This is a genomic window from Pseudomonas sp. 8209 (genome assembly GCF_028682105.1).
Lineage (GTDB): Bacteria > Pseudomonadota > Gammaproteobacteria > Pseudomonadales > Pseudomonadaceae > Aquipseudomonas > Aquipseudomonas palmensis.
Genome location: NZ_JANIAH010000007.1, coordinates 56718 through 114180, shown reverse-complemented (window position 1 = coordinate 114180; position 57463 = coordinate 56718). Strand labels below are relative to the sequence as shown.

The window sequence follows — 57463 nt, the reverse complement described above, 5'->3', positions numbered from 1 at the left end:
GCGCTGCTGTCACCGGGGCCGGATTTCTTCCTGGTGGCACGCACCTCCCTGGCCACCAGCTGGCGCGTGGCCAGCGGAGCCTGCCTGGGCATCGCACTGGCCAACGGGGTGTTCATTGTCGCCGCCTTTACCGGCGTGTCGGTGCTGCAGCCGCACAGCACGCTGTTCATCGTGCTGCAACTGGCCGGTTGCGCCTACCTGCTGTACCTGGGCTGGCTGTTCATCCGCCATGCCGGTGCCAGTACGCTGGAGGTTGCCCCGCAGGGGTCGCCGGCACCGTCGCCCGCGGCCACCACCTGGCTGGGCGCCGCCGGCATGGGGGTGGTGTCCGGCATCCTCAACCCCAAGAACGCGCTGTTCTACGCCAGCCTGGCGGCCATGCTGAGCGGGCCGCAGGCAAGCCCTGGCTGGAAGCTGGCCTACGGCCTGTGGATGTTCGGCGTGGTGCTGGCGTGGGACCTGCTGGTGGCGGTGGTGATCGGCAACCGCCACGTGCGCCGCCGCTTCGCCCGTGCCCTGCCGTGGCTGGAGCGGGCCACGGGGGCGACGCTGGTGCTGCTGGCGCTGGGCGTGATCGCGGTAATGGCGCTGGGCTAGCACCGGGGCGTGGGGTAGGCTATGAGGCTTCATTTACCTGTTTTCAGGGATACCTATTGGCCGCTGCATGGGGCACAGTCGCCCCCACCGCGCGCCCGAGACTGCCCATGCCTATCCAGACGACTGTTCCCGAACCCACGCTGCTCGCGCCGGTACTGCTGGTGGAGGACGAGCCGCTGATCCACCGCCGCCTGGAAGCCCTGCTGCTGCAACTGGGCTACCGGCCCGAGGCCCTGCTGTTCGCCAGCTCGCTGGCCGAGGCCCGCGCCTGCCTGGCGGCGCAGCCGGTGGCGCTGGCGCTGGTAGACCTGGGCCTGCCCGACGGCAACGGCATCGAGCTGATCGAAGAGATGCACGCCACCGACCCCGGCCAGGCGATCCTGGTGATCTCGGCATGGAGCACCGAAGACACCCTGCTTGCGGCGCTGCGGGCAGGCGCCACCGGCTATGTGCTCAAGGAACGCGACGACCTGGAGATCCTGTTGTCGCTGCGCAGCGTGCTGCGCGGCGGCGCCCCCATCGACCCGTTCGTGGCCCGGCGCATCATCGAGGAACTGCGCCCGGGGGCCGCCCAGCCGGTCGACACCGCCGATGGCGAACGCCTGACCCCGCGTGAAGACCAGATCCTGCGCCTGGTGGCCGAGGGCCTGGGCAACCGCGAAATCGCCGAACAGCTGAACCTGTCGCGCTACACCGTCGAATGCCACGTCAAACGCATCTATCGCAAGCTGGCGGTGTCTTCGCGCACCCGCGCCATCCATGCGGCACGCACGCGTGGCCTGCTCGATTGAGAGGCCTGATGGCGTGCTGGCTGCTCGTCCTGTGCCTGTCGGGTGCAGCGCAGGCTGCAACGCCGGGCGGTGCAAGCTGCACCGTGCAGGTGCTGTCGGTAGCCACCGCCCAGGGTGATGACCAGGGCAACCGCCCCGAGGCCGGCCCCTGGCAGGCCGTGACCCTGCCCGACGACTGGAGCCGACGCTGGCCGCAGCACGACGGCACGGTGTGGTACCGCCTCCAGTGGCAGCGCGACTGCGCGGCCGGTCAACGCATGCCGGTGGCACTGACGCTGCGCTCGGTGATCATGGCCGGCGAAGTGTTCGTCAACGACCAGCGCCTGTGGCGTGACAGCCAGCTGAGCGAGCCGCTGTCACGCAGCTGGAACATGCCCCGCTACTGGCACCTGCCCGAAGGCCTGCTGCACGAAGGCGTCAACACGCTGTGGGTACGTGTGGTGGGCCTGGCGGTACAGTCACCCGGGCTGGGGCCGGTGTACCTGGGGGATGAGGCCTCGGCACGCCAGCTGTATGAAGAGTTGCTGTGGACCAACCGCTCGTTGTTCGTGCTCAACCTGACCGTCTCGGCGGTGCTGGGCGGGCTGTTCTTCTGTATCTGGGTGATCCGCCGCGAGCAACGGATCTTTGGCTGGTATGCGGCCATGGCCCTGTGCTGGGTGCTGTTCATCGCCAATATACTGATGACCAGCCCCTGGCCCTTCTCCACCACCCTGATGGCTGCGCGCTTCAACGGCATCGCGCTGGTGATGTACGTCACCTGTTTCTGCGTGTTTGTCTGGCGCTTTGGCGGGCAATCGCTGCCGCGCCTGGAGAAGGCACTCTGGCTGCTGACTGCCGCACTGGTGGCCTTGATGGCACTGGCCCCGGATGCCCGCGTCGGCAACGCGCAACTGGTGGCGGTGCTGAGCACGGCGACGGTGTTTTTCCTCAACTGCCTGCAGTTTCAGTTGCATGCCTTGCGCACCCGGCGGCCCGAGCATGTGTGGCTGGCCGCCAGCCTGCTGATATTCATGCTGGCCGGGGCCCATGACCTGCTGATAATGCTGAAGCTGATCGGCGAAACGCCCGCGTGGACACCGCTCACCAGTGTGGTGACGACCCTGTGCATGTCGGTGGTGCTGGGCTTGCGCCATGCGCGCAGCGTGCGCCGCATCGAGCGCTTCAACCTGGAGCTGGCCGAAGGCATCGAGCGCGCTCGCGGGGAACTGGCCACCACCCTCGAACGCGAACACGCCCTGGCGCTGACCAACTCCCGCCTGCAGGACCGCCTGCAGATCGCCCACGACCTGCATGATGGGCTGGGCGGTTCGCTGGTGCGCATGATGGCCATGGTCGAGCAGGCCAGCACGCCGCTGCAGGGCCCGCAGTTTCTGTCGATGCTCAAATTGCTGCGTGATGACCTGCGCCAGACCATCGACAATGGCTCCAGCGCCGGCATCAAGGTGCCGGCCACGCCGCAGGAATGGATCGCCCCGCTGCGCCATCGCTTCACCCAGCTGTTCGACGAACTGGATGTGGCCTGCACCTGGCACTTCGCCGCGCAGTGGCGCACACCGCCCAGCGCCTTGCAGTGCATGGCGTTGACCCGCCTGGTGGAAGAGTCGCTGACCAATGTGGTCAAGCACAGCCGTGCCCGGCATGTGCAGGTTGAGCTGCAGCAGCCGCAGCCCGACAGCCTGGAGCTGAACATCGAGGATGACGGTATCGGCTTCGACGTGCTGGCGGTACAGCGCGCCGGGGTGAGCGTGGGCATGCGCAGCATGCATGCGCGCATCGCCCGGGTGGGCGGTCAGTTGGAGGTGGTTTCGCTGCCGGGTTGTACGCGGCTTGTTGCACGCCTTGCGCTGCAACGGGAGGTGCCGGCCAGCGTGTGAGCCGGTACATTCGCTTCGCCGGCAAGGCCGGCCCCTGCAGGGGTTGTGCTGCTCTGCAGGGGCCGGCCTTGCCGGCGAACGCGCTACTTCACATCGAAACGGTCCAGGTTCATCACTTTTGCCCAGGCCGCCACGAAGTCGCTGACGAACTGCTGCTGCGCATCTGCACTGGCATACACCTCGGCCACGGCCCGCAATTGCGCGTTCGAGCCGAACACCAGGTCGACCCGGGTGGCGGTCCACTTCACCTGCCCGCTTTTGCGATCACGCCCTTCGAACGCCTGAGCGGCCTCGGACACCGGCTTCCACTCCACGCCCATGTCCAGCAGGTGGGTGAAGAAGTCATTGGTCAGCGCCTGCGGCCGCTGGGTGAACACGCCATGGCTGCTCTGGCCCACATTGGCCCCCAGCACCCGCAGGCCGCCCACCAGCACCGTCATCTCCGGTGCACTGAGCGTCAGCAGTTGCGCCTTGTCGATCAGCAGCGCTTCGGCCGGCACGCGGTAGTGCCCCTTGAGGTAGTTGCGAAAACCATCGGCAATGGGTTCGAGAAAGCCGAACGACTCCACGTCCGTCTGCTCTTGGCTGGCATCGGTGCGCCCCGGCGTGAACGGCACCGTGACCGTATGCCCGGCGTTTTTCGCAGCCTGCTCGACGCCGGCGTTGCCCGCCAGCACGATCAGATCGGCCAGGGAGATCTTCTTGCCACCGGCCTGCGCCCCATTGAATTCGTTCTGGATGCTTTCCAGGGTCGCGAGCACAGCAGCCAGCTGTTCGGGCTGGTTGGCCTGCCAGAACTTCTGCGGGGCCAGGCGCAGCCGCCCGCCATTGGCACCGCCGCGCTTGTCCGACCCCCTGAAGGTGGAAGCCGCCGCCCATGCGGTGGACACCAGCTGCGCCACCGACAGGCCCGAGGCCAGTACCTTGGCCTTGAGCGCGGCGATGTCGCCGTCATCGACCAGCGGGTGGTCGACCTTGGGAATCGGGTCTTGCCACAGCAGCTCCTCAGCGGGCAGTTCCGGGCCCAGGTATCGCGACAGCGGGCCCATGTCACGGTGGATCAGCTTGTACCAGGCGCGAGCAAAGGCATCGCTCAGCTGGTCGGGGTTTTCCAAGTAGCGGCGCGAGATCTTCTCGTAGATCGGGTCGAAGCGCAGCGACAGGTCGGTGGTCAGCATGGTGGGGTTGCGCCGCTTGGACGGGTCGTGGGCGTCGGGGATGATACCGGCGCCGGCGCCGCCCTTGGGCGTCCACTGGTGGGCCCCGGCCGGGCTCTTGGTCAGCTCCCACTCGAAGCCGAACAGGTTCTCCAGGAAGTTGTTGCTCCAGCGGGTCGGGGTGGTGGTCCAGGTCACTTCCAGGCCGCTGGTGATGGTGTCCGGGCCCTTGCCGGTGCCGAAGCTGTTCTTCCAGCCCAGGCCCTGTTCCTCCAGGCCTGCCGCTTCAGGCTCGGGGCCCACGTTGTCGGCCGGGCCGGCGCCGTGGGTCTTGCCGAAGGCGTGGCCGCCGGCGATCAGGGCCACGGTTTCCTCGTCGTTCATGGCCATGCGCCCGAAGGTCTCGCGAATGTCCTTGGCGGCGGCGACCGGGTCGGGGTTGCCTTCCGGGCCTTCCGGGTTCACGTAGATCAGCCCCATCTGCACTGCGGCCAGGGGGTTCTCCAGGTTGCGGCCCTGCTCGGTACGGCTTTCTTCGTTGCCGTGCTGCTCGGGTTCGGCCACCAGGGTGCCCTCGCCCGGCGGCTGCATGGCTTCAGGGTCTTTGCCGTAGCGCGTGTCGCCACCCAGCCACTTGTTCTCCGAGCCCCAGTACACGTCCTCGTCCGGCGCCCACACGTCCGGGCGACCGCCGGAAAACCCGAAGGTCTTGAAGCCCATCGACTCCAGCGCCACGTTGCCGGTGAGCACGATCAGGTCGGCCCAGGAAATCGCCCGCCCGTACTTCTGCTTGATCGGCCACAACAGCCGCCGCGCCTTGTCGAGGCTGACGTTGTCGGGCCAGCTGTTGAGCGGCGCGAAGCGCTGCTGGCCGGAGCCGGCACCGCCGCGCCCGTCGCCGGTACGGTAGGTGCCGGCACTGTGCCAGGCCATGCGCACGAACAGTGGCCCGTAATGGCCGAAGTCGGCCGGCCACCAGTCCTGCGAGTCGGTCATCAGCGCGGTGAGGTCCTGCTTGAGGGCCTGGAAGTCCAGGCTCTTGAACGCCTGGGCATAGTCGAAGCCCTCGCCCAGCGGGTCGGCCTGGGGCGCGTGCTGATGCAGGATCTTCAGGTTGAGCTGGTTGGGCCACCAGTCACGGTTGGTGGTGCCACCGCCGGCGGCATGATTGAACGGGCATTTCGATTCAGTTGCCATGTGAGAGCTACCCTTGGTCGAGTTCATGTCGCCAGGCAGCCCTGCCAGGGCGCCGTGGCAACGTGCGAAATCAGTTACACAGGTTGCATCGTCAACGACTCGAACGGCTGAGCGCCGCGATCTTGTCTCTTCATCAGGATGGGTCGGCCAGCTGGCGCCGGCACCGAACTAAGGCTAGTTCGCCGCCCCCGAGTCGGCAAATAGCCGCAGTATTGGTGGGTGATAGCCATAATCTCTTATACGGAACCCGCCAGGGAGCAGAAGGTAGGACAAACGCTCGCTGAGCCGTGCACCGATAACGCAGGCGTAGTCAGGGCGAGCGACCACCCCACGGGAGGCTCGCCCCATGGACATGCGCCCGCGTTCAACCGCCATCCACGAGGCCGGTCACGCCCTGGCCGTGTGGTGGAACGGCCAGCCCATTGCACGGGTGACCGTGCTGACCCACGCCCAGGCCGCCAGCGGCCCGCTGATCGACCTGAACGGGCGTGCGCACTTTGCCGAGGGGCTGGTGGAGGCGGACTACCTGATCGTGCACCCGGCCTTCGCCGCCCGTGGCATTGCCGAGTACCTGCCCTCCCTCGTCGAACCCATCGAGCGCGACCTGCTGCACTGCTTTGCCGGGCCCGTGGCCGAAGCCATCCACCGGCACGCACGCTATGACCGGGTCTTGCGCGGCAGCGGCCGTGGCGACCGATGCCGCGGGCATGAACTGATCAGCCTGTTGCCCGCGCACAAGCTGCTCGATGCCGAGGCCCTGGCCATCGCCCGGTCCGGCTGCCTGGTACGCCGGTACTGGGCGGGGCTGGTAGCAGTGGCCGACCTCTTGCAGGCACGGGGCGTGGTGGACGGCGAGCGAGTCAGCGCGTTGCTGTGCCAGGTGACTGGTGAGTCACCGGCACAAGGGCCCGCAAGCCTGCGCGAACTTGACCCTGAGGGCAGGCCCGACCAGAGGCAGGCCACCCGGCAAAAGCGTTAGCGCTTTTTGCAATAGCGCAAAAAAGCTGAGCTACAGTCGTAAAAGGCGCATCTGATACGTATTTATCAGGAGAAACTGATCTGTATCCACGGATGTTCACATCATGCAGGGATGAGCAACGATGGATCACTGGACAACGGAGCAACTGCGTCAGCTGGTGTGCTCGAAGGACCTGGACAGCCAGTTGGCGCAATTGGAAAAGCTGCTTCGGTGCCTGGGTTTCGACTGCTACGCCTTCAGTTTCACCACCCCGACCTTTTCGATCACACAAAGCAACTGCCCCAACCCATGGGGCGAGCGCTACCGTCGCCATGAGCCTGCGGTCGTTGAGCCCCTGCTTGCGCACAGCCGGCACTCATCCTTCCCGTTGCTGTGGACACCAGAGGCTTTCACCAGCCCCCCCGAGTTGTGGGCAGGCGCGCAGGATCACGGCGTTTGCCTCGGCTGGACCCAACCCTTTCACGATGAGCACGGCAGGTTCAGCAGCTTGAGCGTGGTACGCCAACACCCGCCCGTGACCGTCAATGAGCTTTACCGCAAGGGGGCCGCGGTGCTGTGGCTGGTGCAGGTGCTGCATGCGACGGCGGCCGCTCTGGTGAATGACCCGCAGGGGCCGTCATCATCCGAGTGACCCGCAATGGGGTTCGCCAGCGCCACATGGGATATCCTCGCTACCCGGCCCGTTCAAAGATCGAGTGGAAGACCCATTGAAACTGCTCAAGGAAAACAGAGAAATCCTCCTGTCTGGAGAGGAAGCCATCCACCTTGTCGCCGATATCGAATACATGCTCATTTCCCTGAGAGACATTGCCCGCCATTACTACAGGGATGTTGATGGCGACATCAGCCCAGGCGACAGAGCGCTGTATTGCGAAGAGACGACACGGTTCATCGATGAAAACCAGATCACCCGTCGACTGGCCGCCATGCGAAGAACAATCACTGAAAAGTTCGACCTCGCGCTGGGCTGCGACGACATGGATGACATTGAAAGAGCGGTGGCCGAGATGGACTACTGGAAGCCCAAACAGGCAACGTAGCCAGCTACGTTGCTTGCACAAAGGCAGGCATGAACCCTACTCGACCATCAACCCTCGACGCACCCGCCCCGCCCTTTTGTAGGCCCTGACCACCGTGTTGGTCTCACACGAGATGATCCCGTCCAGGGATCCCATGCGGGCGGTCGAGACGGTCCATAGATCATGGATATCACGGCACAGCACATGCCAGAACAGCTGCGAGCCGCCACTGGTGCCAAACAGGCAACGCGTGTGTTCATCCTTCGCCAGTTCCTGGGCAATGCCCTCCGCCGCACCCGGTCGAGTCTGCAACGACACAATCGCCTCTACCCCATAGCCCACCAGCAACGGCTCGAGCTCCACACGAAATGTCAGGGCATTGCTGTCGACGAGCCCACTCAGCATCCGCTGAACCTTCGGCTCACTGACTCCACATGTCTCGGCAAGCACGCCCAGGCTGGCCCTTCCATCCAGGGTCAGGGCGCCGAGTAACCGCATTTCGTCAGCACTCAGGCTCACAGGCCCGACCAGCACCGGCTCGGTAGGCACCGAACCATCAATACGCCAGCGGCTGGCTCGTCGGAACGACCTGAGCACCACTTGCGTCTGAACCTGCCTAACCCCCGGCACCAGCGGCAACTCCCGCACCACCATGTCAGAAAGCGCTTCCACGCTGGGCAGGTTGATCTCGGTGAAGATGTCGAACTCGCCCGTTGTCGCCATCACAACCTGCGTCTGTGCCCACTGCGCCAGGTGCTGCGCCACTTCGCTCTGACGACCGTCTGCTACCCGAATCCAGGCATGCAGCACCGGGCCACTCCCCACCACAACCGGGTCGAGCTCGCCGATCACCCGGATATACCCGTTGTCCATCAAGCGTTGCAGGCGACGCGAAAGCGTACGCTCCGCCACATCGCAGCCGGCGCTCAGATCCCGCCAGGTGCCGCGAGGGTTCGCCTGCAGTGCAATCAGGCAGGCCAGATCCGCGTCATCCAACGCAAAATGTCTTTTTTCATCCGAATCAACGGTTGACGAGACCATATCCTTACAATACCTTCGCTCAAGTGGCCAAATTAATACAAAAAAACGCCGCATATGTCTAAAAACAATTACAACTCAAACCCAAAGGCACAAGCCAATGAATTATGCGACTCAAACGTCCGAAGCGGCAAAGCCGCAGGTATCAACCGCGCGCAAAATTGCTGCTGGCAGCATTGGCAATGCGGTGGAGTGGTTCGATTGGACGATCTATGCGTCGTTCGCGGTGTTCTTTTCCACACAATTCTTTCCAAAAAATGACGAAACGGCGTCCCTGCTGGCGACCTTCGCGATTTTCGCCGTGGGGTTCTTCATGCGCCCGATCGGTGGCTGGGCCCTGGGGATCTACTCTGATCGCTATGGCCGCAAATCGGCACTGGGGGTCACCATCCTGCTGATGGCAGGCGGGTCCCTGATGATCGGCATTACCCCCACCTACGAGAAGATCGGCCTGCTCGCGCCGGTCTTGCTGGTGATCGCGCGCCTGATGCAAGGCTTGTCGCTGGGCGGTGAATACGCTTCAGCCTCTACCTACCTTGCCGAGTTGGCGCCGGACCACCGTCGCGGGTTCTTTTCGAGCTTTGTGTTCTTCAGCTCCGCCGCGGGCATTCTGACCGCCTCGGCGATCGGCTGGGCGCTGACCACCCTCCTCACCGAGGAACAGATGAGAGAGTTCGGCTGGCGCATTCCGTTCCTGCTCGGCGCCCTGGGCGGTATCGCAGGCATCTGGCTGCGTATGTCGGTACCTGAAGCAGAAGCCTCCACGCCGCCAACCGCAGACAAGGTAGAGAAGCAACCGCTGCGCACCCTGCTGCGCGATTATCCGCGCGAGACCCTGCGGATCGTGGGCTTTTCGATCCTGAGCACCTTTGCCTTCTACCTGTTCGTCATCTACATCCCGACCTATGCCATCCGTGCGCTGCACGTGGAGTCCTCGACAGCGTTCGCTGCAAACACGGTTGCAATGGTCGCGTTCATGCTCGTGCACCCACTCTTCGGCATGCTCTCTGACAAGTTCGGGCGCAAGCCGCAACTGATCGTGTTCGCCCTGGGCTACCTGGTGTTCTTCTACCCGATCATCACCAGCATGCAGCCGACGTTCTCGTCGATCCTGATGGTGGAGCTGTTCGGCCTTATGCTCTACGCGCTCTATACCTCCATCGCCCCGGCAATCATGTCCGAACAGTTCCCCAGCCGCGTTCGCGCCGTCGGCATTGGTGCTCCCTACAACCTGATGGTGGCGCTGCTGGGCGGTACCACGCCGTATCTGCTGACCTGGCTGCAGAGCAACGGTCAGGAGAGCTGGTTCTTCTACTACGTGCTCGCAGGCGCCGCGCTCACGCTTGTGACCTTCATCAAAATGCCGGAAACAGCCGGAAAGCCACTGAAATAGTCACTGGCTCGAACAACGCCATGCAATCCCCGTCAACGAGTATCGGATACGGGGATTACCGACCCACACCGCTTAGAACCTAGAACCCATGCTCGAACGATCCGAAGCCCTATGTTTCCAGTCTGCCCTGCAGATTGCCCATCTGATCGCTACCCGGCAGATCACCTCGCGTGCCGTCACGCACTACTTTCTGGACCGCATTGCTCGCGGCAGCGAGCTCAATGCCTTTACCGCAGTGTTCGCAGAGCAAGCCCTGGCGGCAGCCGATGCCGCCGACAGTGCGCTCGAGGCAGGCCACCCTTTGAGTGCTTTGCATGGCGTACCGGTCGCCATCAAGGACAACATCGAAATCGCCCATACCCCGGCATCGGCAGGTTCGTTGAGCCGCCTGGGCACTGTCAGTGCCGTGACCAGCACCGTCGCGCAACGATTGCAGGCGGCCGGAATGGTTATCCTGGGCAAGACCCAGATGACCGAATTTGCGTTCGGCCTGTCCGGGCAGAACCCGACCCGAGGCACGCCCTGGAACCCGTGGGACACAACGCTGCATCGTGCCCCGGGCGGTTCCTCTTCAGGTGCGGCGGTTGCTGTTGCCGCAGGGCTTGTACCTGTTGCAGTGGGGGGCGATACCGGCGGATCGATCCGAGCCCCCGCATCGCTCAATCATCTGGTCGGCTTCAAGCCGTCCAGCGGGGTCATCAGCGTGCACGGTGTGGTTCCGCTTGCGCCCAGCCTCGACGTGCTGGGCCCGATCGCCCGTGATGTTGGCGACGCCCATGCACTCACGGCCATCCTTGCCAGCCCGTCTACCGGCAGTGGGTCGAGCGTTCAGGCCGACCTTGCAGGTGAGCTGGTACCAGCCAAGCCGGGCACGGTGTTCGTACTGGACCAGAGCGCGTTCCCAAGTGCGCTGTCCGTGGGCGCTCGCCGGGTATGGGATCAGGCCCTGGGCACCCTGGAAAAGGCCGGCTGGACGCTCCAGAGCTGGGTTCCAGAGGATGAGTTGAACATCGGCCGGCTGTCCGAGTGCAACTCGATGATCATTGCCTATGAGGGGTATCGCGAGTTCGGCCACCTTGCACATGACCCTGCGCAGCCGCTCTGGGAGGTGGTGCGCAATCGCATCCTGGCCGGCGCGGCCATCAGCCGTGACGACTACGAACACGCCGTTGCACAGCGTGCCCACGCCGCCGAGGCCTTCAGACGAGCGATCGGCTCATCCGGTGTTCTGCTGATGCCGGTCAGCGGTCACGGGGCCCTGCCTCTTGATGACCAGGACGCTGCTCACGTGAGCATCGGCACGTTCAGCCGCGCCAGTAACTACCTCGGCACCCCGGCAATCGCACTACCCGCCGGATTCGATGAAGCACAGATGCCGATTGGCGTGCAGCTGCTGTCACCGGTATCTACCGACATGCACTTGCTGAACATGGCGAGCGCCATGGCGCCTGCACTGCTGCTTGACGAGCGCAAGCCCGAGCTGGGGCGGTGGGGGCTTTAAGCCCGGAACAACACTCGCGTAGCACCTGGCGCAACGTCTTCAGTGATGTTGCGCAGGTGTCATCCAGGCAGACCATCGCCGTGCGCTGCGATCGTCAGGCCGTTGCAATGCGAAGACTTTTCTACCCATCTCCGGTACTGGCGAGTGCGAAAGGCCATGGCGGCCTGTTGCAGGATCAGCGCGAGCAACGGTGAAACACTCGGGTCGGGATTTTTATTGCGACTGAGTTTACGCAGTTGAAACTTCACTACAGCCATGTTCGCCAAGGCCGCCATGGCTTTGTTTTTCCAGGTGATCGGCGGCAATTGCGGGGCATTGTCGTTGCCCGCCAGCCACTGGCGAGGCAGGTGCGGGTCGATAGCAAGGGCGGTTCCGATGCCCACCATGTCCACACCGCTCTGCACGACGCTTTCGGCCACCGGGCGGCGGCGTATACCGCCAGTGACCATCACCGGCATGTTGGCGACGGTTTGGATATCACGGGCGAACTCGACAAAATAGGCTTCGCGAGCCAGGGTGCGACCATCGCGCGCATCACCCTGCATGGCGGGTACTTCGTAGCTGCCTCCCGATAACTCCACCATGTCCACGCCCAGGTCGTTGAGCAACTCAACCACCTTTTTCGCGTCATCGGCGGTGAATCCTCCGCGCTGGAAATCGGCGGAGTTCAGCTTGACCGCCACTGCAAAATCCGCAGAAACCACAGCCCTGACCGCCTTGACGATTTCGAGCAACAGGCGCGCCCGGTTTTCCAGAGGGCCACCCCACTCGTCCGTCCGCTGGTTGGTCAACGGCGAAAGGAACTGGCTCAACAAATAGCCATGGGCAGCATGAATTTCCACACCAGTGAATCCGGCCTGCTCGCCGAGGCGTGCGGTATTCGCGAAGCGCTGGACAACCTCTTCGATCACGCCTGGGGTCATCGCATGAGGTGTGGCAAATCGCCTGGACATGTTGCCGAGATCCAGCGGCACGGCTGACGGGGCCCAGGTCTTTTGCCCAAGATTGGACTGCATCTGGCGACCGGGATGATTGATCTGCAACCAGAACTGCGCACCGCCGGACCGACCTGTACGCGCCCAGTGCTTGAACTTGTGCAGTTGCTGATCGTCTTGCAACACCACGCCACCCGGTCCGGTCATGGCGCGGCCGTCGACCATAACGTTGCCGGTAATGATCAGGCCGGCACCACCGTCGGCCCATGCTTGATAGAGACGCAGCAAGTCCTTGGAAGGCGCCTGATCGGCGTCCGCCATGTTCTCCTCCATGGCAGCTTTGGCGATTCGGTTCTTGATAGTTGAACCGTTGGGAAGCATCAGGGTGTCGAACACATTCATGGAGCAGCCCTCAACTGAAGAGGAGGCCACCTTAAGATTAAAGTCAACTTTAAGGTCAATACCCTTTTGCGCAGTGCAGCAGTGGAGTTTGACCTTAACGCACCGCACGCTTGCCCGGCGCTTTGCCAATGCCTTCTTCACGCAGGCGATTGATCAGCATTTGCGCATTTTCCGCGCACGCCATGCTTTCGGGCTTACCCTCGATGCCCTGGATGACGAGCAGAAGCTGCGCTTTGTTGTGGGCTAGCCGTTGCTGTAGAACAGCAATTTCCTCAACCTTTTGCTTAAGCCCGCTGAGCAATTCATCGTGCTGCCAACCGCTGGCATTCATCGGCATCAACTGCCGAATTTCTTCCAATGAAAAACCCGCCGCCTGCGCTGCGGTGATGACCTCCAACACCCACTTGGTATCAGGCGCGTAGTCCCTGTAACCATTTGCTTTGCGCTCGACAGATTTGATCAAGCCGCTCGACTCGTAGAACCGGATGCGTGAGGGCGCCAAACCACTGATTTTCGCCAGTTCGCCTATTCGCATAACCCACCCTGAACACTCTGTTGACCTTGAAGTTGACTTTAAACCTAAAGCCATCGGGGCGGCCAACCATCACGCATTGAATTCAGGCTCGACCACTGTCTACGCCACTGGCATCAGCGCTTCGTCACGCCACTGTTGATGCAACAGTTCTGGAACGCCAGCCATACGCCAACACCATCAGCAGCCCCAGAGCACCCATCGACGCTCCGGCCAGGGAAATGGCCGGATAACCCAACCCGGCGTTGATCACCGCTCCGCCCAGCGCTGCGCCAATCGCGTTGCCAAAATTGAAGGCGCCAATGTTCACCGCAGAGGCAAGATTGGGCGCGTCCTTCGCTGCTTCCATCACACGCATCTGCAGTGGCGGCACCAGGGCGAAACTGGCGATACCCCATATCAGGATGGCCAGAGCGGCCGGCACCGCCCAACGCATCAGCAGGGTGAACGCCAGCAAGACGAGAATCAGAACGCTTAGCGAGACGATCAAGGTGCGATCTATCGAGCGGTCGGCGGCCTTGCCGCCCCACAGGTTGCCCAGCGTCAACCCCACCCCGAAAAGAACCAGCATGCCAGTGATGTAGGCGGTGGAACCATTGGTCTCGCTGCTGAGGATCGGCGCGATGTAAGTGAAGACAGTAAACATCGCGCTCGACCCGACTACGGTCAGGGCCAACGCGCCCAGCACCGGACCGCGCCCCAGTACTCGAATTTCGGCCATTACACCGACGCTTTGCGACGTCTTCAGGTTAGGCAGGGCGAACCATAATGCGGCCATGGTCACCACGCCGAGGCCGGTAATTCCCCAGAAAGCGGTGCGCCAACCGAACAGCTCACCAAACCAGGTGGCCAGCGGCACACCGCCGATGGTCGCCAAGGTCAGGCCCATGAACATCGCCGCCACCGCCCCGGCACGTTTTTCCGGGGCGACCACGCTGGCGGCGACGATGGAGCCAACGCCAAAAAATGCACCATGGTTCAGTGAGGTCACCACCCTGGCGACCATGAGGCTGTAGTAATCGGTGGCCAGGGCTGACATCAGATTACCCAAGGTGAAAATCCCCATGAGCCCGATCAGCAGATAGCGTCGGGGAATCCTGCCGGTGGTCAGGGTCATCAGCGGTGCACCGAGCAATACGCCCAGCGCATAGGCACTGACCAGCAACCCGGCAGCGGGAATCGAAACGCCCAGATCCTGAGCTATACCCGGCAACATGCCCATGGGGGCGAATTCTGTTACGCCGATGCCAAAGGCACCGATGGCAAGTGCGACAAGTGGTGGATTGATACGCATGGAAGGCTCCTTATCTATGCCGCCAATGCTACGATGCAGTTTTTTAACGCGGTAGATAGCATTTTTGGCAATCACCTTTGCGCAGGAGGCACAAGTGGACTTCAACGGCAGGTCAGGTGAAATGAGCGTGTTCACCACCGTGGCGCATGAAGGCAGCCTGTCGGCCGCGGCGCGTGCACTGGGCGTGACACCCTCGGCAGTCAGTCGGGTCATCGCGCGTACCGAGCAACGCCTTGGCACCCGCCTGCTGTTGCGCACCACCCGAGCGCTCGCCTTCACTGCCGAGGGCGAAGCGTTCCTGCGTGGCGCCCGGCGTATCCTGGCCGATATGGACGAGGTCGAAGCAGCGATCGCTGACCAGGGCGTGCCCAGGGGGCGATTGCGGGTCAGTGCCGCCCTTGGCCACGGGCGGCTGGCCATCGTCCCGCTGGTGGCAGCATTCAGCGCCCGTTACCCGAACATCGTCGTCGACCTTACCCTCGGCGACGAAGTGGTCGACATTCTCGGCGGGCAGGCCGATGTCGCGATCCGCTTCGGCCATCTGCCCGACAGCCCGCTGACCGCGCGCAGGATCGGCGACACCGGCCAGGTAGTGGTGGCATCGCCCGAGTATCTGCAGCGCGAGGGCATCCCCACGGAGCCGGAAGACTTGTTTCAGCACAATTGCCTGCGCTTCAACTTCCGGCGTGCCGAACCCAACTGGCCGTTCATCCGCGATGGAAAAGAGTTTTCCCTGAAGGTCAGCGGCAACATCGAATGCAGCAGTGGTGAAGCGCTGGCACAACTTGCGCGAGTAGGTGCCGGCATTGCACGTATCGGTGAGTTCAGCGTGCGCGAGGATCTGCAGCGCGGCGCCCTGATTCCGCTGCTGGAAGCCTGGAACCCTGGGGACCAGGAACCTATTCATGCTGTGTTCGTCGGCGGGGCGGCAATGCCGGCGCGGGTGCGATTGTTCGTGGACTTCTTGCTGGAACATCACCGGATGTAAGCGCTTGATCTGAAATTTCCGGGTACTTGTGGTGTTGAAGTCTCGAAAATGTCGTTACCTCACCAGCATCGATGCTGAAACGGTAACCCCTCCAGCTTCCCCACAAGCCAGAACCTTGAATACCCACCCCACCCCGTTAACCTTCGCCCATCGCTTTTTGTGTCTGCTGTTTCGTGTCATGGCAGCTGTGCGTGGGGCGCATTCGTGCGCGCCGGGTTCCTTGATTCCCGGTCTACCAACCTGCGTACAGCGCCACCCTTCGTCTGGTAGCGATAGGTGTCGGCTCCACCAATCAAGGGAGCTGCACAATGACAAGAATCGTCCCCGAACCCCGCGTGTTAATCCCCGCAAACCACCTACACCGCCTTCGGCTGTAGCAACGGAAACCACCCTCCCCTGTTTTCCGTCTGCGAAGGCATCGAACTCGAAGATGCGTTGGTCCATCTGTCGCTACAGATCCAATGCGCCAAGGAGATGGCGACAGGCCGAGGTCGGCCAGAAGCAGTCATTCGTGAGTTGCCATCAGCAGTCAGTATTTCGATACGCAGTCGGGCGCGACTCCTTAATCGGTGATAATCGCCAAATAAAAAAGGAGTGCCTCTGTAAAGGGCACTCACTCCTGTTTACTCGCAATGCTAAATCGCTTGGTTTTGTTCAAGCGCTGTGGTTTACCGGTGCGAACTCTGCTTTCACAAAGTAGGTTTTTTCTTCGGTTTCCAGATTCGATATACCGGCCTGCGCACCAACCTCTACTAGCTTTGCCCTGACTGACAGTTCCAAATTTTTGTCTGTGGAGAATGACGTGTTTTCTTTAATTTCTAGGGACGCGGTCAGACAGCCGCCCACTTCGCGTGCAAATACGACCGCCTTCCACGAAGGCTCATACGGCAGCCAAAAGAAGCTCTCACGATCGACTTTGCTATCTGCTTTCCAAGGCTTGCCGGTTAACGAGAACTCACGTGTATCGAGTGAATCAGTATCGCATTCAGTTTTACCTGCGTAACTGACTGCGCCTCCACCCATAGGGCCAACTTGCACAGATGCTTCTGCGCTGATGGAGCCGCGCGTTTTATCGGATACTTTCTTGGTGATGCTGATTTTGGTCGCTCCGAGTTGAACCAATAGCTTGACCAGTTCCGATTCGCGCTCCTCCAGCAGGATTGCGTCATAGCTATCACTGGGAATGTAGAGGTTCTTGTTATCCGGGTTCGAGTAGTCGGACAGTGGGTGTTTGCGGTAAGCCTTGCCAACGACTGGGTGCCCTGGCTGGAAACGATAATCAGCCTCTTTAGCTTGGGTGCGGGAAAGCGAATGGCGTTGTACGTAAGCAGTGAGCAAACGTGTTTCTTCGGCTATGGCTTTAGCTGGGGCAGATTCATCAGTTGTGGCGCTACGATCTTTGGCGTCTATTGATTCACCCGCGCCTGCAACACCGGCAGCGGTGGCCGCTGCGCCAATAATCATAGAAATAGGCAGGATAGGAATAAGGAATGACGATGCTACAGCCGCTAAGCCGGAGTATGCAGTTTTTCCAATCAGCGGTGTTGTATTTTGGCCAGGAAGTGTGAAGTTTGGAGTGTAGCCGCTATCATTTGGCTGGGAGGTGTCGGAGGAAAAATGATCTTCTACGATGTAAATGAGATCTAGCATTGGGTAACTCTCCTTGTTGGCCAAACACATGGTTGCCCGGCCGGCATTTAGTGATCGTCCCTTGCCAGGGAAGTGTGTATTGATGCTTTGTTTCGGCCTTGCTCGAGGATTCTTGAATCGCCCCTGATTTCCTATACGCTTTTCACTGGCTGCTTCTGGCCGAAAGCAGCCTTCACCAAAAACCAGGTATCGATCGATATACGCATAGACAGCCTCAACCACCCCGCCCTTGAATATCCCCCCAATCCTCGCTACCCTTCGTCTCGCCGCTGCCAATTCAGCGGCCGGGTCTGCAAGCCCGCCAAGCAAAAGGCGCACAGCGCCACCTGAAAGTCATTGGCGCTTTTTTGTGCCCGTGGTTTCGATTTATGGTGGCTACGTGTGGGAGACCTTCGGGTCTGCCGGGTTCCTTTTGCCCCGGTCTTGCAGACCCGCACGTAGCCGCCACCCTATCAACTGCAAGTGATGGCTGGCGGTTCCACTGCAAAAGGGAGCTGCACAATGACAAAAATCGTCCCCGATCCCCCGCTTGTTAATCCCCGCAAAACCGCCTACACCGCCTTCGGCTGTTGCAACGGAAACCACCCTCCCCTGTTTTCCGTCTGCGAAGGCATCGAGCTCGAAGATGCGTTGGTCCATCTGTCGCTACAGATCCAATGCGCCAAGGACACCACCGCACAAGCTTGCGAACGCGCCGACGCGCAGTTCAAGCACCTGCTGGTGGCAGCGCAGCAGTCGCTGGAGATGAGCACCGTGTTGATCGACACGGTGCTGGACGGCATGGAGGCGCAAGCGGTAGACGCGTAACGACGAGACACCCGGGCCGCAGACGCGGCCCACTGATAGGGGTGCCTATGCGCCATGTAGGAGCCGGCTTTGCCGGCGAAGCGACGCGCGGGCAGCGCGCGGCCTAGAGAGCGCCATCAGATTCAAGGCATGCCCCCCAAACCCAGATGCAATTTCAAGACAGGTGACTGGGGATGTCTTCAGAAAGGCCACCAAAGGATCGCGGTGAGGTTATCAGGTGCCAGTCAATGCTGTTGTGCCGGTCACAAGATCGAGCGCCGCGAGCGCGGCGCTTCGCCGGCAAAGCCGGCTCCTACATGGGCTGCCACGTGCCAACGCCTGTGAGATTCGAGTTGCCAGCCACCACAACTACACCACCAGAATCGCCTCATGCACATCAATTGTCGGAATCGGCACCACACAACGCCGCATGTCGAGCCACTGGCGCATCTTGCAGGCGTCGAAAATCTGGCCCTCGTCCATCATCGTCAGGATGAGCTTTTGAGACATGTGGTAACACCCACATTTCAGGCAACGCCGCCCTTCCCACCCGGCTGGGCAGTCGATGGCCTCGGCGTGGCCGGCGCAGATCAGACAGCTCATGCAACCCCCTGATTGTTTTTCTGGGCGGGAAGGAACGTGCTGGTTACACCACAAAAAACAGCGTTCGAAAAAGGCATGAAAATTCCGTGCCAAGGCACGTATCTCGACAGATGGCAGCTGTTTCGGGCACCCGCCTCACTGGCCCCTGCGAAGGTCGTCGATCAGGGTCTTGTACCCGGCCACCTGCTGCTTGACGTAGGTGCGCAATTGATCACCGGTCATGGCGAACGGCAGCAGCCTGAAGCCGCTGCGAAGCTGGGCGAACTGTTCCGAGGCCAGTAGCTGGTCGAAGGTGTGCTTCCACCAGGCATAGTCCTCGTCGCTGACCCCGGGCCCCAGATAGAAGCCCCTGACCACCGGGCAGACGATGTCGTAGCCCTGTTCCCTGGCGGTGGGTACGTCCTTGAGCTCACCACCCAGGCGTTCTTCCGAGAGTACGGCCAGCAGGCGCATCTCGCCGCGCTGCAGGTGCGTGATGACCTCGAACGCATCGGTACTGCTGACTTCGATGTAACCGCCCAGCAACGCCGTGGCGCTTTCGCCGCCGCTTTCCAGGGCGATGTAGCGCAATTCGCCAATATCGATACCCGCGGCCTTGGCGAGCAACGCGGCCTGCACCCAGTCCTGCCCGCCGGCAGTGCCGCCGGAGCCGAACAGCACCTTGCGCGGCTGCTGCTTCAGCGCCTTGACCAGGTCGTCGAGGTTCTTGTACGGGGAGTCGCTTCTTACCGCGATGGCGCCATAGCTTTTGCCCAGGGCGGCGACCCAGCGTACCGCACCCTCGTCGAAGCGCCCGAACTTGCCCTGGGCAAGGTTGAGCAGCGACCCGCTGGACCATGCGATCAGGGTGCCCGGCTCTGCCGGCCGTTGCGCGATGATGGTGTTGTAGGTCACCGCCCCGACCCCACCGGGCATGTAGGTGATCTGCATGGGCTGGTCGAACACCTTGTTCTGGGCCAGGGCTGTCTTTATCAACTGGCACATCAGGTCCCCACCGCCACCCGATGAACCGGGCACGATGCACTCGGGCAAAGACGGCGGCGCCGCAAGCAACGAAGTGGCGAACAGGGAGCAAGCAATCGAGCAGATACTGCGCAGGAAAAACGTCATGGCGGTCGCCTGTTATTGTTTTTGGTATGACTTGGCAGTTGCACACCGGGCGGGTTGTCGCCAGTGCACAACTGCACGTACCAAATCTTAGGCTGTGTAGCTTTCTCCAACCTTGCAGCAAGGCAGCGTACGCTGCCCGCGCCATGACTGCAAAACCGGCACCACGGCAGTTACGCAGCGCCTGCCTGGCGGCCGACACTCAGTTGCAACTGGGCAACGCGCCCGATCTGCTCCCAGTCGATCTGCAGGCCCAGGCCCGGTTGCTGCGACACCGTCACCTGCCCTTGCGCGTTGGTGCGGATCGGGTTGGCGGTGGCGAACTCGAACAGCTCGACCTCGCACGCCTGTTCGAAGTAGCTGCACACCGGCTGCCCCAGCATCAGGTGCAGGTTGGCCGCCTGCGCCAGCGAATGCCCCCAGCTCTGCAGTTCGACCTTGAGCCCGCTGGCCGCAGCGTGGTGGATGATCTTCAGCGCGGGGGTGATGCCGCCGCAGGTCATCACATCCACCCGCACACGGCTCCAGCACTGCTGGCTGGCGGCAAACGCCACCAGCTGGCTGTCGGTGATGGCGTTGCCGGCGGCCAGCACCGGCACCTGCAGCCGCGTGCTCAAGTGTCGGTACCCGACCAGGTCGTAGTCGTCCAGCGGCGCCTCGAACCAGGCGTAGCCCAGCTCGCCCAGCACCCGCCCGACCTTGAGCGCGGCGTCCAGGTCGTAGCGCTGTTCCACGTCCAGCATCAGCGCCAGGCCCTTGTCGCCGTGGGCCCGCTGAACCTGCTCGAGCAGTTGCAGGTCGCGCGCCGGGTCGCACCAGCAATGGAACTTGATGGCCGCAAAGCCCGCCTCGACCAGTTGCTGCACGGCGTCCACATAGGCCTGCGGCGTGGCCAGCACCGGGGTGCTGGCGTAGGCGTCGATGCGCTCGCGGTAGCCGCCCAGCAGCCTGAACAGGGGCAGGCCCGCCGCCTGCGCCGCGATGTCCCACAGCGCCACGTCGATCAGCGCCTGGGCCTGGGCCGAGCGCGCATAGGCCCTGGGCTTGAAGTGCATCCACAGCCCTTCGCGCTGCAGTGCCGAGCGCCCGAGCAGGTCGGGGATCATGTCACGCAGCGTCTCGGCCAGTACCGCGTCGGGGTGGTGCGTGGTGTACGAATCGGTAGCCGCCACGCCGACGATTCCGTCGCAGGTGCTGATGCGGATGAAGGTGTGCGTGGTGCACGGCGCCGGTTGCTCCGGGGTCCAGGTGGAGCCGCGCAGCGGCGGCGCGCACACGAATACCTCGACCCGGTCGATGATCTGGTTGTGCATTGGGGGCCTCCCGCCTCTAGGTGCGAACGCGATAACGCTCGATCATCGCCTCGTCCAGTATCACGCCAAGGCCTGGGCTGTCGGGCACGCGCACATGGCCGTCCTCCAGCGCCAGCAGGTTGCTCACCAGGCCACGGAACAACGGGCTGTCGCTTTGCGAGTATTCGATCAACTCGCCAAACTCGCTGGCCGCCAGAAAGTGCACGGTGGCTGCCAGCAGGATGCCGGTGCTGAAGCCGTGGGGCACCAGTTGCGCGCCGTGCAGTTGCGCCAGTTCATAGATGTGGCGCATCTCGCTGATGCCGCCGCAGCGGGTGATGTCGGGCTGGATGATCGCCGGGCGCGAAGCCTCCAGAAAGTGACGGAACTCGTGCCGCGTGGCCAGCCCCTCGCCGCCGGATACGCGCAGCCCGGAGCGCTCGGCCAGGTACGCCAGGCCGCGGGTGTCGTCCGAAGGCAAGGGTTCCTCGATCCAGTTGAGGTTGAACTGGCGCAGTGCATCGCATTGCACCAGCGCGTGGGAGTAGTTGCGCCAGCGCCCCACCAGGTCGATCTGCAGTTGCACGTCGTCGCCGATCTCCTCGCGCACCAGTTGCAGCAATGCCTTGTCCCTGGGCAGGTCTTCGCCAAAACCTGCGCCGCCGAGCTTGATGCTGCGCAGGCCCTGGGCCAGCAGGCCGCGTACCCGCTCGCGGTTGCCGGCCTCGTCGGGCCGCGGGATGAAGGTGCCGTAGGCGGCGATGCGCTCACGGTACTTGCCGCCGAGCAGGGTGTGCACCGGCACGCCGTAGTGCTGCCCGGCGATGTCCCACAGGGCGATGTCGAGCGCGCTGATGGCATGGATGGCCACGCCGCGCCGGCCCATGTATTCGCAGTGACGGTACATCTTCTTCCACAGCCGGTCGATTTCCAGCGGGTTCTCGCCGACCAGGATGTCGCGCAGCCCCTGGCAGGTTTCATGGGATGCCGGGGTTTCGATCAGGGCCTTGACCACGGCCGGCGAGCTGTCGGTTTCACCGATGCCCAGCAGGCCGCTGTCGGTGTAGATGCGCACGATCAACGCATCCTCACCCCACTCGCAGGGCTGGTCGAGCGCAGGCACGCGCAACCAGATCGCTTCTACATCGACTATTTTCATTGCAGGTTTTCCAGAGTTTTCGGGGCGCCCTGGCGAGCTTGGCGAGGGGCCTGTTCGGCGTCGCATGCAGTGCTCTGGGCCAGGCGGGCGGACTGCGCTTCGATCAGGTGTGCGGGCATTGCCGCGTAGTCTTCGCGCAGCCACTTCAGCAGCCCCCAGATCTTCACCATGAGGATGAAGATGAACGGGATGGCGGTGAGGATCACGGCAGTCTTGAGGGTGTTGAGCGAGGCATTGATGTACAGCATCGCCAGCGGCAGCACGGCCAGCATCAGGCACCAGAACAGGCGCAGGCTCGGCGACGGGTCCTGGCCTTCACGCAGGTTGCGGGTGCTGGTGGCGGCCACGGTGTAGGCCACGGCGTCCAGGTGCGAGGCCAGGAACACCAGCATGAGCAGGAAGTACACCACCGACAGCAGTTTGCCGAACGGCAGGCTGGCGAGCAGCATCGACACCGCCGCTTCGCCGCCGGCACCGCTGAGCATGGCCGGGGCATTGACCACATCGGTGACGAACTGGTGAATGGCAAAGCTCTGCAGGCTGCCGAAGAAGAACCAGCAACCGCCGCAGCCGCCCAGGATCATCGCCAGTACCACCTCGCGAATCGTGCGGCCCTTGGAGACGCGGGTGACGAAAATTGCCACGCCCGGCGTGTAGGTGATCCAGTACAGCCAGTAGAACACGGTCCAGTCACGGGAGAAGCCGCCGTCCCCGGTAGGGTCGGTGAACAGGCTCATGTGGATGAAGTTCTGCAGGGTCAGGCCGATGGCGTTGGCGATGTTGCTGACGCTGAACTGGGTGGGCCCCAGCAGCAGCACGACCAGGGCGAACAGCATGGTCATGCCGCAGGCCAGTTTTGCCAGGCGCTGCATGCCGGAGCTGATGCCGATGTAGGAGCTGAGCGAGAACACCAGTGTCACCAGGATCACCAGCGACGCCTTGAGCATGAAGCCGTCGGCAAGCCCGGTGAGGTCCGACAGCCCCTTGGCCACGGTGGAGGTGGTCAGGGTGGTGGTCAGCACCAGCCCGCCGAAGGTGGCGAACAGGAAGATCAGGTCGATGACCCGCCCGACCGGGCCGTGGGCCTTGTAGCCGGTGATCGACTCGATGATGCCCGCCAGGCTCAAGCCTTTGTTCTTGCGCACATGGAAGTGATACGCCATCGCCAGCGAGGCGATGCCGTAGATGGCCCACGGGGTCACGCCCCAGTGGAAGAACGAGTAGGCGATGCTCATCTCCAGCGCCTGCTTGCTGGCGGCGGTGATGTTCAGGCCCGGGGTGAGGTAGTAGTAGGCCCATTCCATGAACGCCCAGTACATGGTCGCCGAGCCGAGGCCGGCGCAGATGAACATGAAGATCCAGCTCGTGTTCCTGTACTCGGGCTTGCCCTCGCCCAGGCGGATGTTGCCGTACTTGCTCATGCCCAGGCCGATCACCAGCACCACGCAGGCAAAGCCCAGTACCTGGACCAGCACGCCGAAGGTGGTGGTGGCACGGGTGAAGAGCTGATCGGCCAGTACCTTGGCCTGATCGGGGAACATCATCAAACCGATGACCGTCAGCGATATCACCACGATGCTGGTGAAAATCAGCGTCAGGTCTTTCTGGGTGTTCTGCTGCATAGTGAGTCCCAACTGTTGTAATTATTGGACAGACCCCCGTATTGGCGGGCTCGGCGGCTAATGTAAGCTGGTGCCCAGCGCCGAGAGAATCGCGATTTGGTAATGGACTAATAACGAAGTCTTATGAATAAATTCGCCCTGACCCGCCTGCCGCACATGACCCTGCTGCTGGCCTTCAAGACCGTTGCCGAGCACGGCAGCTTCACCCGTGCCGCCACCGCGCTGCACCTGTCGCAGTCGGCCATCAGCCAGCAGGTGGTCAAGCTGGAGGAGGCATTGGGGGTGACGCTGTTCGTGCGTTCGACCCGTACCGTGGCCCTGACCAGGGCCGGCGCCGCGCTGCTGGACGATATTCGCGCCCCCTTCGACCAGCTGGTGGCCGCCTTCGAGAAATGCGCGCGCAAGGCCGCACCGTCGGTGCTGCACATCGAGGCCGAGCCGGTGATGAGCGCGTTCTGGCTGACCCCGCGCCTGAAGCATTTCACCCAGCGCTTCCCCGCGCTGCGCATCCAGCAACTGCTGAGCACCCAGCGCGTCGAGTTTCCCGACGAGGTGGAGCTGGCGATCAAGTGGGGCACGGCCGACTGGCCGGGTTTCGAGACGCAGTTTCTGATGGGCCTGAACTACGTGCCGATCTGCTCGCCCGCATTGCTCGAAGGGCCCGACGCGCTGCGGGTGCCGGCCGACCTGGCGCGTCACCCGCTGCTGCATGACCGGCATCATCACGACTGGGAAGCCTGGCAGGCGCTGTACCCCACGCCAGGGCTGGAGGTGCGCAGCGGGCACGTGGTCACCGACTCCAATGTGCTTGCGCAGCTGGCGATCGAGGGGCATGGTGTCGCCCTGTGTGCGATCGAGCTGACCGAACGGGCGGTGCGCAGCGGCGAACTGGTGATGCCCTTCCCCGAGCTGGTGATGCCGCATCAGCTGGCGTATTACCTGCTGACCAAGCCGCACAAGCAGATCAGCGACATGGCCCGGCAGTTCATTGCGTGGCTGAAGGAAGAGGCAGGCAACGGGGCGTAGTGCGTGACTGGGTGCCCGATCAGCCCATCAGCTCGACATCCGGAATCGCCGCCACCGTGGTTTCGCGCAGCAGCGCCAGGAACTCGACGACATAGGGTTTCTGGCTGTCTGCCGGCAAGGTGGCAGCCCAGATATCCGAGATAAGCCCCTCGCGGGTGATGGGCCTGGCCGTCACGTACTGACGCTGGAGGTAGGTCTGCACGGCCCAGCGTGGCAGCACCGCAATGCCGCGCCGCGCTGCCACCAGCATCAGGATCGCGACAGTCAGCTCGGCGGTGCGGCGCACAGGCTTGATCCCCGCGGGCCGCAACAATGAGCGGACAATGTCCAGCGCGTCTTCCTCGATCGGATAGGTCACCAGGGTTTCGTCGATAAAGTCCTCGGCCGTCAAGAACTCGCGCAGGGCCAAGGGGTGGTCGTTGGCAACCAGTGCCACCAGCGGATAGCGAAACAGCCCGTGAAAATCGACCCCTTCCTCGTCCCTTTCGGAGCAGGACACCAGTGCAAGATCGGCGGTGCGCTGATGCAGCAGGCCAACGGGATCGTCGTGATAACCCGATACCAAGTCCACTTCCACCTCAGGCCAGCGTGCTCTAAAGGCATCGACTGCGGGCATGAGCCAGTCAAAACAGGTGTGGCATTCGACGGCGATACGCAAGGTACCGCCGGTGCCTTCGGCCATCTGCAGCAGGTCACGCGTGGTCTGATTAAGAATGGGCACCACTTTGTCGGCGGCTTCCAGCAGCCGCTTGCCAGCCGGCGTAAAGACCACCGGGGAAGACTTGCGAACGAACAATGGGGTGCCGAAAAACTCCTCCAGCGCCTTGATGTGATGGGACAAGGCGCCTTGGGTCAGTCGCATCCAGGACGCGGCGCGGGAGACGCTGCCACTGTCGCGCAGGGCCACCAGCGTTTGCAGGTGGCGAACATCGATCGGGATTCTGTCCATTAAATTTACTGAGGTTAAGTGACGATATTATTCGTTTGAATAATAGACCTGCGATTTTCATACTTCCAGCCTCGATTTCACCCAGGCAAGACAGAGGCTGCACGCAAGATGAAAAAAACACACATGCACAGGCAGGTCGGCATTCTGGCAAGTGCACAGGCCTTGTTCCAGACGGTTTCGGTTCTGGTGATGACCATCGGCGCACTGGCAGGCGCCCAGTTGACCCACCGCGCCGACATGGCCACATTGCCTATCGCCAGCATGTTCCTGGGCACCGCACTGGCGATGTTTCCGGCCTCGTCATTCATGGCAAACGCCGGGCGCAGGGCCGGCTTTGTACTTGGCGCGGCGCTGGGCGTGACCGGCGGCATGGTCGCTGCCGCCGGTATCTGGTTCGGCTCCCTGGCCCTGCTCGCACTGGGCACCTTCCTGGTCGGCACCTATCAGGCCTTTGCCCAGTTCTACCGTTTTGCCGCAAGCGAGGTCGCGGACGAGAGCTTGCGCCCCAAGGCCATCTCGCTGGTGCTGGCAGGTGGCATAGTCGCTGCACTGCTGGGGCCGGCGTTGGCGCGGTTCGGAGGCCAGTGGATAGGCCCGCAGTACTTCGGGTCATTTGTTCTGCTGACCGTCGTCGCCGTGTTGGGGCTGGGCGTGCTGCTGTTTCTGGATATGCCTGCCACCGAACCACCGGCGGCGGGCCTGGACAAGGGCCGGCCATGGGCACGGATCGTCCTGCAGCCGACCTACCTGGTAGCCCTGTTCGGCGCGGTGACCGGCTATGGCGTGATGATACTGGCGATGACGGCGACTCCGCTGGCGATGCTCCACCATCACCATCCGCTGGCCACGGCCGCCACCGTCATCCAGTTGCACGTGATGGGCATGTTCCTGCCCTCGTTCTTCACCGGCGCCCTGATTTCCCGGCTGGGTGCGGCGTGGGTGATGCTGCTGGGCGTGATGCTGCTGGCCTTGCACGTTCTGACCACCTGGTCCGGCACGGGCTTCAATGCCTTTGCCAGTGCTCTGGTTCTGCTGGGTGTGGGCTGGAATTTCCTGTTCATCGGCGGCACGGCCTTGCTGACCACAACCTACAGCCCGGCGGAAAAGAGCCGGGCCCAGGCGACCAACGACATGGCGATCTTTGCGGTGGGATTGACGTGCTCGTTTGGCGCCGGCGGCCTGCTCGACGTGTTTGGCTGGCAGGTGCTGAATGCGCTGCTGCTGCCTTGGCTGGGGCTTGCCGGCCTGATGATCGTATGGCGGCTCGTGGCTGAAAACCGCACCCGAACGCTACCGCAGGGCTAGGGCCGCACGGGGTGTGGCACCCGGGATGATCCGGCAAGCACTCCAGCTCTTGTATAGACTGGGTCTGGACGCGCCTCATCACTGACGGGATTGCACGATGAATCACCGCTACACCCGCCTGGACAGGCTGGCCAGCAGTTCACTGCGCCTGAACATGGGGCTTGCCGTGCTCCTGGGCCTGGCGCTGCTGTTGACTGGCTTGTGCTACTGGGGCGTGAATCGCATGCTGCAGAAGCAGGAAGACACGGTGAAGTTTCACTTCGCCCGCCTGATGGAAAACATCCGCGAGCAGGAAGCCTTTCTCAGCGCCGTGTCGCGCAAAAGCGCCAAAGGCCAACTGCTGGGCGCCTCCAGTGTGCCGGTGGTGGTGCAACGGTCTTCGTCCAATGCCACCGGTGCGGTCTATGAAGAGCTCGAATATGCCTTCTCCCTGCCGTTCAGCGTGAAGATCAACCCGGCCAGGATCGCAGCCTCGCAACACGCCAGCGTCTCTACCCTGGGGGCGAACCTGGCCAACTACTACAGTGCATTCTGGTCGGCTTCGCACTATCAGTCGCCCCAGGTACTGCTGTTCAACCTGCCGGACAACTTCGATATCAGCGTACCGGCCATGGGGCGCCTGCGCGGCACGGGTCGGCCCCGACAAGAGGACTTCGATCGTGTGGTGCGCCAGGTGGGCAAGAGCCTGCACGACCACGCGCCGCAGGACCACCAGGTGCAGTGGGTGCCCTATGACGCAGGCCCCGATGCCCCTGCCACTGTGCTGGGGTATGTCGACATCGACCTGTCGGCAACCCGGCTGCACATTTCAGGGGCCAGCCCCTCGGTGGTGGTGGCGTCCATGTTCACGCTGGATCAGGTCAACAACATCGAACGCATCATACAGTGGTCGATCTACGATCACTTCAGCCTGATCGCCCCCACCCGCGAGGCATTGGTGGGCGAGTTCAAGCCCGATCGGGTGCTGCATGAAGGCCTGAACCTGAACGCTGACGGGCTGGTGTTCCGTGTGACAAGCCCGGGCGAGCAGCCCTGGACCGGCATCTATGTGATCGGTTTCAAAAGCTTTGTGGACTATGCCTTCTGGCCGCTGCTGGGGCTGGTTGCACTGATGCTGGCCGGATTGGGCGGCGGCTGGGCGTTCAATCACTGGTATCGCAAGCATGTGGTGTTGCCTGCCCACCGTGCACTTGAAGACATCGCCGAGAGCGAGGCTTTCAGTCGAGCCGTCATCGACACGGCGCCAGCCGGTCTGTGCGTGCTGCGTTGCAGCGACTACGCGGTGCTGCTGGAAAACCAGCACGCCCAGCAGTCCCACGGCAGCGCCACGCTGATCGGCGCCCTGCGTCGACAGCACGACCTGCCCGAGCGGGGCTCAACCGATCTGCAGGTTGAAGGCCGCCATTGGCACGTGAGCCTTGTGCCTACCCGCTACCACGGCGAAAACGCCTGGCTGTGTGCCTTTCATGACGTTACCCGGCTTGTCGAAGATGCCGCCAGCCTTGAACAGGCGCGCTTGGCCGCCGATTCCGCCAATGAAGCCAAGACACGTTTCCTGGCCACCATGAGCCATGAGATCCGCACACCGCTGTACGGCGTACTGGGCACCCTGGAGCTGATGGGGCTGACCGCGCTCGACCCGCGCCAGCAGCACTACCTGCAGACCATCCAGCGATCATCGGCCACCCTGTTCCAGCTGATCAGCGACGTGCTGGATGTGTCGAAGATCGAATCCGGACAGATGACCATCGACGATCTGGACTTCTGCCCTCTGGAGATGATCGAGGCCACACTCGGCACCTACAGTGCATACGCCCAGGCCAAAGGCTTGCAACTGTATGCCTGCATCGATGCCGACCTGCCCGACCGGCTGCGCGGCGATCCGTTGCGCATTCGCCAAATCCTCAACAACCTGCTGAGCAATGCCATCAAGTTCACCGACAGCGGCCGGGTGGTGCTGCGGGCTCGGGTCGTGGAACAGGACAGCGAATACAGCCAGTTGCAGTGGCAGGTCAGCGATTCGGGACTGGGCATTTCCCAGGCCCAGCAGGTGCATCTGTTCGACCCGTTCTATCAGGTGCGCGACGCCAGCAGCGAGGCCGGCGCAGGCCTGGGCCTGTCCATCTGCCGCCGGCTCTGCGAACTGATGGACGGCCAGCTCGACGTGGTCAGTGCAATCGGGCTGGGCAGCAGTTTCACCCTGCAGCTGAAGCTGCCCCGCGCGCCCGGCGCACTCACCGACTGTCCTGAATTCGAGGCATCCACCGCCCCTGTGTACGTGCGCGCGCCCGTCCCGGAACTGGCCCGGCACCTTTGCGCCTGGCTCGTTCGGCTGGGGGTCGACGCCCGTCCGCTGGCCAGCGACATGGGTTCGGGCAACGACGCGACACTGTTGGTGGACATGCTCGCGTCCGGTCAAGCGTGGGCTGGCCCCCGGATCAACGCCGTACCGGGCGGGCCCAACCCACCCGACCACGACGCTGATGGCTGGGAGGTCGATGCCTACGACGTTCGCGCGATCGCCAGGGCGGTGGGCCTGGCGCACGGCGGTCACGACACGCAGCACAGCGCCTGGCCAGCGGGCACCCGCCAGCCACTGGACCTGCGGATTCTGGTAGCCGAAGACAACCCCATCAATCAGGCGATCATCAAGGAGCAACTCGAAGCCCTGGGCTGCGTGGTCACGGTGGCGTTCAACGGTGAGCAGGCACTGGCACTCTGGGCGCCCGGGGCGTACGACCTGGTGCTCACCGACGTCAACATGCCGGTTATCAATGGCTATGAGCTGACCCAGGCATTGCGCCAGCAGGATGCCGACCTGCCCGTGATCGGCATCACAGCCAACGCCATGCGCGATGAAGGCGAGCGCTGCGCGGCCGTGGGCATGAACGCCTGGATGGTCAAGCCCCTGAACCTGCACACCTTGCGCACTCAGCTGTTGCAGCACTGCGAGCTGGTTCTGCCGCAGCCCTTCACCGAGGTCGACGACGCCGCCACCACACCATCGAGCGACGTCGACACCGTCCACGTTCCGCCTGCGATGCGAAAACTGTTCATCACCTCGATGCGCGACGACCTGCGCAAGATCCACGTCGCACTGGACAACGCCGATGCCGGCGTCCTGGCGCAGGTACTGCACAGCCTGGGCGGCGCCCTGTGCTCGGTTCAGGCGTTCACCCTGGCCACCTTGTGCGCCGAACTGGAATGCCAGCTTGCGGGGTCGCACATCACGCCGCAGCTGGCCCGGAAAGTACGCCAGGTGCAAACGCGCCTGGAGACCGTGCTGAACACACAGCAGGCCCTGGACGGTTGAAGCCGTCCTTTCTCACGTATTCGAAGAGGATTGTTGCGCAACGAAAAAAGGGCCACTTTTCAGTGGCCCTTCTTTCTGACGAATTACAGACCTTTCGATCTGTAGCTCCAAATACTGGAGCGGGAAACGAGACTCGAACTCGCGACCCCGACCTTGGCAAGGTCGTGCTCTACCAACTGAGCTATTCCCGCGTCGTGTTGATGGGGGCCATTCTAGCGATTTTAAAAACGCCGTCAACCCCTTGATTCAAAAAAGTTTATTTTATTTCAGAGCCTTCACGCAGGTGCGGCCAGGCTGCACGCAGGTAGTGCACCATCGACCACAGGGTCAGCCCCGCCGCCACCAGCAGCAGCGCATAACCCAGGCCTACCCAGAACCCCCACACCGGCGGATTGCCCAGCAGGATCACCAGCGCCAGCATCTGCGCCGCGGTCTTCCACTTGCCCAGGTTGGACACCGCCACATGGGCACGTGCGCCCATCTCGGCCATCCATTCACGCAGCGCCGACACCACGATCTCGCGACCGATGATGACCGCCGCCGGCAGCGTGAGCCACAGGTTGGCATGCACCTGCACCAGCAGCACCAGGGCCACGGCCACCATCAGCTTGTCCGCGACCGGGTCGAGGAAGGCGCCAAACGGAGTGCTCTGCTGCCACCGACGAGCCAGGTAACCGTCCAGCCAGTCGGTGGCGGCGGCAACGGCAAACACGCTGCTGGCGGCTATGTAGCTCCAGTGATACGGCACATAGAACAGCAGTATGAAGATCGGTATGAGCAGAACGCGTAGTACGGTAAGCAGATTCGGGATATTCATCGGCACAACTGGCTGCGAGGTGAGCGGGCATTCTACTCGCTATGCAGGCTGTCATAAATCGACTCGGCAAGCTTTTTACTGATTCCGGGTGCTTTGGCGATTTCTTCGACGCTGGCACGGCTCAGTTCCTGCAGTCCGCCAAAGTGTTTTAGCAGGTCGCGCCGGCGCTTGGGCCCTACCCCGGCGACGCCTTCCAGGGTCGAGGTGCGCCGCGTCTTGCCGCGCCGCGCGCGGTGACCGGTGATGGCGAAACGGTGCGCCTCGTCGCGGATCTGCTGGATCAGGTGCAGCGCCGGCGAGTCGCCCTTGAGGGTGAACTCGTGGGCCACGTCGTTGAGGTACAAGGTTTCGAAACCGGCCTTGCGCGTGGTGCCCTTGGCCACGCCCAGCAGAATCAGGTCGGGCACGGCCAGTTCCTGCAGCACGTCGCGGGCCATGTTCAGCTGGCCCTTGCCGCCATCCACCAGCAGCACGTCCGGCAGCTTGCCCTCACCGTCCTTGATCCGCGAGAAGCGCCGGGTCAGGGCCTGGTGCATGGCCGCGTAGTCATCGCCGGCGGTCACGCCCTCGATGTTGTAGCGCCGGTAGTCGGACTTGATCGGGCCTTCGGGGCCGAACACCACGCAGGAGGCCACGGTGGCCTCGCCGCTGGAGTGACTGATGTCGTAGCACTCCAGGCGCTGCGGGGTTTCATCCAGGTCCAGCACCTGGGCCAGCGCATCGAAGCGCGCGGCCATGTGCTGGCGGTTGGCAAGGCGCGCCATCAGCGCCTGCTCGGCGTTGGTCACGGCCAGTTGCTGCCAGCGCGCGCGGGTGCCGCGCACCCGATGGCTGATGGTCAGCTCGCGACCCCGCAGGGCCTCGACGGCGGCGCACAGGGCTTCGAAGTCTTCGTGCACCACGTTGACGATCAGCTCGGCAGGCAGTTCGCGCTCGGCGTTGCCCACGTAGTACTGGGCCAGGAACGCCGACAGCACCTCGGCCACGTCTTCCTCGATGCCCACCTGCGGAAAGAAGTTCTTGCTGCCCAGCACCCGCCCGCCGCGCACGCTGATAAGGTGCACGCACGCCCCGCCCGGGTTGACGAAGGCGGCCACCACATCCACGTCGCCGCTGCCGCCCTCCATGCTCTGCTGATCCTGCACGCGACGCAGCAAGGCGATCTGGTCGCGCAGCTCGGCGGCACGCTCGAACTCCAGGGCCATCGCGGCGCGCTCCATCTCTTCGTTGAGCTCGTTGGTCAACTGGTGGCTGCGCCCCTCCAGGAACATCACCGAGTGGCGCACGTCGGCGGCGTACTCCTGTGGCTCGACCAGGCCGACGCACGGCGCCTTGCAGCGCTTGATCTGGTACTGCAGGCACGGCCGGGTGCGGTTGGCGTAATAGCTGTCTTCGCACTGGCGCACGAAGAAGGTCTTCTGCAGCAGGCTCAGGCTTTCGCGAATGGCACCGGCACTGGGGTAAGGGCCGAAGTACCTGCCCTTGGCCTTCTTGGCCCCGCGATGGATGCCCAGGCGCGGGTAGTCGCCATCACTGAGGAACACATAGGGGTAGGACTTGTCGTCGCGCAACAGGATGTTGTACGGCGGGCGCCATTCCTTGATCAGGGTCTGCTCGAGCAGCAGCGCCTCGGTCTCGTTGGCGGTAATGGTGGTCTCGACCTGAGCGATGCGCGCCACCAGCGCGGCTGTCTTGGGCGCCAGGCCCGCCTTGCGAAAATAGCTCGCCAGGCGCTTCTTGAGGTTTTTGGCCTTGCCGACATACAGCAGGCGCGCGCCTTCGTCGAACATCCGGTAGACACCCGGACGTCCGCTGCAGGTCGCCAGAAAGGCACTTGAATCAAACGCTGGGGTCATATCAGAGGTTGGCGTCAACCATACCGTGGCGCACGGCCAGCAACGTCAGTTCCACGTCGCTGGTAACGGAAAGTTTCTCGAAGATCCGGTAACGGTACGTATTCACCGTCTTCGGCGACAAGCACAGCTTGTCGGAAATGATCTGCACCTTCTGGCAACCGACGATCATCAGGGCGATCTGGATCTCCCGCTCCGACAGGCTGTCGAACGGCGAGGCATTCTGCGGTTCGAACGACTTGAGTGCCAGCTGCTGGGCTATCTGCGGGCTGATGTAGCGCTGCCCGGCAAACACCAGGCGAATGGCCTGGACCATTTCACCCAGCCCGGCGCCCTTGGTCAGGTAGCCGGCCGCACCGGCCTGCAGCAGGCGGGTGGGAAACGGGTCTTCCTCGCACACGGTCACGGCCACCACCTTGATGTCGGGGTGGCTGCGCAGCAGCTTGCGGGTCGCCTCCAGGCCACCGATGCCGGGCATCTTGACGTCCATCAGGACCACGTCGGGCTTGAGTTCGCGGGTGAGTTTCAGTGCTGCCTCGCCGGAATCGGCTTCCCCTACCACCTGCAGGCCGTCGATGTCGGCCAGCATGCGGGTAATGCCCGTACGCACCAAATCGTGGTCATCGACCACCAGGACCCTGATCAAGCAGACACCTCGCGTTACGGTGTGAATTGTATCCGGCCACCTTAGCAAAAAATCGACCGGGTGAGCTAACTGTAAACGCCATCCGGCTGACGTCAATTTCCCAGCCTTCCTACGTGGCTTCCTACGCGGCTCATCATCACTGCAGCTTGGCTTCTGCCTGGATGAGCAGACCTGCCTGTACAGGCACAGGCCACGCATGAAACTGAAACTATGCCCGGCTCGCCACGCGGAGCACAAGCGGTGGCGAATGCAAAAAAAAGCAACGCCAATAAAACAGGCTGTTCACGCTCGCGATGCACTCATCAACACAACTAACCCGTCGCCCTATTGCAACTTTCAAAACATTAAGCTGAAACGGTTTACCTAATTAAATGAAGGCGATTTGCCACCATTAAAATTTATGTAAAAACCCCGTGGAAGCATTTTTTTGGCGCCATTAAAACACACCCAATACACATATCAATTTTTTGACGTCGAACTTTCTACAAACTATATGTAATTGTTTTTAAACGGTTTTTTAACTTTCACAAAACAAACTATATTTTTTTCTAGTTAATTTGATATGAAGTGTTGCCGTTCCAAAATTAAACGCTATAGGATGAAAAAAAGAGAGATAAGCCGCCGACGAACATCAACGTTCGCCGCGTTTCAGTTTGCGCCTGCCGCCTGAACATTTATCAACTACACAAGGGTTCGCTCAGGCGAACAGTGCTAAAGGGATCTCTATGAACATCAGTATTTTCGGGCTCGGATATGTAGGTGCCGTGTGCGCCGGGTGCCTCTCGGCACGTGGCCACAATGTGGTGGGGGTGGATATCTCCCCGGCCAAGATCGACATGATCAACCAGGGCAAGTCGCCCATCGTCGAGCCGGGGCTCGAGCAGCTGTTGCAACAGGCCGTGCAGCAAGGGCGCCTGTACGGCACCACCGACGTACAACGCGCCGTGCTCGACACCGAACTGTCGCTGCTGTGCGTGGGCACGCCCAGCAAGAAGAACGGCGACCTCGACCTGGTGTACATGGAGGCCGTATGCCGCCAGATCGGCGAAGCCCTGCGTGACAAGGCTGGCCGTCACACCGTGGTGGTGCGCAGCACCGTGCTGCCAGGCACGGTCAACAACGTGGTCATCCCGCTGCTCGAGCAAGCCTCGGGCAAGAAGGCCGGCGTCGATTTCGGCGTGGCGGTCAACCCCGAGTTCCTGCGTGAAAGCACGGCCATCAAGGACTACGACTTCCCGGCCATGACCGTGATCGGCGAACTCGACACCCAGTCGGGCGACATCCTGCAATCGCTGTACGAGGGCCTGGACGCCCCGGTGATCCGCAAGTCGATCGAAGTGGCCGAGATGATCAAGTACACCTGCAACGTGTGGCACGCCACCAAGGTGAGCTTCGCCAACGAGATCGGCAACATCGCCAAGGCCTCCGGGGTGGACGGACGCGAGGTGATGGACGTGGTGTGCCAGGACCACAAGCTCAATCTGTCGCGCTACTACCTGCGCCCCGGCTTCGCCTTCGGCGGCTCCTGCCTGCCCAAGGACGTGCGCGCCCTCACCTACCGCGCCGGCCAGCTGGACGTCGAGCACCCGCTGCTGGCCTCGATCATGTCCAGCAACCGCAGCCAGGTGCAGAACGCCTTCGACCTGGTCAGCGGTTTCAACAAGCGCCGTATCGGCCTGCTGGGGCTGAGCTTCAAGGCCGGCAGCGACGACCTGCGCGAAAGCCCGCTGGTGGAGCTGGCCGAAATGCTGATCGGCAAGGGTTACGAGCTGCGCATCTTCGACGCCAACGTCGAGTATGCCCGGGTGTTCGGCGCCAACCGCGACTACATCGAGTCGAAGATCCCGCACGTGTCGTCGCTGCTGTGCAACGACCTCGACCAGGTGATCGACGGCGCCGAGATCATCGTGCTGGGCAACAACGACCCGCGTTTCGCCCAGGCTCTGGAAGGCAATGGCGACAAGCAGATCGTCGACCTGGTCGGTTTCATGCCCAACGCCAGCAACGCCACCCAGGAAGGGATCTGCTGGTAAGGCCACAGGCTCCGTCAAGAGAGCCCAAGGCGTTCGACTCCACGCGTCACCCGACTGTTTACCTGCCTGAGTGCCGCCTCCTTCGGAGCGCCGGCGAACCTCATGTGCGTGAACGGCCGGGTGCGCGCTGCCCGTACCAAGGAGAAACGGCACCATGAAACCACAGCAACAGCGGCCCGAGGGCCGACCCGGCTACCTGCAGGCAGGCGCCAGCTTCTGTGCCTGGGCCTGCCTGTTCGGCCTGGTCGCGCTGGCGTCGCAGATGATCGCGCCGCAGTACCTGGACCCCAGCCACCACACGTTCATCTTCATCATCGGTACCCTGGGCATGTGGCGCTACGGCAATGCCATCGTCCACTACATCCGCGGCATGTACTTCCTGCACTGGAAGTTCCCGCGCATCCGCAAGGCGGTCGAGCGGATGGGCGACGATGCCCTGCCCTCGCACATGTTCATGGTGGTGACCAGCTTTCGCATCCCCACCCACACCACCTTCAAGGTGTACCAGTCGGTATTCCAGGAAGTGCAGCGGCTGAACGTGCCGTGCACGGTGATCGCCTCGATCGTGGAAAAAGGCGACGAGCAGTTCATCAAGACCATCATGCGCAACGAGGTGGTCGATCGCGACGACATCAAGCTGGTGATCGTGCGCGCCCGTGGCACCGGCAAGCGTGACGGCCTGGCCCATGCCTTCCGTGCCCTGTCGCGGCAGATGCCGCTGCAGGACGCGGTGGTGGGCGTGGTCGACGGCGACACCATGATGCTGCCCGGCTGCGTCGAGCGCGCGGTCAAGCTGTTCGCCTACCTGCCCAATGTCGGCGGCCTGACCACCAACGAGTTCTGCGAGGTCGAAGGCAGCCCGCTGATGCGCCAGTGGCACTCGATGCGCTTCGTGCAGCGGCACATCAACATGTGCTCGATGGCCCTGTCGCACCGGGTGCTGACCCTGACCGGCCGGCTGTCGTTCTTTCGCGCCAGCGTGATGACCGACCCCGAATTCATCCGCGACGTGGAAGCCGACTTTCTCGAACACTGGCGCCTTGGCCGCTTCCAGTTTCTCACCGGCGACGACAAGTCTTCGTGGCTGAGCCTGATGCGCGCCGGCTGGGACACCTTCTACGTGCCCGACAGCAACACCCTGACCGTGGAGCATCCACCAGACAACAGCTTCTGGCGCGCCACCCGCCAGCTGATGTTCCGCTGGTACGGCAACTCGCTGCGCCAGAACTTTCGCGCCACCCACCTGCTGGGCCGCGCCCGCCTGGGCCTGTTCACCCTGTACGTGCTGCTCGACCAGCGCGTGTCGATGTGGACCTGCCTGATGGGCCTGACCGCCTCGGTAGTGGCCGGCGTGGTGTTCGGCATCGAGTACCTGCTGGTGTACCTGTTCTGGGTACTGCTCTCGCGCAGCCTGGTGACGGTGCTGTTTCTGTTCGCCGGTCACCCGGTCAGCCCGGTGTACCCGTTCGTTCTCTATTACAACCAGATCGTGGGCTCGCTGATGAAGGTGTACGCACTGTTCCACATGGACCAGCAGAGCTGGACCCGGCAAAAAACCACGCTAAGCAACGGCACTGTCGATTTCGACACGGCCCTGAACCGCTGGTCATCGAAGGCGATGCTGTTTTCATCCATCGCGATTTTCTTCGGTGCCATCTCGGTACTTCTCGAACTCACGCAACGTTAAGGAAAGGCGCCTGCCATGAGTAGCTCGAACATCCCAGCAGCCCCCGGCACCACTGCAGCCAACGTGGTCCACGAGGCCATCGACGAACGCCAGTACGTGCGCACCAAGCTCAATGCCCGGGTCAGGCTCAGCGCCCCCGGCCAGGCGCCCATCGACAGCACCCTGCAGGACATCTCCCTGGGCGGCCTGGGCCTGGTGCACAGCGCCCCGCTGAAGATCGGCAGCCTGTACACCGCCTCGATCCAGCTGCGCCTGAACCAGGTCGACCTGAACATCGACAGCCAGATCAAGATCGTCTCGCAGCGCGGCGCCGAAGTCGGCGCGCAGTTCGTCGACCTCGACGCCCAGAAGCGCGACATCCTGCGCTACATCATCAGCGCCTACCTGTCGGGCGAAATTGCCGACGTCAACGGCCTGTTCAACGTGATGCAGCGCGAGAACTACATCAAGGAGCGCAAGCACAAGTACGCCAGCGCACGCAATGCAGGCGATCGCCTGCGCGCCATCGGCGGCACCCTGCTGTTCACCGCCGCCGGCATCGCCGCCCTGAGCTTCGTGGCCTACAAGAGCTACCTGCTGTTCTTCCGCATTCCGGCCGTGCAGGCCCAGGTCAGTGCCGATGCGCAGATCATCAGCATGCCCGACAACGGCTACGTGAAGTTCCTGCTGCAGCCTGGGCAGAGCGAGGTCAAGGCCGGCGAGCCGCTGGCCAACATCTCCACCCAGCTGGCTACCAGCTTCACCAGCCCGGCCGACATGAAGGCGCTGGCCGACCTCGCGCCCGGCGACCTGCAGACCCTGCTGGGGCGCGCCACCATCGAGACCGTGATCAACAGCCCGTGCGACTGCCAGGTGTACTTCCCCAGCACGCCCATGAACGGCTACGGCTACAAGCAGGCGCCGCTGCTGCACCTGCTGCCCAAGGACCAGCCGCTGTACGTCAGCGCCAACGTGCCGTTCGACAAGCTGAGCGACATCAGCCGGGTCAGATCCGTGGACCTGCAGGTGTTCGGCCTGGACGAACGCTTCGGCGGCACCGTGGTGGACTCGCGGGTCGACGCACTGAACAAGAACCTCGCCCTGACCATCCGGCCGGACCGTCCGCTGCCACTGGCGGCCTACCAGAAACCGGTGGCGGTGGACCTGTACCTGGGCCTGCCGGCCTTGCCGTCGCTGTCGCGCTGAAGGGCCCCCAGATGAAACCGATGACGCCCGCCTGGCTGCTGTTCACTGCCCTCGCCTGCACCGGCCCTGCCCTTGCCGGGCAAAGCCTGGAGCAGATCCGCTACGCGCTGTACAAGGACCCGCAAGCCGATGTGAGCGCCGATTTGCGCGTGCTCGCCGAGCGCGGTGACCTGGCGTCCAAGCAGTTGCTGGGCGATGTGCTGGCCAGCAGCGACAGCGCCAACCGCCAGGAGGCGATCCGCCTGTACCAGGAAGCGTTTGCCGAGGGTCGCGGCCTGGTGCCGGCGCTGGCCTCGCTGGCCCGCCTGCTTGACCGCAGCCCCGGCCTGCGCCAGCAGCAGCGCGCCTGGGTGGCCCAGGCGCTGACCCGCTACCCGGCCACCCTGGACCCGCGCAACACCAATGCCACGCTGGAAGTGTTCCTGACCTACCCGGACCTGGTGCCCACCGCCGAGGCCGCGCAGCTGCTGGCGCTGTACGAGCAGTCCTGCCTGCTCGACTGCCACCCCGAGCTGTACCGCGCGGTGGTCGCCGAGCGCCAGGGCGACCGCGCCGCTGCCGAGCACTGGTACCAGCAGGCGGTACGCGTCGACCCGCGTGGCGTCGACCGCTACTACGCCTTCCTCGGCGAGCGCCAGGACACCGCGTTCCCCGCCTTCGCCCGCACCCTGGAGCCCCGGATGGCGCAGTTGCCGGTGGAGATCGTGCACCGTATCGGCTCGTTGCTCGACACCATCAGCACCGTGCAGCGTGCCGACCAGCAGGCCGAACAGGATGAGCAGCTGGGCAACGCCATGGGTGCCCCAAGGCCTGCGCCCACCCCCGAACAGCAGGCCCGTGCAAAGGCCCTGGCCGATGAATGGGCGGCCGCCATGGCCGAGGTCCAGCGCTGGTTCGACAACGCCGCGCAGCGCGGTTTCGTGCCGGCGCTGGTGTCCAAGGCCAACTTCATGATCTCCAACCCCACCGAGCACAACGCCGACCAGGTACAGGCGCTGATTGCCCAGGTGCAGGCCAAGGACCCGACCCGGGCCAAGGCGCTCAATGCCTCGCTGTACATGGTCACCAACTGGCTGACCCTGGACCCGCAAAAGGCCCAGGTGCTGATCGACGAACTGATCGCCAGCAACTTTCGCGACGCGCACCTGCTGCTGGCCGACCTGTACAGCAAGGGCGGCCTCGACCAGCCCGACCAGGAGCGTGCCCTGGCGATCTACCAGGAACAGGCCGAGCGCGGCGCCACTGCCGCCTGGTACCGCATGGCCACCATCTACGCGAGCGGCCGCGCCATCTGCCACGACCCGGTCAAGGCCTACACCTACGCGCGCCTTGCCCTGGACCTGGGCGAGCGCCGCGCCCGCGGGCTGCTCAAGCGCCTGGACAAAACCCTGAAAACGGCTGACATCGAGCGCGCCATGGCGGCACGCAATGACCTGCTCAAGGAGACCACCCTGTGAAAGCGCATCCGTCCCTGTTTGGCGCCCTGCTCATGCTCGCGCCGCTGTACACCGCGTTCGCCGCCGAAGAAATCACCGGCCCCGAGGCCGACAGCAGCGAGCCGGTGCGGGTAGACGCCGACGCCAGCACGCCGGTGATCACCTCCGAATTCTTCAACAAGCTCACCGTGCAGACCGGCTACGGCCCCGAAGACTCCCAGGTGGGGCGCAGCCGCGAGAGCTTCTACAGCCTGCGCTACGAACCCTCGTTCGCCTGGTACTCACCGGAAAAACGCTGGGCCAAGTGGATGGTCTACGGTCGCCTGTGGCTCAACTACGACTCCAGCCAGACGGCCAACAGCCAGAACGAAAGCACCAACGCCTTCGACCGCGAGCAGCCCGAAGGCTGGTACGCCGAGCTGCGCGAGCTGTACGTCAAGCGCAACCTGCTGGGCGACGACCCGCGCTTCTCGCTGTCGGCCGGACGCCAGCGCTTTGCCGACGACTACGGCATCTGGTGGGACGACAGCATCGAGTCGCTGCGTTTCGACTACAAGGACACCTTCGCCAAGGGCTTCTTCGCCGTGGCGCAGAAGTTCTACAACTACAACAGCGACGTCAACCGCCTGGCCGACAGCGAAGAACGCACCACCTACCTGATGGGCGAGTACGCCTACCGCTGGAGCGAGAACAACTGGGCCGGCACGCGCGTGATGTACGAAGACGACCACAGCGGGCACGACCCGCGTGACCGCTACGACTTCACCGGCATGCGCTACGGGCTGTTCTTCAAGGCCGACAACCTGCAGGTCAGCCCGCTGTTCAGCGACTACCACCTGGAACTGGCCGCACTCGACGGCAAGGTCGACAACACCGACGGCAACGGCCTGACCACCACCGGCCACCACGCCAGCGGCTGGGCGGCGCTGGGCGAGATCGGCAAACGCTTCGACGACCTGCCCTGGACCCCGCGCCTGGCCTTGCGCGGCGGGCTGACCGACAAGCCGAGCAACGAGAACGACGGCTTTCGTCTCAACACCATCCAGTCCGACCGCATCACCCGCCAGGGCTCCTACAGCACCCGCCTGGCCAGCTCGTTCGTCAGCCTCGACCTGCGCAACCTGAGCTACTACGGCTTTGCCGTGGAAACCCGGCCCACGCCGCGCAGCGCCCTGGATTTTCGCCTCACCGAACTCAAGCTGCGCGATGCCAGTGGCACCCTGCCGATCCGCGTCGACGGCGACCAGCGCAGCGCGCGCAACCAGGCCATCGCCCAGGGCAGCAACGGCAACGGCAAGCACGTGGGGCAGATGCTCGACCTCAACTACTACTGGAAGATGTTTCCGGTCGCCCTCGACGGCAAGCACCTGGACGTCAACACCCTGGTCAGCGCCAGCTACCTCAATGCCGGCAACGCGCTGGATACCGGTGACGACTACCAGCTGACGGTCGGCGTCGTGATCAGTTACTAAGGGCGGGCCCCGCGATGATTTTCGCCTCAAACGTGTTCCTGTTCCTCTACCTGCCGCTGTTCCTGGCGGTGTACTTCCTGGCGCGTGCGCCGTGGCGCTCCACGGTGATCGTCGCCGCCAGCTACATCTTCTATGCCTGGTGGCGCCCGGACTTCCTGCTGCTGTTCGTCGGCATCACCTACTGGAACTACTGGTTCGGCCTGCGCATCAAGGCGCGCCTGGACGCCGGCGACAAGCGCTGGGCGTTCCGCCTGCTGTGGATCGGCATCATCGGCAACCTGTCGACCCTGGGCTATTTCAAGTACGCCAACTTCGGCGCCGAGGTGCTGGGCGCACTGCTGGCGCCGCTGGGCATCAACACCTTCACCCTGGAGACGATCTTCCTGCCGCTGGGCATCTCGTTCTACGTGTTCCATGCCCTGAGCTATATCGTCGACATCTACCGCAAGGACGCCACGCCCACCAACAACTTCATCGACTTCGCCGCATTCGTCGCGCTGTTCCCGCACCTGGTGGCCGGCCCGATCCTGCGCTACAGCCAACTGGCCCCGCAGCTGCGCCAGCGTACCCACTCGCTGGAGATGTTCTCGCTGGGGGTATGCCGGTTCATGCTCGGTTTCATCATGAAGGTGCTGATCGCCGACCAGCTGGCGCCGATCAACGTGCTGTTCATCAGCGAGGGCAGCCTGCAACTGAGCGATGCCTGGTTCGGCCTGGTGGTGTCGACCCTGCAGCTGTACTTCGACTTCGCCGGCTACAGCCACATGGCCCTGGGCCTGGCGCTGATGATGGGTTTTCGCTTCCCGGAGAACTTCAACCAGCCCTATGTCTCGCAGAGCATCACCGAGTTCTGGAGCCGCTGGCACATGACCCTGGCGCACTTTCTGCGCGACTACGTGTACATGCCGCTGGTGCGCAAGCGCATCGCCGGGGCCATGCCGGCGCTGGTGTACACCATGCTGCTGTCGGGGCTGTGGCACGGCGCAAGCTTCGCCTTCATCTGCTGGGGGCTGTTCTTCGGCCTGGGCATGGTGATCGAGCGCAAGTTCAACCTGGCCACCAAGGTCACCACGCCCTACCGCCTGGGGCGCAACCTGCGCACCGGGTTGCTGATCATCCTGAGCATGCCGCTGTTCTTCACCAACGACCTGCGCCACAGCCTGGACATCTACCAGGCGCTGTTCGGCTTCAACGGCCTGGGCTCGCTGGAGCTCTACGTGCTGGGCGCCTCGAAGATGGCCATGTCGTTCGTGGCGGTGGCGCTGTGCTGGCTGATCCTGGCCGGCAGCAACAACGTGCGCTACTACGCCGGCAACAAGCAGCACTTCTTCATGGCCCATGTCGGCGGGCTCAAGGCCGTGCTGCTGTGGGCCGGCTTCGCGCTGGCGCTGAGCAGCCTGGCTGCGCACTCGTTCTCCCCCTTCCTCTACTTCCAGTTCTAGGAGACTGTCATGTACCCGGTGATGAACTCGGCAAGCAAGGTCAACGGCATTCTGTTCTGCCTGGTGCTGGCGGGGATGTTCGTCTACTCCCTGCCGCCGGTTTTCAGTTTCGCGAAAAACCAGAGTGACGCCTGGAACCTGTTCGTCGACGGCAAGCTGCTGCGCAAGTTCGAGCAGGCCTACGACAAGCGCTTCTTCCTGCGTGAGCCCTCGGTGCAGCTGTGGGCCGACGCGCAGTACCTGCTGTTCAGGGAGGGCACCAAGGGCGTGGTACTGGGCAAGGACGGCTGGCTCTATACCTCCCAGGAATATCGTGTGCCCAATGACCTGGAGGCCAACCTGCAAGGCCAGCTGGCACAGATCGACGCCGTGCAGGCGCAACTGGCGCAGCACGGCAAGCGCCTGGTGCTGCTGCCGTTGCCGATGAAGCTGGACATCTATGCCGCGCATGCCGAGCACCCGTTCGATCCGCGCGCCATCAGCCTGTACGACCGCTTCGTGGCGCAGCTGCAGGCACGCAACGTCACGGTGACGCCGCTGCGCTCGGCGTTTCTGGACAACCTCGGCGGCCCACCGCTGTTTCTCAAGTCCGACACCCACTGGAGCCCCGATGGCGCACGCCTGGCCGCCTTCGAACTGGCGCGCCAGCACCCGGAGCTGCTGGGCCAGGAGCGCTATGTGTCGCACCAGGTCGCGCAAAAGACCGTCAAGGGCGACCTGATGAACTACATCCAGTTCGACCAGAGCCGGCTGATGCCGGACTTTGGCGCCAACCAGATCGCCGTGTACGAAACCCTGAAGGCCGAACAGAGCAGCGATGAGCTGTTCGCCGACCAGGCCCAAAGCCTGCTGCTGGTAGGTACCAGCTACAGCAAGATCGACGACTGGAACTTCGTCGGTTTTCTCAAGGAAGCCCTCAACCGTGACCTGCTGAGCATTGCCGTGGAGGCCCGCGGGCCGTTCGAGGCAATGAACCAGTTTCTGGCCAGCGATGAGCTGGGCAACCCTGACATCGACACCGTGGTCTGGGAATTCCCGCTGCGCACCCTGCTGGCCCATCGGGTCAGCGGCCAGCGTCAGATGAACCAGACCCAACACTTCTAAGGAGATACACCATGACCCGTTCGCCACGCCAACTGCTCGCCGCCACCGCCCTGCTGCTGGTCAGCACCGCCAGCCTCGCCAACGACGGCAATGCCGACCTCTACGACGCCGTGGCCCCGGCCGACTCGGCCTTCGTGCGCGTGCTCAACCTGAGCGATCGCAGCATCGACGTGACCCTGAGCGGCAAGGTCAACCCACAGAAGGTCGCCCCCGGCCAGCTCAGCGGCTACCGTTTCACCCCTGCCGGCAGCCACAAGATCGCGGTCGACAAGCAGGCCATCGAGCCGCAGCTCAAGGCCAACGCCGCCAGCACCGTGGTGTATGACGGCAAGGGCCTGACCCTGATCGCCGACAAATACGTCAACGAACCGAAAAAGGCCCAGATCGCCTTCTACAACCTGACCCCCGCGCAGGCCGCCCTCAAGACCTCCGACGGCAAGACCTCGGTCATCGACCCGCTGGGCAAGGACCAGACCGGCAGCCGCCTGGTCAACGAAATCAAGATCGGCTTCGCCGCCTATGTCGATCAGCGCAACGTCGCCCAGTTCGACGACCTGTTCCTCAAGAAAGGCCGCTCGTACAGCTACGTGCTGCTGCCCGCCGCCAATGGCTACAAGAGCATCAGCGTGGCCAACAGCATCGACCCCACGCTGTAACCGCAGGCTGGCCTTGAACACAGGATGATGAACCGCGCATGAAGATCCTTACCTCCCTCGGCCTGATGGCCGTACTCGCTGCCGCCAGCCAGGCCGGCCAGGCCGCCGAGGCGCCCAGCCCCGGCTGCACCAGCCTTGAGTGCATGGTCTGCCCGGCCCTGAGCGATCCGCAGAAATACGCCGAAGGGCGGATGAAACTGATGCGCGAGATCGTCCCGGGCAAGGACCGCTGGCTGTTCCGTTCGGCCGTCGACCTGACCAACGACTTCGGCATCCCCGCGCCCATGCGCCCGGAGTTCGCGCGCCTGATGGCCGCGTTCCGCCAGCAGGGTATCCACGTGGCCATGGCCGTGCAGCCCACCCGCGGGCTGATGCACCGCGACAAGCTCTACCCCGGGCAGTTGCACGGGTTCGACTTCGAGCGCGCCAGCAACAACCTGGCCAGCTACCTGCAGCAGCTGCGCAGCGGCGGCGCGGTGGTGCCCGACCTGATGCAACTGGTGCGCACCCCGCCGGCGGGCGAGTACTTCTTTCGCCGCGACCACCACTGGACCCCCAGCGGTGCCGAGGCCACCGCACGCCTGGTGGCCGATGAGGTGCGCCGCCAGCCGTTCTATGCCGACCTGACCAAGAAGCACTACCGCACCGAGCCCGGCGTGATGGTGCCCAAGGACGGCACCATGAACCTGGCGATGAGCAGCATCTGCGGCAACAACTACGGCTTCCAGTATGTGCGCGGCTACCAGACCATCCCGGTGGCCGACGATGCCGACGCACTGTTCGACGAAGCCCCCGACCCGCAGGTGATCCTGGTGGGCGACAGTAACGCCGCAGCCCGTGAGGACGAGAGCAAGCAGTTCAACTTCGACGGCTACCTCAAGCAGTACCTGGATGTCGACATCCTCAACTACGCCCTGCCCGGCGTTGGCCAGGACGGCTCGCTGCTCGAATACCTGCTGTCCGAGAACTACAAGCCCGACGCACCGCCCAGACTGATCATCTGGGAGCTGCCGGCCAACTACCAGCTGGAGTCCGACCAGATGTACCGCCAGCTGATTCCAGCGGTCAAGGGCGGTTGCAGCACCTCTACACCGGTGCTGGGCAGCCGCCTGCAGCGCCCTGCGCTGCGCGTCAACGACCGCATCGAACTGCTGAGCAACGCCGGCGAAAGCCGCAAGGCACTGGGCAGCGGCCAGGGCTTTCTGGACATCCGCATCAGCGACAAGAACGTCAAGGACTTCTACGTGATCGTGTATTACGACAACGGTGCCCGCGACAAGGTGTGGTTTCGCCGCGAGGCGGCCGTCAGCGGTGGCCAGTACTACCTGGAGCTGAGCAAGGCCAAGGAGTTCGCCGGGGCCAACCTGCTCTCGGTGTTCCTCGAACCGACCAAGCCGAGCCAGGCCGCCACCCAGGTGGAAACCCGTCTATGCCTCTGAAGCCCTGGCTGGTCGCCACCCTGGGCCTGTGCGCCGGGTTGCAGCTGGGCAGCAGCCTGGCCGCGCAATCGATCTGGCCGGCGCGGGCCACCGCCCAGTCGGCGATGATCGCCGACTACCGCACCCTGCAGTGCAGCAAACAGCCGCCGCCACCGTACACCGCCAGCCTGCGCATGCAGAGCAAGTACGACCAGCGCGATGCCAGCAAGTCGACCCTGCGCAGCCGCCCCGATGCCGACACCGAGGCGGCGAGCAAGCAGGTCAAGCAGTTCATCGCCGGGCTGATCTTCGCCAGCAAGCGCTTCCAGCGCGCCAAGACCCCGCAGCAGGCCAACATGGCCCTGGCCTGCCAGGACCAGTGGCTGGAGCACTGGGCGCAGGCCGGTGCCCTGCTCAACCCGGATGCCAGCAGCACCGGCATGGCGGCGCGCAAGTGGGCGGTGGCGGCCATGGCCTCGACGCTGCTGCTGACCCAGGCCGCCAGCAACGGCCAGGTGCAGCTGTCGCCGGCCCAGACGCGCTGGTTCGAACAGCTCGGCGAACTGATCATCCGCGAGTACCAGCCACGCCAGGCCGCCAGCTTCACCTGGTTCAACAACCACGACTACTGGGCCGCCTGGGCCGTGGCCGCCAGCGGCATGCTGGTGCAGCGCGACGACTTCATCCGCTGGGCCGACGGCAATCTGCGTCGCGGCCTGCAGCAGGCGGTGCGCAGCGGGGACGGCAGCTATGCCTACCTGCCGCTGGAAGTGGCGCGTGCCCGGCTTGCCGCCACCTACAGCCAGTACGCGCTGGTGCCGCTGGTGCTGCTGGCCGAGTCGGCGCGGGCCAATGGCCTGCCCTGGAGCGAACACGACCAGCAGACCCTGGAGCTGCTGGGCAACTTCGCCGCACGCACGGTGCTCGACCCCGGCCCGCTGCCCGAACTGATGGGCCAGGCCCAGACCGAGGTAGCCCCCTACAAGCTGGCCTGGCTGATCCCGTTCCTGTACCGCGCGCCCAACAACCGCCTGGCCCGCCAGCTGTACGAAAGCGAGGACGGCAACGTCGACAACTACAGTCAGATCGGCGGCCCGCTCAAGCCCTTCTACCCCCCTTTGCCGTAACCCAAGGACGAATCGCCATGGCCCAGTCTGCCCGCATTTTCCGCTTTACCCGACTGGCCGGCCTGCTGCTGGCCGGCCTCGCCGGCGTGGCCCACGCCGCCCCCCAGGGCCTGCCGATGCAGCAGGCACTGCGCGTGGTCAGTCCCAACGACTACCAGGCGCAGGTGCAACAGGTGCAGGCCAGCACCCGCGAAGCGGTGAGCTTCACCCTGCAGGAACGCCCGCGCCCCGGCGGGCGTGCCACTGTCAGCCTGCAACCGATGTTCTCGGCCCAGGGCGGCAGCTGGCCGTTCGAGCCGTTCGTCAACAACGGCCTGTTCCGCGCCGTGGCCGGCTACCAGGCGCACCACCCGCAGGCGGTGCTGATCCAGGGTGGCAGCATCACCCTGGCGCAGTTGGCCGACACCCTGAACAACCCGCAGGTACTCAAGCGCTACAAGGACGGCTACCTGCTCAGCTACCCGCTGATGATCGCCGCCGATGGCGGGCTGGTGCTGGAGGGCACCAGCCTGTACCTCTACAGCTATTCGGGCACGGCCCTGATCAACCAGGGCTGGCTGGGCCTGAACCAGTCACGCCTGGAAAGCGTGGCCGGCGACAAGGCCGGCAACACCGAGCGCGCCTGGCGCCCGTTCGTGGTGGCCTGGGCCGGCAGCCATACCCAGCTGATCGGCGCCACCCTCAACCGCCTGGGCTACAACGCCAACCTGTCGCGGGGCCTGACCACTGCCCTGAGCAGCCAGCAATCGCCGGCCACCCGGCCGGCCAGCGTGCTGATACGCGACAGCCAGTTCAGCGAGCTGTCGGCGGTGGAGCTGCAGCACAGCCGTGGGGTGATCGAGGGCAGCCGCTTCGAAAGTGCCCAGCAGTATGGCGTGGACGTGCGCGACAGCCAGATGCGCATGGCGCACAACCAGATTCGCGGGGTCGACAACAACAGCGGCATCCGCCTGCGCGGGCAGACCCGCGCCTGGCTCGACGACAACCTGATCCTGGGCACGCACAAGGCCGCCATCGAGGTCAGCGACCAGCAAGGCGCCCTGCTGCTGAGCGGCAACCGCATTGGCGCCAGCCGCGGCAACGGCGTGCTGCTGCGCAACCTCAAGGGCGAGATGCCGGTGCTGATCGAAGGCAACTTCATCGGCAACAGCCAGGGCAGCGCGGTGGACGCCAGCGACGTGGCTGGCGCGGTCATGCTGGAAAACCACATCGGCAACACCCCCGAGTACGCCATCAGCCTGCGCAACACCCAGCCGCTGGCCGGGCCGCTGATTCTGGGCGGCAACACCCTGGGCCGGGTGGGCAAGGCGGTGGTTCGGGTGGAAGGCATGGACCAGGTGCTGCTGGGCAGCAACCGTTTCGAGGGCAAGCCATTGCTGCAGAACCTGCTGATCGGCGACCTGCTGCCGGTGCAGGGCCCCTTGCTCGACGCCACCGTGCGCCAGGGCTGCGTGGTGCAGGTACGCCGGGTGGCCGCCGGTACCCCGCAGCCGGGGCTGACCTGCGTGCAGAGTGCTAGCCGATAACCCGCTGCATGCGCACGAAGCATTCGTCCTCACCCTGCGCGACGAAGCCGTGGCGCAGGTACAGGGCCTGGGCCGGATTGCTCTTGAACACGGTCAGGCGCAGCAGCGGCAGATGGCGCCTGCCGGCCCATTCGGCCAGTTGCTCCAGCACCCAGCCACCGATACCCTTGCCGCGGGCGGCCTCGACCAGGTGCAGTTCGCGGATGTACAGCGCACGGCTGTCCTGGCTGAGGCTGCAGAAGCCCAGGGGCTGTCCGGCGTCGACAATCAGCCATTGCTCGCGCCAGCCCCAGGCCTGGTCGAAGGCTTCCTCCAGCCAGAGCAGATCGAATTCGCGGTAGTACGCCAGCATGGCGCGGCGCGTGAGGTCGCGGGCGAAGGTTCGGTGCAGGTCGGTGGCGGGGGTCAGGGTTGGGGTCATTTGGGTGCCCGTCAGGGGATTTTCGGCGCGGCCATCGCAGGTCAAGCCCGCTGCCACAGGTAAGGCGGGGCCTTGTGGGAGCGGGCTTGACCCGCGATGGCCGTAACGCAGATTCAGAGAGTCACACTTTAGGCCCCAGCTCATCGGCATAGCAAACCGGCGAACTCCCGGGCCCCTGGCGATCCAGCTCATCCTCCAGCCACTGGGCCAGCACCCGCGCATTGTTGTGCTGTTCATCCTTGAACGCGTACACCAGGGTCAGGGTGCCGCCACGGGCCTTGTCCAGCAGCCCCCACCAATGCTGCGGCCGGTCGGCCAGCTCCTGGCGATACCGCTGGCAGAACCCGTCGTAGTCCACCTCACCGCGGTGAAAGGCCTGGCGCAACGCCGACGACGGCGCCACCTCCGGTAGCCAGGCACTCAGGTGCAACTGATCCTTGCGCCGGTTGCGCGGCCACATCCGATCCACCAGCACCCGCTCGCCATCCTGCGGCGCAGGCGCCTCATAGGCCCGTTTGCACTGAATCATCGGCACGTTCCTCCCACTGCCTGGGTACAAGCGTAGCTGGGCAACCCGCGTTTTTGTTGATCGAAGTCACTATGCCATCACTCAGGGTTTTTATCCTTGATGCGCCAGGCACGACTTCCACCCTACCGGACCCGTCTAATGACAACCCCGATCAGCACCACCCTTGACTCCGCGGGTGGCCGCCCCTCCCTTGCACAACTGGCCACCCGCCCCGGCCGCGCCTCCGTCACCCTGTTCGTCTGCCTGTTGCTGGGGGGCCTGGTGTACACCGCCTGGAGCCTGTTCCGCGACATCGATGCCGCCGGTACCGTGGTCACCACCTGGACGCCCTTCCTGCTACTGGGCCTGGCACTGCTGATTGCCCTGGGTTTCGAATTCGTCAACGGTTTCCACGACACCGCCAACGCCGTGGCCACCGTGATCTACACCAACTCGCTGCCGGCGCAGTTCGCCGTGGTGTGGTCGGGGTGCTGGAATTTCATCGGGGTGCTGCTGTCCAGCGGCGCGGTGGCCTTCGGCATCATTGCCCTGCTGCCGGTGGAGCTGATCCTGCAGGTGGGTTCGGCCACCGGCTTTGCCATGGTCTTCGCCCTGCTGCTGGCCGCGATCATCTGGAACCTGGGCACCTGGTGGCTGGGGCTGCCGGCCTCCTCCTCGCACACCCTGATCGGCTCGATCATCGGCGTGGGCGTGGCCAATGCGCTGATGAACGGGCGCGACGGCACCAGCGGCGTGGACTGGACCCAGGCCAGCAAGGTGGGCTACGCGCTGCTGTTCTCGCCCCTGGTGGGCTTTGCCTGTGCGGCGCTGCTGCTGGTGGGCCTGCGCATGCTGGTCAAGCGCCGCGAGCTGTACCAGGCGCCGGTCGGCGACGCCCCGCCGCCCTGGTGGATTCGCGGCCTGCTGATCGCCACCTGCACCGGGGTGTCGTTCGCCCACGGCTCCAACGACGGGCAGAAGGGCATGGGCCTGATCATGCTGATTCTGGTGGGTACCCTGCCGATGGCCTACGCGCTTAACCGCACCATGCCGGCCGACCAGTCGCTGCAGTTTGCCGCCGTGGCCCAGGCCACCCAGCAGCAGTTGCTCGGCCAGTCGGCGCAGCCTCATGTCGGCGACCCGCGCGCCACCCTCACCCTGTACCTGCGCGAGCGGCAACCGAGCGCCGAGCTGGTACCGGCCCTGGCGGCACTGGCCGGCCTGATCGGCGCGGAAGTCGCAGGCTACGGCTCGCTGACCCACGTACCGGCCGAGGCCATGGCCAACGTGCGCAACGACATGTACCTGACCAGCGAAGCCATCCGCCTGATGCAAAAGCACCAGCACGGCGGGCTCGACGCGGCCGCCACCGCGCAGGTGCAGTTGTTCAAGAGCCGCATCGACGACGCCACCCGGTTCATTCCGTTGTGGGTCAAGGTGGCGGTGGCGATTGCCCTGGGGCTGGGCACGATGGTCGGCTGGCGGCGCATCGTGGTCACGGTGGGCGAAAAGATCGGCAAGACCCACCTCACCTACGCCCAGGGGGCTTCGGCGGAGCTGGTGGCGATGTGCACCATCGGTGCGGCGGACATGTACGGGCTGCCGGTGTCGACCACCCACGTGCTGTCGTCCGGGGTGGCCGGCACCATGGTGGCCAACGGTTCGGGCCTGCAATTGCGCACCATCGCCAACCTGGCGATGGCCTGGGTACTGACCCTGCCCGCAGCGATCATGCTGTCGGGCGGGCTGTACTGGCTGCTGACCCGGCTGCTGTAGGCCTCAGCGCTGGCCGACGGCAGCATTGCCGTGGGAGATGATCACTTCGACGCGGCGGTTGAGCTGACGCGACTGCGCGTCGGCGTTGGAGGCCACCGGGTACTCCTTGCCATAGCCGGCACTGATGATGCGCCCGGCATCCACCCCGTTGCGGCGCAGGGCGTTGGTCACAGCCGCTGCGCGACGCTCTGACAGCTGCTGGTTGAGGCTGTCGCTGCCGGTCGAGTCGGTGAAGCCCTCGACCCGCACCTTGCGCTCCGGGTTGGCACGCAGGTACTCGGCCAACTGGTCGATGTTGCGCTGGCTGCCAGCCTTGAGTTCGGCACGCCCGGTGTCGAACAGTACATCGCCGAAGGTCACCACGGTGCCACGCTCGGTCTGCTTGGCCTTGAGCTGCTGCAGGGCCTTGAGCTGCGCGGTACGCACGTCCAGGCGGGCCTGGGTGCGCTGCGCCTCGATGCCCTGCAGGCCGGCTTCGGCCTGGCGCAGGGCAATGGTCTGCTCGGCGACGGCGATCTTCTGGTTGGCCAGGTAGGCCAGTTGCTCGATCTGCGGGGCCTTGCGGTCCTTGATCGAAGCCAGCTCGGCCTTGCCCAGGGCATTGAACGCATCCTTGGTTTCCAGTGCCGCCAGGCGGCTGGACTCCGGCTTGCTCTGCAACACGCTGAAGTGCTCGCGGGCTTGCAGCAGGCCAGGGTTTTCGGCGGTAGTGCTGCAACCGGCGAGCAACAGGCCCATCACGGAAACGGCAGGCAACAGGTATTTGACGGACATGACGGGCATCCTTACGGCGTGATCGTGGGGGTGATGGCGTCGGGCGACTGGAGCATTTCCTGCTTCAGCACTTCAATGCCCTGCTGCGCGCTGCGCAGTTGCTGCTGGGCCTTGGCGGCACGCGCCTTGCGCTCGGCCAGGTTGGCATCGGCCTCGGCCTGCTCGGCCAGGGTGCGGGCCGCGACAAGGTTCCGTTCGCCCAGGGCGCGTTCGACGGCGTACAGCTTGTCCTGGGCGGCCTTCATTTCGGCTGGCGCGTACTGGGTGGCGTCGGCGGTCACGGCGCGGCTGACCGCGTTGCGGGTCAGTTCGACCTGCTCGGTGGGCACGGGCACGCCGGCACAACCGGCCAGCACCATCAGCAGGCTGCTGGCGGCCAGGTAATTCGTGGTGCGTTTAGCAACCATTGAAAGACTCCATAACATGAGAAAGACAGACCGTTGTTCAAGCCGCGTAAGACTATTCCCGGTCATGCCCCGCCCCTATCAGGGGGCATCCTGCTGTCAGGTAGGAAACTTCTCCGGCATTGCCACGATTCGTGCCTGCCCTTCGTCAGTGCGCAGTGAACCTGACGGGCAAAAAATGGTCTGTGGGTTTCATTTTTTCCGTTTTCAAGAAGATCACCATGCCCCCATCTTTTCAGCTTCGCGCACGGCGCTCTCTTATCCCCGGCCTGCTCGGCAGCCTGGTCATTCTGTGTGGCCCGGCCCACGCCGAGGAAGGCAGCGGCAATGAACGCTGGGTCAGCGACAGCCTCAGCACCTACGTGCGCAGCGGCCCTACCGACGGGCACCGGATCGTCGGCAACCTCAAATCCGGCCAGAAGGTCACCCTGCTGACCAGCCAGGGCAACTACAGCCAGGTACGTGGCGAGTCGGGCGATACCGTGTGGATCAACAGCAGCGACCTGCAGACGGTGCCCGGCCAGGCCGAGCGCGTGCCGCAACTGAGCGAACAGGTGACCCAGTTGAGCGAGCAACTCAAGACCATCGACGACAGCTGGAAGACCCGGGTGCAGGGCATGCAGGAGACACTGGATTCACGCAAGGCGCTGATCGACGAACTGGAGGCGCGCAGCACCGCGCTCAATGCCGAGCTGGGCGATGCGCAATCGCAACTGCGCGCTACCCAGGCGCAGCTGGGCGACGAGAACAAGCAGGTGCTGATGCGCTACATGGTGTACGGCGGCGGCATTGCCGGGGCCGGCTTGCTGGCGGGGCTGATCCTGCCGATGCTCAGCCGCGGGCGCAAGCGCAGCGACCGCTGGTTCTGAGGGCCCGGCCTTCGCCCGCAGGGTGCAGGCGCCAGCCTTGCTGGCGAAGGCCGTCCCACTATTGCCCCGCCCTTCCCCCAGCCAGCGCATAGGGCCCCTGCGCCAGTTGCTCACGCAGAAACGCCACGCAACTGCGCACCTTGGCCGAACTTGACGAGCGCACCGCCGTCACCGCCCAGATGTCCGCCGGCTGGTGATACCCCGGCAGCACCTGCACCAGCGCCCCGCTGGTCAGGCTGGCCGCCACGTCCCAGCGCGATGCCATGATGATGCCGTGCCCGTCATGGGCCCACTGGCGCACGATGTCGCTGTGGTTGGAGGCCATCGGCCCGGTCACCTTCACCGTCTCGGCGCCATTGGGCCCCACCAGGCGCCATACCCCGAAACGGTCGTCGCGGCTGCGAAACAGCAGGCAGTCATGCTGCGCCAGGTCGGCCGGCACCCGCGGCTGGCCGCGCCGCGCCAGGTAGTCCGGGGCGGCCGCCAGCACCCGCGAGCTGCTGGCGATGCGGTGCGCGATCAGGTGTTTTTCCTGCACCTCGCCCACCCGCACATCGATATCGAAGTTGTCGGCAATCAGGTCCACGCGCCGGTCCAGCAGCTCCACCCACACCTCCAGCGCCGGGTACTGGCGCCGCAGCAGCGACAGGATCGGCGCCACGTGCTCGCGCCCCAGGCGCAGGCTGGTGCACACGCGCAAGGTGCCTTGCGGCTCGCGCTGCCCGCCGGACAACGCATCGAACATCGCGCCCACGTCCTCGAGGATCTTCTGCGCCCACACGAACGTCGCCTCGCCATCGCTGGTGATGTTGACCCGCCGCGTGGTGCGGTTGAACAGCTTGACCCCGAGCATCGTCTCCAGGGTGGCGATGCGCTTGCTCACATGCGCCGGCGACAGCCCGGTCTCGGTGGCTGCCGCGATGAAGCTGGAGCGCCGCGCCACCTCGCAGAACAACTGAAGGTCACGCAGCAACGGCTCATTATTCGCTATCAGCGCATTCTGATTCTTCATCTGGCCCGATTATCTCCTGGCGCTTTTTTATTAGCCTCTCACAAACGCGCTTCGACCCAGAACAAGAAAGTGAGAACCATGACTGCATTACGCCTTGCCGTGGCCGGGGCCGGCCTGATCGGCCGCCGCCATATCGAACTGATCCAGGCCAGCGCCGAGTGCCAGCTGGCCGCCATCGTCGACCCCTCGCCCGCCGCCGCCGAACTGGCCAACGCCTGCGGCGTACCGTTGTACCCGGGGCTGGCCGAACTGTTCGGCGCGCAGCGCCCGGACGGGGTGATCCTGGCCACGCCCAACCACCTGCATGTCGACGGCGCACTGGCCTGCGTGGAGCACGGCATACCGGCACTGATCGAAAAGCCGGTGGCGCATACCCTGGAAGACGGCAAGCGCCTGCTGGCCATCGCCGAGCAGCGTGATGCACGCCTGCTGGTGGGCCACCACCGCGCCCACAGTGCGATCCTGCACAAGGCCCGCGAAGTGATTGCCGAAGGGGTACTGGGCAACCTGGTGGCGGTGATGGGCAGCGCGCTGTTCTACAAGCCCGACGACTACTTCGACACCGCCCCCTGGCGCCGCGAGGCCGGCGGCGGCCCGGTGCTGATCAACCTGATCCACGAGATCGGCAACCTGCGTTCGCTGTGCGGCGAGATCGTCGCGGTGCAGGCCCAGGCGTCCAACGCCACCCGCGGCTTTGCCGTGGAAGACAGCATCGCCATCAGCCTGCGCTTTGCCAGCGGCGCGCTGGGCACCTTCATGCTCTCCGACACCGCCGCCTGCGCGCGCAGCTGGGAGCAGACCGCCCGCGAGAACCTCGACTACCCAAGCTACGCCGACGAAGACTGCTACGTACTGGCCGGCACCCAGGGCTCGCTGTCGATACCGACCATGCGCCTCAAGTACTACGCCCGCGACGAGCAGCGCTCGTGGTGGCGGCCGTTCCAGTGCGCCACCGCCAGCCTCGACGAGGCCGACCCGCTGGCCCGCCAGCTGGCGCACTTCTGCCAGGTGATCCGTGGCCAGGCCCGGCCGCTGGTGAGCGTGCGCGACGGCCTGCGCAACCTGCAGGTCATCGACGCCATTGGCCAAGCCGCCCGCTGCGGCCACACGGTAATGATCGACAGCCTCTGAACATCGGTGCCCCGGCACTGCGCCGGGACGCCTGCGTGCCCCCAATAAAAACAACAAACGGAGAATTGCGATGGCCACACATGACGCCGCGCACAGTGCGCGCCAAACCCGCAAAGCCACCGCCAGCGGTTGGGTGGGCTCTGCGCTGGAGTACTACGACTTCTTCATCTATGCCCAGGCCGCGGCGCTGATCTTCCCGCAGATCTTCTTCCCCAGCACCGACCCCAAGCTGGCCATCTTCGCCTCCCTGGCCACCTATGGCGTGGGCTACCTGGCGCGCCCGGTCGGGGCCTTCGTGCTCGGCCACTGGGGCGACACCCGCGGGCGCAAGAACGTGTTGCTGCTGTGCATGTTTCTGATGGGCATCGCGACCATGGCCGTGGGCCTGCTGCCGACCTTCGAGCAGATCGGTTACTGGGCGCCGGCGTTGCTGGTGGTGCTGCGCCTGGTGCAGGGCTTTGCGGTGGCCGGCGAGATCGCCGGGGCCAGCTCGATGATTCTCGAACACGCACCGCCCGGGCGCCGCGGCTTCTTTGCCAGCTTCACCCTGCAGGGCGTACAGGCCGGCCAGGTGATGGCAGCGGCGGTGTTCCTGCCGCTGGCGTACTTCATGCCCAGCGACGCCTTCAACAGCTGGGGCTGGCGCATCCCGTTCCTGCTCAGCGCCGCGGTGCTGATCGCCGCCTACATCATTCGCCGCGAGGTCAAGGAGCCCGAGGCCTTCAAGGTGGCCGCCAAGCAGACCGCGCGCTCGCCGATCCGCGATGCCTTCACCTACAGCTGGCGCGGCATGCTGGTGGTGTTCGGCGTGTCGCTGATGAACGTGATCCCGGTGGTGACCACCATCTTCGGCGCCGCCTACGCGGTGCAGCCGGCCTATGGCGTGGGCTTCGACAAGAGCGTGTACCTGTGGATTCCGGTGGTGGGCAACATCGTCGCGGTGCTGGTGATCCCGTTTGTGGGCAACCTCTCCGACCGCATCGGCCGGCGCCCGCTGATCATCGGCAGCGCATTGGGCTGCGGGCTGATGTCGTTCGTCTACCTGTATGCCATCAGCCTGCACAACCTGCCGCTGGCGTTCGGCGCCTCGCTGCTGATGTGGGGCATGGTCTACCAGGGCTACAACGCGATCTTCCCAAGCTTCTTCCCCGAACAGTTCCAGACTCACTACCGCGTGTCGGCCATGGCCATCGCGCAGAACGTCGGCTACATGATCACCGCCCTGCTTCCGGCGCTGTTCACCGCCGTGGCCCCGCCCGGCTCGAACAACGTGCCGCTGCTGATCGGCGCCATCACCTGCGCGGTCACCGCCATTTCGGCCGTGGCTGCCTGGAGCGCTCCGGAAACCTACCGCACGCCCCTGGACCAGCTCGGCAAGCCGGACGCCGTGGCCCTGGACAAACCCGTGTATGACGCGCTGCGGGCCAAGGCCCTGCGCACCACCCCTGCTACGGAAACCGCCCAATGAAGACCCTGCTCGTGCTCAATGGCCCCAACCTCAACATGCTCGGCCTGCGCCAGCCCGAGGTGTACGGCCGCGAAACCCTGGCCGATGTGCAGGCGCTGTGCCACAGCGCCGGCCAACACCTGGACCTGGACATCGAGTTCCACCAGACCAACCACGAGGGCCAGATGATCGACTGGATTCACCAGG

The 57463-nt window shown here is 64.1% G+C and carries 49 protein-coding genes and 1 tRNA gene (2 of these 50 only partly in view); 29 read left to right on the top strand and 21 right to left on the bottom strand.

What is annotated here, in order from left to right:
• From NP552_RS16825 to NP552_RS16815, 3 genes are all read left to right on the top strand, one after another.
• On the top strand, positions 1-597 hold the 3' portion of the coding sequence (locus NP552_RS16825) for a LysE family translocator (protein WP_274096940.1). 39 nt of this gene lie to the left of the window's left edge; the window shows 597 of its 636 coding nt (coding positions 40-636); its start codon lies off the left edge, out of view; it ends in the stop codon at positions 595-597.
• Between the two features lie 107 nt (positions 598-704).
• Positions 705-1388: a LuxR C-terminal-related transcriptional regulator gene (locus NP552_RS16820; protein ID WP_043861687.1), complete on the top strand. Its 684-nt coding sequence runs from the start codon at positions 705-707 to the stop codon at positions 1386-1388.
• 8 nt (positions 1389-1396) lie between these two features.
• Positions 1397-3265: a sensor histidine kinase gene (locus NP552_RS16815; RefSeq protein WP_274096939.1), complete on the top strand. Its 1869-nt coding sequence runs from the start codon at positions 1397-1399 to the stop codon at positions 3263-3265.
• Positions 3266-3348: 83 nt separating this feature from the next.
• Here NP552_RS16815 and katG read toward each other — a convergent pair whose 3' ends face one another.
• Positions 3349-5619, bottom strand: coding sequence for a catalase/peroxidase HPI (gene katG / locus NP552_RS16810; RefSeq protein WP_274096938.1), 2271 nt, complete (start codon positions 5617-5619; stop codon positions 3349-3351).
• A gap of 346 nt (positions 5620-5965) precedes the next feature.
• On the opposite strand from katG, the gene NP552_RS16805 reads away from it, so the two are divergent.
• From NP552_RS16805 to NP552_RS16795, 3 genes are all read left to right on the top strand, one after another.
• Complete coding sequence (locus NP552_RS16805) at positions 5966-6598, top strand: hypothetical protein (RefSeq protein ID WP_231390775.1); 633 nt, start codon at positions 5966-5968, stop codon at positions 6596-6598.
• Positions 6599-6719: 121 nt separating this feature from the next.
• Positions 6720-7229 carry an autoinducer binding domain-containing protein gene (locus NP552_RS16800; protein WP_054914271.1) on the top strand — a complete coding sequence of 170 codons (510 nt, stop codon included), beginning with the start codon at positions 6720-6722 and terminating at the stop codon, positions 7227-7229.
• Between the two features lie 76 nt (positions 7230-7305).
• On the top strand, positions 7306-7638 hold the full coding sequence (locus NP552_RS16795; RefSeq protein WP_058540389.1) for a hypothetical protein: 333 nt from the start codon (positions 7306-7308) through the stop codon (positions 7636-7638).
• A 36-nt stretch (positions 7639-7674) separates the two neighbouring features.
• On the opposite strand, the gene NP552_RS16790 is transcribed toward NP552_RS16795, so the two are convergent.
• Positions 7675-8658, bottom strand: coding sequence for an Lrp/AsnC family transcriptional regulator (locus NP552_RS16790; RefSeq protein WP_274096937.1), 984 nt, complete (start codon positions 8656-8658; stop codon positions 7675-7677).
• 97 nt (positions 8659-8755) lie between these two features.
• Here NP552_RS16790 and NP552_RS16785 point away from each other — a divergent pair, with 97 nt between their 5' ends.
• Together NP552_RS16785 and NP552_RS16780 are read left to right on the top strand one after the other, a co-directional pair.
• Complete coding sequence (locus NP552_RS16785; RefSeq protein ID WP_043861683.1) at positions 8756-10048, top strand: MFS transporter; 1293 nt, start codon at positions 8756-8758, stop codon at positions 10046-10048.
• Between the two features lie 88 nt (positions 10049-10136).
• Entirely contained in the window at positions 10137-11549 is a 1413-nt protein-coding gene (locus NP552_RS16780; protein ID WP_274096935.1) for an amidase, read from the top strand.
• Between the two features lie 59 nt (positions 11550-11608).
• Here NP552_RS16780 and NP552_RS16775 read toward each other — a convergent pair whose 3' ends face one another.
• The 3 genes from NP552_RS16775 to NP552_RS16765 form a co-directional block, all read right to left on the bottom strand.
• Positions 11609-12886 carry an NADH:flavin oxidoreductase/NADH oxidase family protein gene (locus NP552_RS16775; RefSeq protein WP_274096934.1) on the bottom strand — a complete coding sequence of 426 codons (1278 nt, stop codon included), beginning with the start codon at positions 12884-12886 and terminating at the stop codon, positions 11609-11611.
• A gap of 94 nt (positions 12887-12980) precedes the next feature.
• On the bottom strand, positions 12981-13421 hold the full coding sequence (locus NP552_RS16770; protein WP_116053566.1) for a MerR family transcriptional regulator: 441 nt from the start codon (positions 13419-13421) through the stop codon (positions 12981-12983).
• Between the two features lie 124 nt (positions 13422-13545).
• Positions 13546-14712, bottom strand: coding sequence for an MFS transporter (locus NP552_RS16765; protein ID WP_058540393.1), 1167 nt, complete (start codon positions 14710-14712; stop codon positions 13546-13548).
• Between the two features lie 94 nt (positions 14713-14806).
• Here NP552_RS16765 and NP552_RS16760 point away from each other — a divergent pair, with 94 nt between their 5' ends.
• On the top strand, positions 14807-15700 hold the full coding sequence (locus NP552_RS16760; protein WP_058540394.1) for a LysR family transcriptional regulator: 894 nt from the start codon (positions 14807-14809) through the stop codon (positions 15698-15700).
• 654 nt (positions 15701-16354) lie between these two features.
• Here the strand turns inward: NP552_RS16760 and NP552_RS16755 are convergent.
• The gene (locus NP552_RS16755) at positions 16355-17668 is read right to left on the bottom strand and encodes a hypothetical protein (protein WP_229590234.1); all 1314 of its coding nucleotides are present in this window, start codon (positions 17666-17668) and stop codon (positions 16355-16357) included.
• Between the two features lie 183 nt (positions 17669-17851).
• On the opposite strand from NP552_RS16755, the gene NP552_RS16750 reads away from it, so the two are divergent.
• Entirely contained in the window at positions 17852-18157 is a 306-nt protein-coding gene (locus tag NP552_RS16750) for a DUF6124 family protein (protein WP_058540395.1), read from the top strand.
• A 348-nt stretch (positions 18158-18505) separates the two neighbouring features.
• Here NP552_RS16750 and NP552_RS16745 read toward each other — a convergent pair whose 3' ends face one another.
• The 5 genes from NP552_RS16745 to NP552_RS16725 all read right to left on the bottom strand — a co-directional run bounded on the left by NP552_RS16745 (position 18506) and on the right by NP552_RS16725 (position 23919).
• The gene (locus tag NP552_RS16745) at positions 18506-18739 is read right to left on the bottom strand and encodes a hypothetical protein (protein ID WP_058540396.1); all 234 of its coding nucleotides are present in this window, start codon (positions 18737-18739) and stop codon (positions 18506-18508) included.
• Positions 18740-18874: 135 nt separating this feature from the next.
• Positions 18875-19849: a Bug family tripartite tricarboxylate transporter substrate binding protein gene (locus NP552_RS16740; RefSeq protein WP_058540397.1), complete on the bottom strand. Its 975-nt coding sequence runs from the start codon at positions 19847-19849 to the stop codon at positions 18875-18877.
• A gap of 170 nt (positions 19850-20019) precedes the next feature.
• Positions 20020-21159, bottom strand: a complete 1140-nt coding sequence (locus tag NP552_RS16735; protein ID WP_058540398.1) for a mandelate racemase/muconate lactonizing enzyme family protein — start codon at positions 21157-21159, stop codon at positions 20020-20022.
• 16 nt (positions 21160-21175) lie between these two features.
• On the bottom strand, positions 21176-22297 hold the full coding sequence (locus NP552_RS16730) for a mandelate racemase/muconate lactonizing enzyme family protein (protein WP_043860271.1): 1122 nt from the start codon (positions 22295-22297) through the stop codon (positions 21176-21178).
• Positions 22294-23919, bottom strand: coding sequence for a BCCT family transporter (locus NP552_RS16725; RefSeq protein ID WP_058540399.1), 1626 nt, complete (start codon positions 23917-23919; stop codon positions 22294-22296). Before NP552_RS16725 ends, NP552_RS16730 begins: the two co-directional genes overlap by 4 nt.
• 123 nt (positions 23920-24042) lie before the next feature.
• Here NP552_RS16725 and NP552_RS16720 point away from each other — a divergent pair, with 123 nt between their 5' ends.
• Positions 24043-24945: a LysR substrate-binding domain-containing protein gene (locus NP552_RS16720; RefSeq protein WP_078481055.1), complete on the top strand. Its 903-nt coding sequence runs from the start codon at positions 24043-24045 to the stop codon at positions 24943-24945.
• Positions 24946-24964: 19 nt separating this feature from the next.
• Here the strand turns inward: NP552_RS16720 and NP552_RS16715 are convergent, their stop codons facing one another.
• Entirely contained in the window at positions 24965-25894 is a 930-nt protein-coding gene (locus NP552_RS16715; protein ID WP_054916486.1) for a LysR family transcriptional regulator, read from the bottom strand.
• Positions 25895-26002: 108 nt separating this feature from the next.
• Between NP552_RS16715 and NP552_RS16710 the strand changes: the two genes are divergently transcribed.
• A complete protein-coding gene (locus tag NP552_RS16710) occupies positions 26003-27199 on the top strand; it encodes an MFS transporter (RefSeq protein WP_088514856.1) in 1197 nt (398 codons plus the stop codon).
• A 97-nt stretch (positions 27200-27296) separates the two neighbouring features.
• Positions 27297-30512 carry a hybrid sensor histidine kinase/response regulator gene (locus tag NP552_RS16705; RefSeq protein ID WP_274096933.1) on the top strand — a complete coding sequence of 1072 codons (3216 nt, stop codon included), beginning with the start codon at positions 27297-27299 and terminating at the stop codon, positions 30510-30512.
• 115 nt (positions 30513-30627) lie between these two features.
• Here NP552_RS16705 and NP552_RS16700 read toward each other — a convergent pair.
• The 4 genes from NP552_RS16700 to gacA all read right to left on the bottom strand — a co-directional run bounded on the left by NP552_RS16700 (position 30628) and on the right by gacA (position 33828).
• Positions 30628-30703 (bottom strand) — tRNA-Gly (locus NP552_RS16700).
• A 65-nt stretch (positions 30704-30768) separates the two neighbouring features.
• Positions 30769-31329, bottom strand: a complete 561-nt coding sequence (gene pgsA / locus NP552_RS16695; RefSeq protein WP_043860267.1) for a CDP-diacylglycerol--glycerol-3-phosphate 3-phosphatidyltransferase — start codon at positions 31327-31329, stop codon at positions 30769-30771.
• Positions 31330-31361: 32 nt separating this feature from the next.
• On the bottom strand, positions 31362-33185 hold the full coding sequence (gene uvrC / locus NP552_RS16690) for an excinuclease ABC subunit UvrC (protein WP_043860266.1): 1824 nt from the start codon (positions 33183-33185) through the stop codon (positions 31362-31364).
• Between the two features lies 1 nt (position 33186).
• Entirely contained in the window at positions 33187-33828 is a 642-nt protein-coding gene (gacA, locus tag NP552_RS16685) for a response regulator transcription factor GacA (protein ID WP_043860265.1), read from the bottom strand.
• Positions 33829-34553: 725 nt separating this feature from the next.
• Between gacA and NP552_RS16680 the strand changes: the two genes are divergently transcribed.
• The 11 genes from NP552_RS16680 to NP552_RS16630 all read left to right on the top strand — a co-directional run bounded on the left by NP552_RS16680 (position 34554) and on the right by NP552_RS16630 (position 48914).
• Positions 34554-35861 (top strand): nucleotide sugar dehydrogenase, encoded by a 1308-nt coding sequence (locus tag NP552_RS16680; protein WP_043860264.1) that lies wholly within the window; start codon positions 34554-34556, stop codon positions 35859-35861.
• Positions 35862-36015: 154 nt separating this feature from the next.
• A complete protein-coding gene (locus tag NP552_RS16675; RefSeq protein WP_173925053.1) occupies positions 36016-37548 on the top strand; it encodes a glycosyltransferase in 1533 nt (510 codons plus the stop codon).
• 15 nt (positions 37549-37563) lie between these two features.
• Positions 37564-38733 carry a PilZ domain-containing protein gene (locus tag NP552_RS16670; protein ID WP_054916489.1) on the top strand — a complete coding sequence of 390 codons (1170 nt, stop codon included), beginning with the start codon at positions 37564-37566 and terminating at the stop codon, positions 38731-38733.
• Between the two features lie 11 nt (positions 38734-38744).
• A complete protein-coding gene (locus NP552_RS16665; protein WP_052504205.1) occupies positions 38745-40190 on the top strand; it encodes a sel1 repeat family protein in 1446 nt (481 codons plus the stop codon).
• Complete coding sequence (locus tag NP552_RS16660; protein WP_274096932.1) at positions 40187-41641, top strand: ion channel protein AlgE; 1455 nt, start codon at positions 40187-40189, stop codon at positions 41639-41641. The genes NP552_RS16665 and NP552_RS16660 overlap by 4 nt, the downstream gene beginning before the upstream one ends.
• Before the next feature lie 14 nt (positions 41642-41655).
• On the top strand, positions 41656-43083 hold the full coding sequence (locus tag NP552_RS16655) for an MBOAT family O-acyltransferase (protein ID WP_043860260.1): 1428 nt from the start codon (positions 41656-41658) through the stop codon (positions 43081-43083).
• Positions 43084-43092: 9 nt separating this feature from the next.
• On the top strand, positions 43093-44187 hold the full coding sequence (locus NP552_RS16650) for an alginate O-acetyltransferase (protein WP_043860259.1): 1095 nt from the start codon (positions 43093-43095) through the stop codon (positions 44185-44187).
• Positions 44188-44198: 11 nt separating this feature from the next.
• The gene (locus tag NP552_RS16645) at positions 44199-44843 is read left to right on the top strand and encodes an alginate O-acetyltransferase AlgF (RefSeq protein WP_043860258.1); all 645 of its coding nucleotides are present in this window, start codon (positions 44199-44201) and stop codon (positions 44841-44843) included.
• Positions 44844-44881: 38 nt separating this feature from the next.
• Positions 44882-46282: an alginate O-acetyltransferase AlgX-related protein gene (locus NP552_RS16640; protein ID WP_274096931.1), complete on the top strand. Its 1401-nt coding sequence runs from the start codon at positions 44882-44884 to the stop codon at positions 46280-46282.
• A complete protein-coding gene (locus NP552_RS16635) occupies positions 46273-47388 on the top strand; it encodes a polysaccharide lyase (protein WP_043860256.1) in 1116 nt (371 codons plus the stop codon). The genes NP552_RS16640 and NP552_RS16635 overlap by 10 nt, the downstream gene beginning before the upstream one ends.
• A gap of 17 nt (positions 47389-47405) precedes the next feature.
• A complete protein-coding gene (locus tag NP552_RS16630) occupies positions 47406-48914 on the top strand; it encodes a right-handed parallel beta-helix repeat-containing protein (protein ID WP_274096930.1) in 1509 nt (502 codons plus the stop codon).
• On the opposite strand, the gene NP552_RS16625 is transcribed toward NP552_RS16630, so the two are convergent.
• Positions 48904-49335, bottom strand: coding sequence for a GNAT family N-acetyltransferase (locus NP552_RS16625; RefSeq protein WP_054916520.1), 432 nt, complete (start codon positions 49333-49335; stop codon positions 48904-48906). The two genes, NP552_RS16630 and NP552_RS16625, sit on opposite strands and share 11 nt — an antisense overlap.
• Positions 49336-49456: 121 nt before the next feature.
• Entirely contained in the window at positions 49457-49864 is a 408-nt protein-coding gene (locus tag NP552_RS16620) for a DUF488 domain-containing protein (RefSeq protein ID WP_054916493.1), read from the bottom strand.
• A gap of 138 nt (positions 49865-50002) precedes the next feature.
• Here NP552_RS16620 and NP552_RS16615 point away from each other — a divergent pair, with 138 nt between their 5' ends.
• A complete protein-coding gene (locus NP552_RS16615; protein WP_078481067.1) occupies positions 50003-51619 on the top strand; it encodes an inorganic phosphate transporter in 1617 nt (538 codons plus the stop codon).
• A 3-nt stretch (positions 51620-51622) separates the two neighbouring features.
• Here NP552_RS16615 and NP552_RS16610 read toward each other — a convergent pair whose 3' ends face one another.
• Both NP552_RS16610 and NP552_RS16605 read right to left on the bottom strand, forming a co-directional pair.
• Positions 51623-52393: an OmpA family protein gene (locus NP552_RS16610; protein WP_043861092.1), complete on the bottom strand. Its 771-nt coding sequence runs from the start codon at positions 52391-52393 to the stop codon at positions 51623-51625.
• An 11-nt stretch (positions 52394-52404) separates the two neighbouring features.
• Positions 52405-52800 (bottom strand): DUF4398 domain-containing protein, encoded by a 396-nt coding sequence (locus tag NP552_RS16605; RefSeq protein WP_052504235.1) that lies wholly within the window; start codon positions 52798-52800, stop codon positions 52405-52407.
• A 218-nt stretch (positions 52801-53018) separates the two neighbouring features.
• Here NP552_RS16605 and NP552_RS16600 point away from each other — a divergent pair, with 218 nt between their 5' ends.
• A complete protein-coding gene (locus NP552_RS16600) occupies positions 53019-53666 on the top strand; it encodes a TIGR04211 family SH3 domain-containing protein (RefSeq protein WP_043861144.1) in 648 nt (215 codons plus the stop codon).
• A gap of 58 nt (positions 53667-53724) precedes the next feature.
• Here the strand turns inward: NP552_RS16600 and NP552_RS16595 are convergent, their stop codons facing one another.
• Positions 53725-54678 carry a LysR family transcriptional regulator gene (locus NP552_RS16595; RefSeq protein ID WP_043861094.1) on the bottom strand — a complete coding sequence of 318 codons (954 nt, stop codon included), beginning with the start codon at positions 54676-54678 and terminating at the stop codon, positions 53725-53727.
• Between the two features lie 78 nt (positions 54679-54756).
• On the opposite strand from NP552_RS16595, the gene NP552_RS16590 reads away from it, so the two are divergent.
• The 3 genes from NP552_RS16590 to aroQ all read left to right on the top strand — a co-directional run.
• Entirely contained in the window at positions 54757-55809 is a 1053-nt protein-coding gene (locus tag NP552_RS16590; RefSeq protein WP_274096929.1) for a Gfo/Idh/MocA family protein, read from the top strand.
• Between the two features lie 70 nt (positions 55810-55879).
• Positions 55880-57277: an MFS transporter gene (locus tag NP552_RS16585; RefSeq protein ID WP_043861096.1), complete on the top strand. Its 1398-nt coding sequence runs from the start codon at positions 55880-55882 to the stop codon at positions 57275-57277.
• Positions 57274-57463, top strand: the start of a protein-coding gene (aroQ, locus tag NP552_RS16580) for a type II 3-dehydroquinate dehydratase (protein WP_229590242.1). The gene runs 266 nt beyond the window's last position; only the first 190 of its 456 coding nucleotides appear in the window; it begins with the start codon at positions 57274-57276; its stop codon lies beyond the right edge, outside the window. The genes NP552_RS16585 and aroQ overlap by 4 nt, the downstream gene beginning before the upstream one ends.

What these genes read in the sequence shown, in the direction of transcription:
- NP552_RS16820 (WP_043861687.1), top strand. Translation starts at nt 705, where the DNA reads ATGCCTATCCAGACGACTGTTCCCGAACCCACGCTGCTCGCGCCGGTA.
- NP552_RS16815 (WP_274096939.1), top strand. Translation starts at nt 1,397, where the DNA reads ATGGCGTGCTGGCTGCTCGTCCTGTGCCTGTCGGGTGCAGCGCAGGCT.
- katG (WP_274096938.1), bottom strand. Translation starts at nt 5,619, where the DNA reads ATGGCAACTGAATCGAAATGCCCGTTCAATCATGCCGCCGGCGGTGGC.
- NP552_RS16805 (WP_231390775.1), top strand. Translation starts at nt 5,966, where the DNA reads ATGGACATGCGCCCGCGTTCAACCGCCATCCACGAGGCCGGTCACGCC.
- NP552_RS16800 (WP_054914271.1), top strand. Translation starts at nt 6,720, where the DNA reads ATGGATCACTGGACAACGGAGCAACTGCGTCAGCTGGTGTGCTCGAAG.
- NP552_RS16790 (WP_274096937.1), bottom strand. Translation starts at nt 8,658, where the DNA reads ATGGTCTCGTCAACCGTTGATTCGGATGAAAAAAGACATTTTGCGTTG.
- NP552_RS16785 (WP_043861683.1), top strand. Translation starts at nt 8,756, where the DNA reads ATGAATTATGCGACTCAAACGTCCGAAGCGGCAAAGCCGCAGGTATCA.
- NP552_RS16780 (WP_274096935.1), top strand. Translation starts at nt 10,137, where the DNA reads ATGCTCGAACGATCCGAAGCCCTATGTTTCCAGTCTGCCCTGCAGATT.
- NP552_RS16775 (WP_274096934.1), bottom strand. Translation starts at nt 12,886, where the DNA reads ATGAATGTGTTCGACACCCTGATGCTTCCCAACGGTTCAACTATCAAG.
- NP552_RS16770 (WP_116053566.1), bottom strand. Translation starts at nt 13,421, where the DNA reads ATGCGAATAGGCGAACTGGCGAAAATCAGTGGTTTGGCGCCCTCACGC.
- NP552_RS16765 (WP_058540393.1), bottom strand. Translation starts at nt 14,712, where the DNA reads ATGCGTATCAATCCACCACTTGTCGCACTTGCCATCGGTGCCTTTGGC.
- NP552_RS16750 (WP_058540395.1), top strand. Translation starts at nt 17,852, where the DNA reads ATGACAAAAATCGTCCCCGATCCCCCGCTTGTTAATCCCCGCAAAACC.
- NP552_RS16745 (WP_058540396.1), bottom strand. Translation starts at nt 18,739, where the DNA reads ATGAGCTGTCTGATCTGCGCCGGCCACGCCGAGGCCATCGACTGCCCA.
- NP552_RS16740 (WP_058540397.1), bottom strand. Translation starts at nt 19,849, where the DNA reads ATGACGTTTTTCCTGCGCAGTATCTGCTCGATTGCTTGCTCCCTGTTC.
- NP552_RS16735 (WP_058540398.1), bottom strand. Translation starts at nt 21,159, where the DNA reads ATGCACAACCAGATCATCGACCGGGTCGAGGTATTCGTGTGCGCGCCG.
- NP552_RS16730 (WP_043860271.1), bottom strand. Translation starts at nt 22,297, where the DNA reads ATGAAAATAGTCGATGTAGAAGCGATCTGGTTGCGCGTGCCTGCGCTC.
- NP552_RS16725 (WP_058540399.1), bottom strand. Translation starts at nt 23,919, where the DNA reads ATGCAGCAGAACACCCAGAAAGACCTGACGCTGATTTTCACCAGCATC.
- NP552_RS16720 (WP_078481055.1), top strand. Translation starts at nt 24,043, where the DNA reads ATGAATAAATTCGCCCTGACCCGCCTGCCGCACATGACCCTGCTGCTG.
- NP552_RS16715 (WP_054916486.1), bottom strand. Translation starts at nt 25,894, where the DNA reads ATGGACAGAATCCCGATCGATGTTCGCCACCTGCAAACGCTGGTGGCC.
- NP552_RS16710 (WP_088514856.1), top strand. Translation starts at nt 26,003, where the DNA reads ATGAAAAAAACACACATGCACAGGCAGGTCGGCATTCTGGCAAGTGCA.
- NP552_RS16705 (WP_274096933.1), top strand. Translation starts at nt 27,297, where the DNA reads ATGAATCACCGCTACACCCGCCTGGACAGGCTGGCCAGCAGTTCACTG.
- pgsA (WP_043860267.1), bottom strand. Translation starts at nt 31,329, where the DNA reads ATGAATATCCCGAATCTGCTTACCGTACTACGCGTTCTGCTCATACCG.
- uvrC (WP_043860266.1), bottom strand. Translation starts at nt 33,185, where the DNA reads ATGACCCCAGCGTTTGATTCAAGTGCCTTTCTGGCGACCTGCAGCGGA.
- NP552_RS16680 (WP_043860264.1), top strand. Translation starts at nt 34,554, where the DNA reads ATGAACATCAGTATTTTCGGGCTCGGATATGTAGGTGCCGTGTGCGCC.
- NP552_RS16675 (WP_173925053.1), top strand. Translation starts at nt 36,016, where the DNA reads ATGAAACCACAGCAACAGCGGCCCGAGGGCCGACCCGGCTACCTGCAG.
- NP552_RS16670 (WP_054916489.1), top strand. Translation starts at nt 37,564, where the DNA reads ATGAGTAGCTCGAACATCCCAGCAGCCCCCGGCACCACTGCAGCCAAC.
- NP552_RS16665 (WP_052504205.1), top strand. Translation starts at nt 38,745, where the DNA reads ATGAAACCGATGACGCCCGCCTGGCTGCTGTTCACTGCCCTCGCCTGC.
- NP552_RS16655 (WP_043860260.1), top strand. Translation starts at nt 41,656, where the DNA reads ATGATTTTCGCCTCAAACGTGTTCCTGTTCCTCTACCTGCCGCTGTTC.
- NP552_RS16650 (WP_043860259.1), top strand. Translation starts at nt 43,093, where the DNA reads ATGTACCCGGTGATGAACTCGGCAAGCAAGGTCAACGGCATTCTGTTC.
- NP552_RS16645 (WP_043860258.1), top strand. Translation starts at nt 44,199, where the DNA reads ATGACCCGTTCGCCACGCCAACTGCTCGCCGCCACCGCCCTGCTGCTG.
- NP552_RS16640 (WP_274096931.1), top strand. Translation starts at nt 44,882, where the DNA reads ATGAAGATCCTTACCTCCCTCGGCCTGATGGCCGTACTCGCTGCCGCC.
- NP552_RS16635 (WP_043860256.1), top strand. Translation starts at nt 46,273, where the DNA reads ATGCCTCTGAAGCCCTGGCTGGTCGCCACCCTGGGCCTGTGCGCCGGG.
- NP552_RS16630 (WP_274096930.1), top strand. Translation starts at nt 47,406, where the DNA reads ATGGCCCAGTCTGCCCGCATTTTCCGCTTTACCCGACTGGCCGGCCTG.
- NP552_RS16625 (WP_054916520.1), bottom strand. Translation starts at nt 49,335, where the DNA reads ATGACCCCAACCCTGACCCCCGCCACCGACCTGCACCGAACCTTCGCC.
- NP552_RS16620 (WP_054916493.1), bottom strand. Translation starts at nt 49,864, where the DNA reads ATGATTCAGTGCAAACGGGCCTATGAGGCGCCTGCGCCGCAGGATGGC.
- NP552_RS16615 (WP_078481067.1), top strand. Translation starts at nt 50,003, where the DNA reads ATGACAACCCCGATCAGCACCACCCTTGACTCCGCGGGTGGCCGCCCC.
- NP552_RS16610 (WP_043861092.1), bottom strand. Translation starts at nt 52,393, where the DNA reads ATGTCCGTCAAATACCTGTTGCCTGCCGTTTCCGTGATGGGCCTGTTG.
- NP552_RS16605 (WP_052504235.1), bottom strand. Translation starts at nt 52,800, where the DNA reads ATGGTTGCTAAACGCACCACGAATTACCTGGCCGCCAGCAGCCTGCTG.
- NP552_RS16600 (WP_043861144.1), top strand. Translation starts at nt 53,019, where the DNA reads ATGCCCCCATCTTTTCAGCTTCGCGCACGGCGCTCTCTTATCCCCGGC.
- NP552_RS16595 (WP_043861094.1), bottom strand. Translation starts at nt 54,678, where the DNA reads ATGAAGAATCAGAATGCGCTGATAGCGAATAATGAGCCGTTGCTGCGT.
- NP552_RS16590 (WP_274096929.1), top strand. Translation starts at nt 54,757, where the DNA reads ATGACTGCATTACGCCTTGCCGTGGCCGGGGCCGGCCTGATCGGCCGC.
- NP552_RS16585 (WP_043861096.1), top strand. Translation starts at nt 55,880, where the DNA reads ATGGCCACACATGACGCCGCGCACAGTGCGCGCCAAACCCGCAAAGCC.